We start from the raw sequence: 57671 nt of genomic DNA on the forward strand, positions 1-57671 counted from the left end.
ATCTTTACGTTGTTTTCCACGTAAGAGAGCATGAATTCTTTGAGCGTGATGGGGATGACATTTATTGTGAAATGCCAATTACATTCGCTCAAGCTGCATTAGGAGACGAAATCGAAGTACCAACTTTACATGGAAAAGTAAAATTAAAGGTGCCTGCTGGAACACAAACGGGAACCAAATTTAGACTTCGCGGTAAAGGTGTACCAAATGTTAGAGGGTATGGTACGGGAGACCAACATATTCATGTAAAAGTGATTACACCAACAAAGCTAACAGATAGGCAAAAACAATTATTAAGAGAATTTTCTGAGATGGAAGGATCAGCACCAGATGAGCATAACGAATCTTTCATCGACAAAATGAAGAAAGCTTTCAAAGGGGAATAATTTATAATGGAGTTGGTAGAAAATGAAATGGTCCGAAATTATGATCCACACGACAAATGAAGCAATCGAACCAATCTCAAATATATTGCATGAGGCAGGTGCTAGCGGGGTTGTAATAGAAGATCCGTTTGATTTAGTTAAAGAAAGAGAAGATCAATTCGGTGAAATCTACCAACTCAATCCAGATGACTACCCTGAAGAAGGGGTAATTATAAAAGCTTATTTATCCGTTAACAGCTTTTTAGGTGAAACAGTGGAAGAGATTAAGCAAGCTATTAATAATCTTGCATTATTCAACATAGATATCGGTCAAAATCAAGTGACAATAAGTGAAGTCAATGAGGAAGAATGGGCAACGGCATGGAAAAAGTATTATAATCCTGTGAAAATTTCGGAAAAGTTCACGATTGTTCCAACATGGGAAAAGTACGAAGCTGTTAGTAGCGATGAATTAATTATTGAATTAGATCCCGGGATGGCTTTCGGAACAGGGACCCACCCTACTACGGTAATGTGTATTCAAGCGTTGGAACGAACAGTGAAACAGAATGACACCGTAATAGATGTTGGTACTGGTTCCGGAGTGCTAAGTATTGCTGCAGCACTTTTAGGAGCGTCACAAGTTACTGCTTTAGACTTAGATGAAGTTGCAGTGCAATCGGCAAAACTTAATGTGAAATTAAATAAAGTTCAAGATAAAGTGACTGTATCAAAAAATGATCTATTAAATGGAATGAATGGCCAGGTTGATGTTGTCGTTTCTAATATTCTAGCCGAGGTCATTATGAGTTTCACCGATGATGTTGCTAAAGCTGTTAAACCGAATGGCTATTTTATCGCTTCAGGTATTATTCAACAGAAGAAAGACCAAGTAAAAGATGCGATTATTTCATCCGGATTTACTATTGTGGAAACAATCGTGATGGAAGACTGGATAGCTTTTATTGCAAAGCGTGGGTGATGAATAATGCAAAGATACTTCATTGGCAGTTCATATGAAGGAGAAGATGAAATTCATCTAACGGGGGACATATTTCATCATATTTCCCATGTTATGAGAATGAAACTAAATGATGAATTTTACGTTGTTTTTACAGATGAAAAGGCTGGAATTGCCAAAATAGCGGATATTACCAATGAAGAAATAATTGCTCATATTGTAAAATGGGAAGAAGCGAATAAAGAGTTACCGGTTAAAGTGGCGATTGCGAGCGGATTGCCTAAAGGGGATAAATTGGAATATATTATTCAAAAAGGTACAGAGCTTGGAGCATATCAATTTGTCCCTTTTATTGCGGATCGCTCGATTGTGAAATGGGATTCAAAGAAAGAAAAGAAGAAACTTGATCGATGGCAAAAAATTGCTTTAGAAGCAGCTGAACAATCCCATCGTCAGCATATGCCGATTATTCATGCTCCCCATACATTTAAAGCTTTATTAGAGTACAGTAAATCATTTAATCATAAAATCGTAGCATTTGAAGAAAGTGCTAAAAACGGAGAGACTTCCAATTTCGTGAGAACAATAAATCATTTTTCTCCGGGAGATTCTGTATTGATTGTATTTGGTCCAGAAGGTGGTCTTTCAAAAAATGAAGTTCAATATATGGAAGAAAGCGGATTTCAACTATGTGGATTAGGTCCTAGAATATTAAGAACAGAGACAGCCCCTTTATATGCTTTATCCGCGATATCTTACCAATTAGAATTAATGAGGTGATTGTAATGTCACAGGTGGCATTTCATACTTTAGGATGTAAAGTTAATCATTATGAAACGGAAGCAATCTGGCAGTTATTTAAAGGACAAGGGTATGAACGTGTCGATTTTGAATCAACAGCAGATGTGTACGTCATTAATACATGTACAGTTACGAATACAGGAGATAAAAAAAGCCGTCAAGTAATTAGACGAGCAGTTAGAAAAAATCCGGATGCAGTTATTTGTGTAACCGGATGCTATGCACAAACATCTCCTGCAGAAATTATGGCGATACCGGGAGTCGATATCGTAGTAGGAACACAAGACCGTGTAAAAATGCTTGAGTACATTGAACAATTTAAACAGGAACGTCAGCCGATTAATGGTGTTGGGAACATTATGAAGAACCGTGTATATGAAGAGTTAGACGTTCCTGCTTTTACTGACAGAACACGTGCTTCGTTAAAAATTCAAGAAGGCTGCAATAATTTTTGTACATTTTGTATCATTCCTTGGGCGCGTGGCTTAATGCGTTCCCGTGATCCTAAAGAGGTTATCCGCCAAGCGCAACAATTAGTCGATGCTGGCTATAAGGAAATTGTATTGACAGGGATTCACACAGGCGGTTATGGACAAGATATGAAGGATTATAATTTGGCGATGCTCCTTAGTGATATGGAAGCACAAGTTAAAGGATTAAAACGAATTCGTATTTCTTCTATTGAGGCTAGTCAATTGACCGATGAAGTGATCGAAGTCATAAACAAATCAAAATTAATCGTTCGCCATATGCACATCCCTCTTCAATCAGGTTCAGATACTGTTTTAAAGAGAATGAGACGGAAATACACGATGGCTGAATATGCTGAAAGACTTGTAAAATTGAAAAAAGCTTTACCAGGACTTGCAGTAACATCTGATGTAATCGTTGGCTTCCCAGGTGAAACTGAAGAAGAATTTATGGAAACCTATAATTTTATTAAAGATCATAAGTTTTCTGAACTTCATGTTTTCCCTTATTCAAAACGTACAGGAACACCAGCTGCACGAATGGAAGATCAAATTGATGAAAATGTAAAAAATGAGCGTGTTCACCGTTTGATCTCATTATCAGATCAATTAGCTAAAGAATATGCTTCACGTTTTGAAAACGAAGTATTAGAAGTGATTCCTGAAGAAAAATATAAAGAAGATCCATCCAGTGGTTTATATGAAGGGTATACGGATAATTATTTGAAAGTCGTTTTCCCTGCTACAGAGGATATGGTTGGTAAATTAGTGAAAGTAAAAATCACAAAACCAGGATATCCATATAATGAGGGACAATTTGTCCGAGTAATAGATGATATTGAAGAAGCGCAACAAGAAGCAATATAAAACTGCAGCTAACCCTGCAGTTTTTTTATTAATTGGAAATACTATATGACAATGGTATAGTAATAGAGGTACGTACAACATGCATAAAAGGAGAATTAAAATGACAAATAATATTGCAAAAATGATTGATCATACATTGCTTAAACCTGAAGCGACTGAACAACAAATTCAAACTTTATGTGAAGAAGCGAAGCAATATTCATTTGCTTCTGTTTGTGTTAATCCTACATGGGTTGCATTTGCAGCTGAAAAATTAAAGGGAACACATGTCAAAGTTTGTACCGTTATCGGTTTTCCTCTTGGGGCAACAACATCTGAAACAAAAGCGTTCGAAACAAAAAATGCCATTGAAAATGGCGCAACAGAAGTGGATATGGTTATTAATATTGGTGCACTTAAAAGCGGTAATTTTGACCTAGTAGAAAAGGATATACTTGCTGTTACTTCCGCAGCAAAAGGAAAAGCGCTCACAAAAGTTATTATTGAGACATGTCTTTTAACAGAAGAAGAAAAGGTTCGTGCTTGTGAGCTTTCTGTAAAAGCGGGTGCAGATTATGTGAAAACATCTACCGGCTTTTCTACAGGTGGTGCGACTGTCGAGGATATCGCCCTTATGAGGAAAACAGTTGGTCCAGATAAAGGTGTAAAGGCTTCAGGCGGTGTACGTAGTCCAGAAGATGCACAAAACATGATAGAAGCGGGCGCAACACGTATAGGAGCCAGTTCCGGAGTGAAAATTGTTCAAGGATTATCAAGTGATAGTGATTATTAAACTAATGCAGTAAGCCCAGGATACCCCTGGGCTTTTTATATGCTTTTCTTCCCATGAAGTCGAATGATAAAACGACCGAATTTCGTTGCGAATGGGAGAACAAGTATGGAGCACACAACATTAAATATAACACTTGCATGTGCCAGCTGAGTTTCAATATTTGCTGTTAAACTTTGGCTAAAATCAGCTAAATAAGGAATAAATGGAATAAAAGAAATAGCCCCTACTACATTAAGCCAAATATGGGCATATGCAGTTAATCTGGCTTCCTCTCCGGCACCAATACTTGCTAATAACCCTGTTATGCATGTCCCAATATTTGCCCCTAGCATAATGACTATCCCTGTTTCTAAAGGGAAAATACCTGCACTTAAAAAGCTCATTGCAATCCCAGTCATCACAGTACTGGATTGAATACAGGCAGTTAGAAAGATTGAAAATAAAAACCCGAAAAAAATATGGTCATTCATTAAATAGAGAACTTTTTGGACAAGATCTAACTGAGTTAACGGTGTAGCTAACCATTCAAATGCGCGCATTGCACTAATGATAATAGCAAATCCTGTTAAAATAAATCCTAAACTTTTTATTTTTTCATGTTTAAAAAGTAAAAAAAGTAAACCTGAAAGAAGAAACGGAATGATTATACTGGATAAATCATAAGATAAGAATTCTAAAGTAAAGGTTGTCCCGATATTGGTGCCTAAAATGATTCCAATCGTTTGCGGAAACGATAATACTCTTGCGGCGACCAACCCGACAGTAATGACCATTACAGCAGAACTACTCTGCAAAATTGCTGTCATTATTATACCAATGATCATCCCTTTAATCGGCGTACTAGTAACCTTTTTTAACCATTGTTCCATTGCTTTACCAGAAATATTAAACAACCCAACACGGAGCCAAGTCATTCCTAGAAGAAAACTGCCTACTAATCCTACAAATAATCCAATATAAAGCATGTCCCCACCTCTTAATTCATCATATGGGAAAAATGGCGTAAAAATGACGAGAATATGTAAAATAACGTAAAGTTTATTGACCTGTTCATAAGTATATATTATAATTGCAAAGTACAGGTTTTCATGTGTTGCCATGATACCGTAGTGTGTGTTCGGAGGGAGGGAAAGAGAGATGTCAAAAACAGTTGTTCGTAAAAACGAATCGCTTGAAGATGCTCTTCGCCGCTTCAAACGTACAGTTTCTAAAACAGGAACTTTACAAGAATATAGAAAGCGCGAATTTTATGAAAAACCAAGCGTAAAACGTAAGAAAAAATCTGAAGCTGCTAGAAAGCGTAAGTTCTAAGAGAGGGTGGAATAATGGGTCTTCTCGAGCGTTTAAATGAAGATATGAAACAAGCGATGAAAAACAAAGAAAAAGAAAAACTCTCTGTTATCCGTATGCTTAAAGCTTCTTTGCAAAATGAGGCGATTAGGCTTGGTAAGGATCAATTGTCAGAAGAAGAAGAACTGACAATCCTTTCTCGCGAAGTGAAGCAACGCAAAGACTCCCTCCAGGAATTTCAAAATGCAGGTCGTGAAGATCTCGTTGAAAAAATTCAGACGGAATTAACTTTTGTAGATATATATTTACCCGAACAGTTAACAGAAGAAGAACTAACAAAAATTGTTAAAGAAACAATTGATGAAGTTGGTGCAACTTCAAAAGCTGAAATGGGAAAAGTGATGAGTGCCATTATGCCGAAAGTAAAAGGAAAAGCAGATGGTTCAACTGTAAATAATATCGTTAAGCAGCAACTATCCTAATAAAAGCCGGGAAGTATATTACTTCCCGGCTTTTTTCATAGCGGGCAGTATTACATAAATAATGAAACTTTTGTGCTATTCAATCGTAAAATATTAAACAACATCTAAATAAGAAAGGGGTGAGAATTTGAAAAAAGGCCTGTTTTTTATTGGCTGTTTCATATTAGTAGTTTTTTTCTCTATCCTCCCTGTTACAGCAAGTAATAATGAAAATACGGTAATCATTATTCCTATTGAAGAAGATGTAGAAAAAGGATTACACGCTTTTTTAAAGAGAGCTGTCCATGCGGCTGAGGAAAAACACGCAGATGTTATCATTTTTGATATTAATACACCGGGTGGTGCAGTAGATGCGGCAAGTGAGATTGGAAAACTGCTAAATAGTACTAAAATAAAGAAAATAGCTTTCATAAATAATAGGGCTTTGTCTGCAGGTGCATATATTTCTCTGTTTGCTGACGAAATTTATATGGTGCCGGACGGGACAATGGGTGCAGCAGCAATTATCGATCAAAAGGGAAACACTGCAGGAAAAAAAGCAGAAAGCTATTGGCGGTCTGCCATGAATGCAGCAGCAAGCCAACATGGACGCAATCCAATATATGCAGAAGCGATGGCTGTTGAAAACATTAATCTACCGGATATAGAAGTTAAAAAGGGTGGCTTGCTTACACTTACTGCTGAACAAGCTGTTAAAGTTGGCTATTCCGAAGGAACTGTTAAAAATATGGATGAACTACTCGCGAAATTAGGTTATGAACATGCGAATATTGAACATATTAATAGCAGTTTTGCAGAAAAAATTGCGAGATTTTTAACAAATCCTATTGTTGTCCCGATCTTATTATCAATTGCAAGCCTTGGGTTAGTGATAGAATTGTATTCTCCGGGTTTTGGCATACCTGGTACAATGGGAATCACGGCACTTCTATTGTTTTTTTATGGACATTTAGTCGCAGGGCTAGCGGGATATGAATCTCTCATTTTGTTTATTATTGGTATTGCTCTTATTATTGCGGAATTCTTTTTACCAGGAGCAATTGCAGGAATTCTTGGTACTGCAGCGATAGTAGGCAGCTTACTAATAGCAGGTGGGAACATTTTTTATATGGGTATTTCCATCATCATTGCTATTTTAGTAGCAATAATTGGTATGATAATAATGGTAAAGGTGTTAGGAAAACGTATGAAACTATTTAAGAAGATTATCTTATCAGATTCTACTAGTACAGATAAAGGTTATGTTTCAAATGTTAATCGTTTGGAATTAGTAGGGAAAACAGGAGTTACAATGACACCGCTTCGACCTGCTGGTACAATAACAATTAATGATGAACGTTTAGACGTCGTCAGTGAAGGCGGGTACATCGATAAGGGAATAAAAGTGAAAATAATCAAGGTAGAAGGCTCACGTATTGTCGTTAGAGTAGATAATTAGTTTTATTAAAGGGGGAAATAAGTATGCCATTAGATCCAGGTACCATTCTCGTATTATTAGCGATTGTTGCTGGTATTATTGTTCTAGCAGTATTATTAACATTTGTTCCAGTTATGCTTTGGATATCTGCACTTGCAGCAGGAGTAAAAATTGGAATTTTAACATTAATTGGGATGAGGCTTCGTCGAGTTATTCCAAGCCGTATTATTAATCCGTTAATTAAAGCCCGTAAAGCGGGTATTGAGGTTGGGATTAATCAACTTGAAAGTCACTACTTAGCGGGTGGTAATGTTGACCGTGTAGTGAATGCATTAATTGCAGCGCATCGTGCGAATATTGAGCTATCATTTGAGCGCTGTGCAGCTATCGATTTAGCGGGTCGTAATGTGTTAGAAGCGGTTCAAATGAGTGTAAATCCAAAAGTAATTGAGACACCGTTTATTGCCGGAGTTGCGATGAATGGGATTGAAGTTAAGGCAAAAGCAAGAATTACGGTTCGAGCGAATATCGAAAGATTAGTAGGTGGGGCCGGTGAAGAGACAATTATAGCTCGTGTAGGTGAAGGGATTGTTAGTACAATTGGTTCATCAGACCATCATAAAAAAGTATTAGAAAATCCTGATCTTATTTCTCAAACGGTATTAGCAAAAGGTTTGGACGCAGGTACAGCGTTTGAAATTTTATCCATCGATATTGCGGATGTTGATGTTGGCAAAAACATCGGTGCAGAGCTGCAAACAGAACAAGCGGAAGCTGATAAGAAAATTGCCCAAGCAAAAGCGGAAGAACGCCGTGCGATGGCTGTTGCATCTGAACAAGAAATGAAAGCCCGTGTACAAGAAATGAGAGCGAAAGTTGTTGAAGCAGAAGCGGATGTACCATTAGCAATGGCTGAAGCACTTCGTACAGGTAATATTGGTGTGATGGACTATATGAATTTCAAAAACATCGAATCCGATACAGATATGCGAGGCTCCATCGGAAAAATGACAACAGATAAAAAAGATCAACAAAAGCCTGAATAAAACCAAAGGTAAGGAGGAATTCCTTTGGAACTCATTATAGCAATAATTGTAGGGATAATCGGCTATATCGTAAAAAGGAAGACAGAAACACAAGAAACTGACAAGAGACCGACTCCTAGACATGTTTATTCGCCTGCAAAGCCTTCGGATACAACGCAACAAAAGATAAAAAAAGTTGCTTCAACTATTGAGACCTCGTATAAAAATGAAAAAGCTTCATTACTTGAAAAAATAGAGGAAAATATAGAGCGTACCAATGAAGCACAAATCATAAAAGAATACGAAGAAGTGACATCTTTGCAAAAAGAGTATCAAGAAAAAACGAAGAAAATAGCTATTGATGAAACTGATCTTTTAAAAGGAATTATACTAGCGGAAGTTCTTGGTCCTCCTAGAGCAAAAAAACCATTTAAAAGTAAATAAGTTGTTCCAAAACCGTATCATAAAAAAATGATACGGTTTTTCTTATTAAAAAGAGTGCTGAATCCCCGTTCTTATTCATAAATATGAGATGAAAGGGGGTTCTTTTTTATGGCAAAAAAATGGAGCCGAATACTTCGAAGTTGGATGACGAATAAAATGGAGCTGCCACAGGATGTCATGATGGATCTCCCTCGAATTACCATGATCGGACAAATCCATATTTATATAGAAAATCATCGTGGGTTGTTAACCTTTTCAGACCGGGAGGTACGTCTACTACTTAAACAAGGGCAACTACTTATAAAAGGTCAATCCTTTGTAATTAAAACGATCTTACCAGAAGAGATTTTACTTGAAGGAAAAATTGATGAAGTAATTTATTTAAATGATAAGGAGTGACTACTTTTGAAAAACCATTGGTTTACATTTTTTGGAGGAACGATTCTTGTGAAGGTTGAAGGAAAGGGGGTTGAGCGATTTATTAATCAGCTTACTCGTTCTAGTTTGATCGTATGGAATGTGAAACGACATGGTTCCTCAGCTATTACCTTTTATATCCGTCTTCAAGATATGCATAAATTAAGGCACCACGTCCGAAAATTTGATTGTAAAATATCGTTTTTGAGTGGACAAGGTGCCCCATTTCTATGGAAAAGAACCTTGAAGAATGCTGGATTTTTCGCGGGCTTTTTCCTTTTCTTTGTTGTTATTACGCTGTTATCAAACATCGTATGGGGGATAAATATAAAAGGCGCCAGCCCGCAAATGGAGCATCAAATTCGCAAAGAATTAGATCATCTCGGTGTTCATGTAGGGAAACTTCAATTTTTTATTGATGATGTTGAAACTATTCAACGAAAATTAGAAGACCGGATCCCAAATATTACGTGGGTAGGTGTTGATTTAAACGGGACAACCTACCACTTTCAAGTTGTTGAAAAAAATATTCCGGAGCAACCAGAGAAACAATCACCACAAAATCTCGTAGCAAATAAAAAGGCAGTAATCGTTGATATGTTTGTGGAAAATGGACAACCGGTGGTGAAAGTCAATCAATATGTAAAAAAAGGGCAGCTTCTAGTTTCTGGTACGATTGGTAATGAACATAATGAAAAGAAAGTTGCGGCAATAGGGAAAGTAATAGGAAAAACATGGTACAAAGTAGACGTTAATATGCCTTTTCAATCTGAATTTCAAGTTTATACAGGGAATGAAAAGCGAAAATATTCTTTGAAAATTGGTTCTGTTAGTATTCCATTATGGGGATTTGGGAAAATAGAATATAAGGACTATGATAAAGAAACTGAATCGCATAAAATCAAATTTCTAAAATGGTCTCTTCCAATAAAATATGAGAACACAACGATTAGGGAAAATGAAAAAGTGGAAAGAAATTATACAAAAAATGAAGCGATAAATGCTGCAAAAGAAATTGCACTAAGTGATTTAAAAGCAAAAATTCCATCAGATGCAAAGATTATTGATGAATATGTTTTGCATCAAAAAGTCGAGAATGGTAAAGTGGATTTATCAATATATTTCCAAGTTACCGAAAATATTGCGAAAGCAAAACCAATTATTCAAGGAGACGCTGAATGACAGAAGACTCAATTACATCAAACCTTCAATTACAAAATGCGAATGAAGCGATTGCTTTATTTGGAATATCAGATGCAAATTTGAAATTACTCGAACAAGAATATGAAGTAACAATTGTTACTCGAGGGGAAACGATCGATGTTTCCGGAAATGAAAGCAATGTGGAGAGAGTGTACCATGTTTTGTTTCAACTGTTAAAAGTAATTAGAAAAGCTATCAACATTAGTCAACGTGATGTTGTCTATGCAATCCAAATGGAGAAGAAAGGTACACTTGAGTATTTTACAGAAATATATGAAGAAGAAATAACTAAAAATGCAAAAGGCAAACCGATTCGAGTAAAGACTTTAGGACAAAGACAGTATATTGCTGCAATTAAAAAGAAAGATTTAGTCTTTGGAATTGGTCCAGCGGGTACAGGGAAAACATATTTAGCCGTTGTCATGGCAGTAAGTGCGTTAAAAAGCGGCCTTGTCAAACGGGTCATACTAACAAGACCTGCTGTAGAAGCGGGAGAAAGTCTGGGATTCTTACCGGGCGACTTGAAAGAAAAAGTAGATCCCTACCTACGACCTCTGTACGATGCATTAAATGATGTGTTAGGCAGTGAACATACAAACCGATTGATTGAACGAGAAACGATTGAAATCGCGCCCCTCGCCTATATGAGAGGGAGAACATTAGACGATGCCTTTGTCATTCTTGATGAGGCCCAAAATACAACACAAGCGCAAATGAAAATGTTTTTAACTCGCTTAGGCTTTAATTCAAAAATGGTAATAAACGGAGATCGAACACAGGTGGATTTACCAAAAGGGGTTCAATCAGGTCTCGTTGCTGCGGAAAAGATATTAAACAATGTTCATGACATTTCATTTATATATTTAGAACAAAGTGATGTTGTTAGGCACCCGCTTGTCGCAAAAATTATTGATGCCTATAATAATTATTCTCTCTAACCCGACCAATGAATCGGGTTATTTTTTATTAATTAATTAATAGGTGCAATTTGGTACAAAAACTGATATGATTTTACATAATTAGGGAAGGAAACACCGCAAAACATAAAATTGGTGGTGGGAGTTTAATGAATCTTCAAGATTATATTGGTAAGATCCGCACTTTTTTAAGTTACAAAGTGTTTACACTCATTTGTTTTTTATTATTAGCTATCGTCCTTTACGGAGTACTTTTTTATAATGTAAAGCCGCAAACGTATGATGTAGAACTGTTTTCCGTTTCAGATAAAACGATTCGTTCTCCAAAAACAATTGTTGATGAGGAGAGAACGAAAGAAGAACAGCAAAAAGCCGCTGATGCAGTAGAAAAGGTATATACATTTAAAAAGGAAAAACAGCAAAATCGCGTTTCTTTAATTGATTCTATTTTTGAATTTGTTCTGGATATTAATGAAGAAACCTCGACTGGTAAAGAAAAAACTGACGGAAAGCCCGAAAAAAAGCCAATTGAAGAAAAACTTGAATTGTTAAAATCAAACTTAACAGCAAATGTAAATGAGGATGTTACGAAATCCATTCCTGATGAAGTATTCCTAGCACTATTAAAATCAAATCTAAATGATTTAGAGCGAGCACGTACGATTGTAGTTGGCCAAGTCGAAACATTAATGAGTGAAAAAATCCGTGAAGAAAATGTTCCACATTATAAAAATTTAATTTCTGATCGAATCGGACTTACGAGTTTGCACAGCAGTTTAAAGGATGCAAGTGTTGAATTAGGCAAATATGCAATCGTGGCAAACGAAATTTATGATCCTGAACAAACAGAAGAACGAAAAAAACAGGCGATCCAAAGTGTGGAACCGATAAAGATTTTACAAGGACAGGTTATTGCACAAGAAGGTCATCTTATCGATCATGAAACATATCATCAACTACAGCTTCTTGGTTTACTAAAAAGTAATCCAAGTGTTAAGCCATACATAGGTCTCGGTATTTTTGTATTTTTAATTATCGGTTCTTTATTTTTATACTTTACAACTTTTCGTGTGAAAGAAGAAAAAAAGCAAAATTATTTAATTCTTTTAAGCTTTATTTTTATTATTAGTTTAATTTTAATGAAAATTGTGGGAATTATTTCTGAGTTGGAATTAGATAATATCGGATATATCTTTCCTGCCGCAATGGCCCCGATGCTTATACGAATTTTGCTTAATGAAAGATTTGCCTTTATATTAACGATTATCCTAGCAGCATGTGGGAGTATCATTTTCCACGATGAAATTGCGGGATCAATTAATGTAGAAATTGCGATCTATATTTTATTTAGTGGTACAGCAGGTATTTTACTGTTAACCAATCGAAATCGAAGATCCAATATATTACAAACTGGTTTTTATGTATCGATTATTAATGTGTTTATTATATTCTTTTTGCTATTTCTCGGTAATGGACAATTAACTAAGATGGAATATGTCTATTATTTAACTTTTGCATTTGTTTCAGGGTTACTGTCTGCGATTTTAACAATCGGGTTACTGCCATTTTTTGAAGCGGGCTTTGGGATACTATCTACACTAAAACTAATCGAACTTTCAAACCCTAATCATCCGTTATTGAAAAAGATATTAATGGAAGCACCGGGAACGTATCATCATAGTGTCATGGTTGCCAATTTAGCGGAATCCGCTTGCGAGGCTGTTGGGGCAAATGGTCTTTTAGCACGTGTTGGATGTTATTATCATGATATTGGTAAAACGAGAAGGCCTCAGTTTTTTATTGAGAATCAAATGAATATCGAAAATCCTCACAACCATCTTTCGCCCGAATCAAGTAGAGATATCATTATTGCACATGCGAAAGATGGAGCTGAGATGCTCAAAAAGCACAAGCTTCCAAAGGAGATTGTCGATATAGCTGAACAACACCATGGGACCACTTTATTAAAATATTTTTATTATAAAGCTAAGGAAGAGAATGAAGGAATAAATGAAGCAGACTTTCGCTATCCTGGGCCGAAGCCGCAAACAAAAGAGGCGGCAATTATTAGTATAGCGGATAGTGTGGAAGCTGCGGTTCGTTCGATGTCACGTCCAACACTAGAGCAGATTAAAGAAGTTATTCAGTCTATTGTTCAAGACCGATTGCAGGATGACCAATTGAATGAATGTGATATCACTCTTAAAGAGTTAGAAGTAATTAAAAAAACGTTCTGTGAAACACTTAACGGGATTTTTCATTCGCGAATTGAATACCCAAATTCTAAGTAAAGGAAAAAGGATGAATGAATATGTTGATAATTGATTTTAATGATGAGACGAATGAGATTACTAAGCAAAATCAAGAACTACTTGAAGATTTATTGAACTTTGCCTCTAAAAAATTCGAAATTGAAGACGGAAGTGAAATTTCAGTTACTTTTGTAACAAATGAAAAAATTCAAGAAATAAATCGTGATTATCGCGGTAAAGATCAACCGACCGATGTTATCTCATTCGCGATGGAAGAATTGGGAGAGGATGAATTAGCCATTCAAGGAATAGAAATGCCTCGAGTACTTGGTGATATTATTATTTCTGTGCCAAAAACGAAGGAACAGGCTGCTGAGTTTGGCCATTCTTTTGAGAGGGAATTAGGCTTTTTGGCTGTTCATTCATTATTACATTTACTTGGGTATGATCATATGACAGAAGAAGAAGAAAAAGAAATGTTCGGATTACAAAGGGAAATTCTTGATGAATACGGACTTAAAAGGTAGAAACCGTTTTTGGAAATCGTTTATATTTGCCTTCAGTGGAATTTATCATGCATTCAAGACCGAAAAAAATTTACGTTTCCATTTTGCTGCATCTATTATAGTAACGATCTTTAGTATTGCATTCCATTTACAATTGGTTGAATGGCTATTTGTAATAATTTGTATCTTCGGGATGTTTTCTCTAGAGCTAATTAATACGGCAATAGAAAGAATTGTTGATCTAGCCTCTCCGGCCTATCATCCTTTAGCGAAACAAGCTAAAGACGTTGCAGCAGCGGCTGTCCTTTGTTTTGCTTTTATGACAATAATTATTGGCTGCATCATATTTATCCCTAAGATTGTCCATTTTATAAGGCTGTATTTTGGCTAGTAGTATTTTATACTGCTAGCTTTTTCGTATATTTGCAAAAGAGATATTCTTTACGGTAAAATATTTTCAAAGCTTATTTAGTTCAGAGTCTAATTTCGAACTTTTAAAATTTTCTAAACAAAATAAAAATATTCCATAACTTTATGGTGAATTTGTAGTAAAATATAATTAAAGGGGAAGACAAAATGAAAATAGAGGAATTAATTAAAGAAGCAGAAGCTGCAAGAAATAAAGCGTACGTTCCATACTCAAAGTTTCCGGTAGGTGCTGCTTTGTTAACTGAGGATGGGAAGGTATACCACGGTTGTAATATTGAGAACGCTGCTTACAGCGTAGGAAATTGTGCTGAACGTACAGCACTTTTTAAAGCGTATTCTGAAGGAGATACGAAGTTTGCCGCTTTAGTCGTAACGGCAAATACTGACCGACCTGTTTCCCCATGTGGTGCTTGTCGTCAAGTAATCTCAGAATTATGTCCGAAAGATATGAAAGTGATCTTAACTAATTTAAATGGAGACATCCAAGAAATTACAGTAGAAGAACTCTTACCCGGAGCCTTTTCACCGGAGGATTTACATGCATAATCAGACCTCTGAACAAAAGTATAAATCCGGGTTTGTCTCAATTATCGGCCGTCCGAATGTCGGTAAATCCACATATATTAATCAGGTAATCGGACAAAAAATTGCGATTATGAGTGACAAACCGCAAACAACTAGAAACAAAGTACAAGGAGTACTTACAACAAATGAAGCACAAATAATACTTATTGATACTCCGGGAATTCATAAGCCAAAACATAAATTAGGCGATTTTATGATGCGAGTAGCCACTAATACATTAAGAGAAGTTGATTTAATTTTATTTATGATAAATGCAGTAGAAGGATATGGAAGAGGGGACGAATTTATCATTGAAAAACTTAAAGGTGTCCAAACTCCAGTTTTCCTAGTTATAAATAAAATTGATCAGATTCATCCGGATCAATTATTGTCAATAATTGAACAATATAAAGGTTTATACAATTTTGCCGAAATTGTACCAATTTCCGCATTAGAAGGACAGAATACCGATCGGTTACTTCAACAAATTAAAGAATATTTACCGGAGGGACCTCAATATTACCCAGCTGATCAAGTAACAGACCATCCTGAACGATTTATTGTATCAGAGTTAATAAGAGAAAAGGTGTTACATTTGACAAGGGAGGAAGTTCCCCATTCAATTGCAGTTGTTATTGAGAAAATGCAAAAAAGGGAAGATAGCGAAAAAATCCATGTGATGGCAGCAATTATTGTTGAACGTTCCTCTCAAAAAGGAATAATCATTGGTAAGCAAGGTAGTATGTTAAAAGAAATTGGGAAAAGGGCTAGGTTAGACATTGAGAACCTACTTGGATCGAAAGTGTATTTAGAACTTTGGGTGAAGGTCCAAAAAGATTGGAGAAACAAAGTCACACAGCTTCGTGATTTTGGCTTTAGAGAAGATGAATATTAAGTTTTTTGGTCATGAAAGATGATTATACATCCTTTTTGATTAGCAATATTTACGTCACATGTTCCATGAAGTCCTGGTAAAGCTATTTAATAAAGGCTTTACAAAATTATTTCATGATTTTTTCAACATGAAAGGCGGGAATAATATTATGATTGAATTTACCTGGAAAGTCTTTGAGGAAACTGGAAGTATTGATACGTATTTGCTATTTAAAGAGTTAGAAAAAGATCGTCAAGATGAGCCGTTAAATACAGATCACGAATTTTCTGAATTGGATTTTCCCATTTCATAGACGTGGTTTGTTTTCACCCAAAGTATTAAGTGCTTTGGAAGGATGAAAACTATGCTACAAAAATGTGAAGGCATTGTCATTAGGTCAACAGATTATGGTGAAACAAATAAAATAGTAACAGTATATACGCGTGAATTCGGGAAAATAGGAGTAATGGCAAGGGGGGCGAAAAAGCCTAATAGTCGCCTCTCAGCCATTTCTCAAATTTTTACATACGGATATTTTTTAATTCAGACAAGTACTGGATTAGGTACGATGCAACAAGGTGAAATGATTTCTTCGATGCGTACAATTCGTGAAGACATTTTCAAAACTGGTTATGCAGCGTATATTGTCGATCTCTTAGATAAAGGTGTAGACGATAAAAATCCAAATCCTTTTCTTTTCGAACTTTTAATGCAGACATTAAATTATATAAATGATGATTATGATAACGAAATCATAACGAATATTTTTGAAATGAAAATGTTAAATGTTCTAGGTTTATATCCAGTAATGGATCAATGTGCAATTTGTGGTAATCAAGATGGAAAATTTGCATTTTCTATTCGTGAAAATGGATTAATTTGTCATAGATGTTTTGAACGAGATCCTTATCGAATTTCGCTTTCCCAAAGTACGCTTAAATTGTTACGATTATTTTATTATTTTGATCTATCACGACTTGGTCAAATTTCAGTAAAGGAAGAAACAAAAAAAAAATTACGAATGATTATTTCAATGTATTATGACGAATATTCGGGTTTACACTTAAAATCCAAAAAGTTTTTAGAGCAAATTGATAAATTTAAAGACATGCTATAATAATAAAACTCTCGCTTAAATATAATGTTGAGGGTTTTATTTTTTTGGATTTAGCAAAAATCTTTTCAATACTGTTAAATAGTATATAATAATTAAAGTATAAGTATAACTCTTTAACGATTTTTTTATGTTAGGTGGTGAAGAAAATAGAACTAAACAAAAGGCAGGAGACAATATTACAAATTGTTAAAGATAATGGTCCTATAACTGGTGAACATATTGCAGAAAAGTTAAATCTTACGAGGGCAACGTTAAGACCGGATTTAGCTATTTTAACGATGGCTGGATATTTGGATGCAAGGCCTAGAGTTGGTTATTTCTATACAGGAAAATCGAGTGCCCAGCTATTAACGGAAAGTTTAAAGAACATTTTTGTTAAAGACTATCAGTCGATGCCGGTTGTGGTTAATGAAAACATATCGGTATATGATGCAATTGTTACGGTTTTTTTGGAGGATGTTGGTACACTATTTGTCGTTGACGAAAATCTTTTATTAGTTGGTGTCCTTTCCCGGAAAGATTTGTTACGGGCAAGTATCGGAAAGCAAGAACTCTCTTCTTTACCAGTGAATATTATAATGACAAGAATGCCGAATATTACGATGTGTAAAAAAGATGATTTACTAATCGATGTTGCAAAAAAATTAATTGAAAAACAAATCGATTCAATTCCGGTTGTAAAAGAAACGACAACAAATGGTTATGAGGTAATTGGCAGAGTAACGAAAACAAATATAACAAAAGCATTTGTAGCACTAGCAGATGAAGATTTATAGTAAAGGATGGTGACCTTTAAATGACAAGACCAATTATATATGTTGTTTCCGATTCAGTTGGCGAAACAGCTGAATTAGTAACAAAGGCTGCCATTAGTCAATTTAATGGAAAAGATGCAGAAATTAAACGTTTTCCATATGTAGAAGATTACCAGCATATTGATGAGGTAGTTTCATTGGCTAAGCTGAATCATGGAGTAATTATCCATACTTTAGTTAAGCCGCAAATGAGAGTATATTTAAAAAAACAGGCCTTAGATCAAAAAGTAAATGAAGTTGACATTATTGGTCCATTAATGGATAAATTCCAAGAATTGTATCATAAAGAACCGTTGTGTGAGCCAGGATTAGTTAGAAAATTGGATGATGATTATTTTAAAAAGGTTGAAGCGATTGAGTTTGCTGTAAAGTATGATGATGGCCGAGATCCGAGAGGGATTCTTCGGGCAGATATCATTTTAGTCGGTGTTTCAAGAACATCAAAAACCCCGTTATCACAGTACCTCGCGCATAAACGTTTTAAAGTGGCTAATGTACCTCTTGTTCCGGAAGTGGATCCACCCGAAGAACTTTTTAAAGTATCTCCTGAAAAATGCTTTGGACTCAAAATTAGCCCCGAAAAACTTAATTATATTCGAAAAGAACGACTACTAGCACTTGGCTTAAATGATGAAGCAAGTTATGCAAATATTAATCGTATTAAAACGGAGTTGAATTATTTCGATTCAATTGTTTCAAAAATCGGATGTAATGTCATTGATGTAACAAATAAAGCGGTAGAAGAAACAGCGAATATCATTATTAATATGAAGCGACTATAGAATTAAGAGGATGTCTGATAAGTATTTCATTATGCTATTGGACATCCTCGTAATTTTATAGCGGTCTGAAGTAGTAATTTTTTGTTAAAATGAAAATTAAAGATATAAGTAAAAATATATGGTCAAGAATGAGAAAATATACTATAATAAAAAATTGTGATAAAAATGTATTTAAAATAGGTTTAGAGTCATGGATTAAGGAATAAACTAACTATTGGGATATGTCAAGTTTCTAAACCTAGAAAAATTCGACAAAAATAAAAAAATACAATCAGAGTTTGGAAAAGAAAGAAGGATTCTGTGGAGTGATGTAGAATAGTTACTAATACAGAAAGAAAAGGAACAACTATTTTTGTTGATGCGGATGCATGTCCAGTAAAACAAGAAATCATATCAGTAGCAATAAAATATAGTTTGCCTTATTTATTTATCGCTTCATATGCGCATAAATCAAATAAACATGATGAACGATGGATATATGTTGATCCAGACAAGGAATCAGCAGATCTTTATATTATGAATCATGTTAAAAAAAATGACATAGTTATCACACAAGATATTGGGCTTGCAAGTCTCGTGCTACCTAAGCGGGTATTTGCTCTTTCTCCTAGAGGCAAGGAATATAAGGAAGAAGCAATCCAAACAGCACTTGACTTTCGGTATTTGGCTGCAAAAGCTAGACGTAGAGGGAAATATGAAAAAGGACCAAAACCCTTTACAGAACATGATAGGCAATCCTTTATTAATAAATTTGAGGAGATTTTGTCGAATATTGTAGTAAAGTAGAAATATTAAATTTAATTGGGGATGTTTTCGTGGTTGGAATTATTCCTGAGGATAAAATCAATGAAATACGTCAATCAATAGATATAGTAGATATTATCGGGGAATATGTACATCTAAAAAAACAGGGCAGAAATTATTTTGGCCTATGTCCCTTCCATGGTGAAAATACTCCATCCTTTTCAGTTTCAACTGATAAGCAAATTTACCATTGCTTTGGTTGCGGTGCCGGTGGGAATGTTATTTCATTTTTAATGGATATTGATGGATTGAGTTTTCAAGAAGCTGTAATGAAGCTTGCAGAAAAAGGTAAGGTACATTTAGAACTTGAAAAAGGATTAAATGACCATACTTCTAAAACAAAAGACACTTCAGAAGAGAAACAAATGAAGGAAGCATATGAGCTTCTCCAAAAGTTTTACCATCATTTATTGGTAAATACTACTGAAGGTCAACATGCGTTAGAATATCTTCTTGGGCGTGGTTTTTCAAAAAACAGTATTGAAAAATTCCAAATTGGTTATTCTCTTCCAAGTTGGGACTTTACCGTGAAATGGTTAAACAAGCGTGGATTTCAATTACCTTTATTAGAAAAAGCTGGTCTCATAATAAAAAGAGAAAGCGATGAATCATATTTTGATCGTTTTCGAAATAGAATTATGTTTCCAATCCAAAATTCGAAAGGGGAAACGATAGCCTTTGCCGGTAGAGCTATTGAAAAAGAAGACCAACCTAAATATTTAAATAGTCCAGAAACAATCCTTTTTAATAAAAGTAATATTTTATACAACTATTACCGTGCGAAAGGATTTATTAAAAAACAGCAGCAGGCCATTTTATTTGAAGGTTTCGCTGATGTTATATCTGCTGATACAGCTGAAATTTTTAATGGTATAGCTACGATGGGCACATCGTTAACAGAACAGCACGTTCAGTTAATTAGAAGAATGACAGATTCCGTTACGATTTGTTATGATTCGGATTTTGCAGGTATTGAAGCAGCTTATAGAGCCGGAAAAATGCTTTCTGAGCAAAACTGTAATATTCGTATAGCAAGGATGCCCGAAGGATTAGACCCTGATGACTACATAAAAAAATACGGAGCCGAAAAGTTTCGTCAAGATGTAATAGGGGCAAGTCTAACGTTTATGTCCTTCAAAATGGAATATTTCCGTTTAGGAAAAAATCTTCAAAATGAAGGAGAAAAGCTACAATATATAGAAAAGATTATAGAAGAAATTACAAATCTTGATAAAGCAGTAGAAAGAGATCATTACTTAAGGCAGTTGGCAGATGAATTTTCGATATCTTTAGATGCATTAAAACAACAACAGAAACAAATATTTTATGCAACTAAAAAAAATCGGCATCACCAAAAAGAGGTAAAGACGAAAAGATTTTATACTGAACAAAAAAATCGTTTATTTCCGGCTCATCATACTGCGGAAAGACGTTTACTTGCCCACATGCTGCAAGATGCTGATGTAGCATTTAAAATAAAAGAATTATTAAATGGAATTATTCTATACTATGATGAACATCAAGCGATTCTGACCTATTTACTTGGTTTTTATGAGGAAGGAAATGAGCCTGATACGAGTAAGTTTTTACTCATTCTTCCTGATGAAAAATTGCGAGGAATCGTAACTGAACTTGAAATGATGCCACTAAATAGCGAAGTTACTGATCGTGAAATTGAGGATTATGTATATCAAGTGTTGAAACATCAAAAGATGTTAAAAATAAAGGAAAAAGAAAACTTGCAAAAGAAAGCGGAGCAAGAAAATGATAGGGAAAAGGCGTTGAGCCTTGCAGTTGAAATCTTACAACTCCGGAAATCCTTATAAATTCTGTAGTTGGTTGAAATACTTGGAAGGAGGGGGACAAATGGCTGAAAAATCAGCTCGTTCCAAAGAAATTGAATCCGAATTAACTCTTGATCAAGCTAAAGAGCAATTAGTTGAGCGTGGTAAAAAAAGAGGTATATTAACATATGAAATAATCTCAAGTAAATTAGGTCATTTCGAATTAGATTCTGAGCAAATGGATGAATTTTATGAATATTTAGGTGACCAAGGGATTGAGATTACAGAAGAAAATGATGATGAAGATGAGGATGCTCCAAACATTCATGAACTAGAGAAAGATGATGAAGAATTTGATCTAAATGATTTAAGTGTTCCTCCAGGTGTAAAAATAAATGACCCGGTCCGAATGTATTTAAAGGAAATTGGCCGAGTAGACTTACTTTCTGCTGAAGAAGAGATCTCTCTTGCTAAGCGTATTGAACAAGGCGATGAAGAAGCGAAAAGACGACTTGCAGAAGCAAATTTACGTTTAGTAGTTAGTATTGCTAAAAGATACGTTGGGCGCGGTATGCTTTTCTTGGACCTAATTCAAGAAGGTAATATGGGACTAATTAAAGCAGTTGAAAAATTTGATTATGATAAAGGGTTTAAATTTAGTACGTATGCAACTTGGTGGATACGTCAAGCGATTACACGTGCGATTGCGGACCAAGCCCGTACGATTCGTATTCCAGTTCACATGGTTGAGACAATTAATAAATTAATTCGCGTTCAACGACAATTATTACAAGACTTAGGTCGTGAACCATCTCCTGAAGAAATAGCAGAAGAAATGGATTTAACTCCGGAAAAGGTAAGAGAAATCTTAAAGATTGCTCAAGAGCCAGTTTCATTGGAGACTCCAATAGGTGAAGAAGACGATTCCCATCTAGGTGATTTTATCGAAGATCAAGACGCAACTTCACCATCTGAACATGCTGCATATGAATTATTAAAAGAACAATTAGAAGATGTTTTAGACACGTTAACTGATCGTGAAGAAAATGTTCTCCGACTTCGTTTTGGACTTGATGACGGCCGTACAAGAACCCTTGAAGAAGTAGGCAAGGTATTCGGTGTTACTCGAGAAAGAATACGTCAAATTGAAGCCAAAGCCCTACGCAAACTTCGTCATCCAAGCAGAAGTAAACGATTAAAGGATTTCTTAGAATAATACTAAATTTGAAATAGTTTACTTCTTCGGAAGTAAGCTATTTTTTTGAAAAGAAAAAAGGATATTTCACGCTTTTTGTCGAAAGTTTTTAACAGGATGTGTTGCATATTGGATTCTTCACGAAAAGAAGTAATAATTAATGAAATCATTTATTGGAAAAACCATAAAATGCTACCGGACCATTATTGCGATTATTTACTTGCCTTGTATAGTGAAGGTGAGCTAAATAATGAAATAAGTGACGTTAACAAAAGAAAACATGGAGGAAAGTTTGGTATTTTTCTTTTCATCCTTTGTTTAATTGTCAGCGTATCATTATTTGTCATTTATTTTACTGAATTAGCTTTTATTTTGCAAACGATGATTTTGACAAGTTTTGTCGTTTTTTTACTAATTTTAGGTTTTTATTATTCTAACAAAGAATTTTGGTATTCTATTTTTTATATTGGAGCTGCATTTTTATTTTTACTTTTATCTATCCATATTATTGAAAAGTTATTTAATAATAATTCATTAGCACTTTATATTACGCTTTTTTTTAATTGCTTTATTTGGTTACTAACGGGATGGCGGATGAAATTACTTTATTTTATTATCTCTGGTGTATTAGGTATTTTAGTATTAATTATTTATCTTAATATAACAGGATAATTTTTAAAGCTTTAAAAAGTTGAGAATATTCTTCTACTTACATTATAATGTTAAATGAAAGCGGCTTCAAGAAAAAAGGGGGATATGTGCAATGGATTTTAGTCTTACAGCAGAACAAGCAATGATCCGGCGAACAATTAAAGAGTTTGCCGCGGAAGAAGTTGAAAAAGGGGCATTGGAAAGAGATAGTAATAAAGAGTTCCCAAAGGAAATATTTAATAAATTATCGGATTTAGGGATGATGGGTCTGCCATTTCCTGAAGAATATGGTGGAGCAGGTGCAGATACAATAAGTTTTGCCATTGTAGTCGAAGAATTAAGTAAAGCTTGCGGCTCAACAGGTATCACTTACTCTGCCCATATATCTTTAGGCGGGGCACCCATTAATATGTTTGGAACGAAGGCTCAAAAGGAGAAATACTTAGTTCCAATCTGTACAGGCGAATCACTCGGTGCCTTTGGGTTGACTGAACCAACTGCTGGATCAGATGCCGGCGGAACACAAACAACAGCAGTCGAGGACGGAGATAACTTTGTAATTAATGGGAATAAGTGCTTTATTACGAATGCTAGCTATGCTAAATACTTAGCGTTAACTGCTGTTACCGGTATGGAAAACAATAAAAAAGAAATAAGCGCAATCATTGTTCCAACTGATTCTGAAGGATTTTCAGTAATAAATAATTATGAAAAAATGGGGCTTCATGCTTCAAATACAACGGAATTAGTTTTGGAAGAGGTAAGAGTGCCAAAAGAAAATCTGTTAGGTGAACGAGGACAAGGATTTAAACAATTTTTGGCTACTTTAGACGGTGGAAGAATAGGGATTGGTGCGATGGCAGTTGGTATCGCACAAGCCGCTTATGAAAAAGCATTACAATATGCAAAAGAAAGAAAGCAATTTGGTCGTTCTCTATCACAATTTCAAGTAACACAATTTAAAATTGCCGATATGGCAATGAAAATTGAACTTGCAAGAAATATGGTTTATAAGGCTGCTTGGCTTAAAGATCAAGGCAAACCATTCTCTAAAGAAGCAGCAATGTGCAAACTCTATGCTTCAGAAATATGTATGGAAATAACGAACCAAGCTGTACAAATACATGGTGGGAACGGGTATATGAAAGATTATCATGTAGAGCGATTTATGAGGGATGCAAAACTTCTTGAAATTGGAGAGGGAACATCAGAAGTACAAAGAATGGTCATTTCACGTGAAGTTGGCTGCTATTAACAAAATTATTTAGGGCTTCAATGAAAAAATATCTTTGGAAATAATATTTTTGCACATACTAAAGAAGGAAAAAGTCAAAACTTCATCAAAATTTGATGGAGTTTTTGTCTAATTTCCGAAAAAATATGGAATCTTTCTCGTTAGGGCTTTCCCTCCCAATGTTTTTCGAGTAAAATAAAGTTGTTTGTATAATGTATTTATTTATTAGGTTTCTTACATAAGGAGGTATATCATGAAACGTAATCCAGTAATACCTTATCTTTTGATTTGTGTATTGGGAATTGTGCTTGTTTTCTTTTTATCTGTTAAAGGATTAGGTGATGCGAAAGAAATCGCAAAAGAAAAAGAAAACGGGGGAAAAGAAAAGGTAACAGAAAAATTTGAACCAGAGGCTTTTGCAAAGCAAACATGTATTGGTTGCCATGGTAACAACTTAGAAGGTGGAGCAGGTCCGAATTTACACGGTCTTGGAGCGAAACTTGGTAAAGACAAGGTGAAAGATGTTTTAGCAAACGGAACTTCCGGCGGTATGCCTGGTGGACTAGTTAAACCTGAAAATATTGATGCAATGGCAGATTGGCTTGTAAAGCTTAAATAATTATGTCAATTGTTCAAGTTTGTTTATAAAAAGAGTTCTTTGCATTGTGCAAAGAGCTTTTTTTTGTATATTATATAAAGTAATTCAGTTAAATTAATGATTAAAGTGGTGAAATGATGAATATAGACAAGCTTTCAATAAGGCTGGAGACGGTAAGCAAATACATAATTAAGGATTCAATTTTTGCGGATATAGGATCTGACCATGCTTATTTACCTTGTTATGCAATTAATAAAGGATTGGCCAAGGCAGCGATTGCCGGTGAAATTGTTGATGGACCTTATCAAACTGCCCTCCAACAAGTAAAAGAAGCGAAACTTGAAAACAAAATTTCCGTACGCAAAGGTGACGGACTTGAAGTGATCGAAGCTAATGAAGTTGATTGTATCACTATTGCAGGGATGGGTGGTGGACTGATTACTTCTATTCTTGAAAAAGGGGCAGAACGTTTAGAAGGCGTACAACGATTAATTCTACAACCTAATATTGGTGCACATCATATCCGTAATTGGTGTGTACAAAATAATTGGGAGCTAATAAATGAGGAAATAATTGAAGAAGACGAAAAAATTTATGAAATATTAGTTGCTAGTAAAATTCAAACGAATGAGTCATACAAACTAACCGATGCAAGTTTATTGTTGGGACCGTTTCTTATGAAGGAAAAAAATGAGGCGTTTAAAAAGAAATGGACAGAGGAATTAAAGCAATGGAAGAATATTTTAGAAAAAATGAACGAAGCCGAAGATCCCGACAAAATCTCTGAAAGAAAAGAACAGTTAAAGAAAAACATCATGCTAGTGAAAGAGGTATTAAAATGAAAACAGTAAATGGTTATGAAATCATTCAATTGTTCGAAAGCTTTTCTCCGAAAAAATATGCCATGGAAGGGGATCCAATTGGATTACAAATTGGCAAATTGAATAAACCGATTAAAAATGTAATGATCGCCTTAGATATTTTGGATCAAGTAGTCGATGAAGCGATTGAAAAGAATGTCCAATTAATTATCGCCCATCATCCTCTTATTTTTCGTCCTTTAAAAAACCTATTGACAGAACAGGCACAAGGGAAAATAATTGAAAAATTGATTAAACATGATATTGCCGTCTATGCAGCCCATACAAACTTAGATGTTGCGATTGGAGGTGTAAATGATTTACTAGCAGAAGCCCTTCAATTGCAAAATACAGAAGTGTTAGATCCTACATACGAAGATAAATTAAAAAAATTAGTTGTATATGTTCCGGTTGATTATGAAGAAGAGGTACGAAATGCAATCGGTAAGGCCGGCGCGGGTGCGATTGGACAATATAGTCATTGTTCTTTTTCTTCAGAAGGGACGGGACGTTTTTTACCAAGTGAACATTCCTCACCATTTATTGGGGCAAAAGGAAAGTTAGAGTCCGTAAAGGAAAATAAAATTGAAACGATCATTCCCGCATCGATTGAAAAAAGAGTTATTACGGCGATGATAAAAGCACATCCATATGAAGAAGTGGCATACGATATATACCCACTAGAAAATAAAGGGCAAGTTTTAGGTTTAGGCAGAATCGGTATGTTAAATGAAGAAATGTCGCTGGAGCAATTTGCAGAACATGTGAAGAAAACGTTAGAAGTGAATACAGTAAGGGTTGTTGGGGATTTACATGCTCGAATTAATAAAGTAGCTGTTTTAGGCGGCGACGGCAATAAATACTTTTCGAAGGCGAAGTTTAAAGGTGCGGATGTCTTTGTTACGGGTGACTTTTATTATCATAATGCCCATGATGCGATGCAAATGGGACTCAATATTATCGATCCCGGGCATAATGTTGAAAAGGTAATGAAAAAAGGGGTTGCTGAGAGATTAAGCAAAATGTGTAAGGATAAAGGATACAGTGTTCAATTTATCCCCTCAACGATTCATACAGACCCATTTACATTTGTATAAAAAATAAAAATCCCAAATGGGATTTTTATTTTTGAGTTAATTTTTTTACCTTTGGCAGTATTTTATTTAATGGAACCTTTTTTTCACGATGCCAAGTTTCTTCATTGGCTGGATCAAATTGATCGATAAAGGCGATTACTTCACGGACAATTGGTGTAGGCGTAGATGCACCGGCAGTAACAGCAACTTTTTTAGCGTCTTTAATCCATTCAATTTGGATTTCAGATATATCGGCAATACGATATGCTTTCGTGTGGGCAATTTGTTCGGAAACTTGTGCTAGACGGTTTGAATTATTGCTTTTTGGATCACCAACAACAATGAGAACATCGGCTTCCCCAGCTTGTTCGGCAACTGCTTCTTGTCTTACTTGTGTAGCTAAACAGATCTCTTTATGCTGCTCAACATAAGGGTATTTCTCTTTGACTTTCTCCATGATGTCGAGAACATCCCATTGGCTCATTGTTGTCTGGTTTGTAACAATCAATTTTTTATTTTGAACTTCTAACTGCTCTACATCCTCAAGAGTTTCAACTAAATGGACAATTTCAGGCGCAACTCCGACAGCTCCTTCTGGTTCTGGGTGTCCTTTTTTGCCAATATAGATTACATCATAGCCTTCAGCCTTTTTTTGACGAATGAGGTCATGTGTTTTCGTTACATCGGGACAAGTTGCATCAATCGTAACGAGTCCTTTTTTCTTGGCTATTTCTCTTACTTCTGGTGAAACACCGTGCGCAGTAAATATAACTGTGCCTTTTTCTACTTTTTCGAGAATTTCTTTACGATTCTTTCCGTCTAGAGTAATAATTCCTTCTTCAGCGAAAGCATCTGTTACATGTTTATTATGAACAATCATACCCAATATATAGATTGGGCGTGGTAAAGTCTTATCTAAAGCAGCGTTTCGTGCAATAACCATTGCATCGACAACACCATAGCAATATCCACGGGGGGAAATTTTCATTACCTCCATGTTTCATCCTCCTGACTAAAGGTATGTCATTGTTGCGAATACTATTTATCTAGTACATCCTTTACATTATATTAAAATTCCAATGATAATACAAAAGAAAGATTAGAAATGAGCTGGAAATAGAAAAAACCGCTATGAAAAAACTTCATAACGGCTGTATAATAAATTATATATATAATTTAGGTACAGATTCACCTGTTACATTTTTTTTTGGTGTTGAAGTAGTCTTCGATTTAATTTTAACTGTTTGTGAACTAGTTTTTCTCTTCTTTCCTGTTTTACTTGATTTTGATTTTGTATCATTTACTACGTGGGTACTAGATTCTTCATTCGATTCATTTCCAATTGTACTTTCATTTGTTTCATCTTCAACGTCATCATTATCATCTTCTGTATCTGTACTTTTTAGACCTTTGTACATTTTCCACATGGCAGGTAAATTTTTAACTAGTGGTCCGTATTGTTGAACCATAGGACCGATTTGCTGAGCCGTTCTGAGCACATTTTGGGTATTATTTAAAAATGTACCGATTTTACCCGGATTAGCAATATTCCCTATATTACTAAGAAGACCTCCTCCACTGCCAGCGCGCTGAAAACCCGCGGCTGCATTGGCTATATTGCCTGCTTGGGATGTTGCTCCGCGTTGAAACAAGCGCGAAAGTAACCCACCACCACTTGCAGGATTGGGACTACCACCGGGAAATCCTCTCATACCAAATGGAGATGAACGACCTATTGCCTGCATGGGTCCTTGAAACATACCGCCCGAATTCATCGGTGGCCGCGGCATATTGCCTCCAAAAAATCTTGGCATCGGAGCATTATTCATCTGAGGAAATATATTTGGCGGCGGCAAAAGTTTTCCTCCTTTCTTATTAAATTTACTTCTATATTACAATATGCACGTTTTTATAAAACGTCTTTTACTTTTGTATGAGTGGAAGTTTTAGTTATTGTCGATTATAATAACAAAATGGACTTCGGTAATGGAAAATGTCCTTTATAAGGAGAGTGTAATATGAACGATAATAAATTTTCAATATTTCAGTTTAATTCCTATATAGATAAGGCGATAAGTGAGTTAGGCTTTTATGAACCAACAGAAATTCAAAAAAAGATGATCCCAACTATTTTACGGGGGGAAAGTGCAATCGGACAATCTCAAACGGGGACGGGGAAAACGCACGCATACCTATTGCCGATCATTCAATCGATTAATCCGGAAGTACAGGAAGTACAAGCAGTTATAACAGCTCCAACACGGGAGCTTGCTAATCAAGTCTATCATGAAATTTTAAAGATAACGAAGTTTTATGAGGATCAATCGATTATTTCCCGTTGTTTTATAGGTGGGACGGATAAACAACGTACGATTGAAAAGTTGAAAAACCAGCCACAAATTGTTGTAGGTACTCCGGGCAGAATTAATGACTTAATTCGAGAGCAGGCATTATTTGTCCATACGGCAAAAACATTAGTCGTAGATGAAGCAGATTTAATGTTAGATATGGGCTTCCTTTATGATGTCGATCAAATTGCGGGCCGTATGCCTAAAGAATTGCAAATCCTTGTTTTTTCAGCAACGATTCCGGAAAAATTAAAACCATTCCTTAAAAAGTATATGGAAAATCCAATATATGAGCATGTTCAGCCGAAGCATATATCAGCCGAAAATATTAAACATCTTTTAATCCCTTTACGAAGCAGGGAAAAAATCGATTTATTGACGGATATGTTAAAAACATTTAATCCGTATTTGGCAATTGTATTTACGAATACGAAATCGATGGCAGATGAAGTTGCCGATAAATTGATTGAAAAGGGATTAAAAGTTGGTAGAATCCATGGGGATTTATCGCCGCGTGAACGGACAAAAATGATGAAACAAATTAGAAACCTTGATTATCAATATATCGTAGCAACAGATCTTGCTGCACGTGGAATCGATATCGAAGGCATAAGCCATGTAATTAATTATGAGCTTCCACAAGATCTTGATTTTTATGTACACCGTGCAGGGAGAACAGCAAGAGCGGGGCATTCAGGAATTTCAGCAACGATTTATACACCATCTGATGAAGATGCATTAAATCGCCTTGAAAAAATGGGCATTATTTTTGAGTATAAGGATTTACAAAAAGGTGAATGGGTAGCAATTACAGAAAGAAATAAAAGAAAGAATCGAAAAAAACAGTCCGATGAAATTGAAAATAAGGCAAGAAATTTAGTAAAGAAACCAAAGAAGGTAAAACCTGGATATAAAAAGAAAATTAATCAACAAGTCGAGCAAATTAAAAAGCGAGAAAGAAAGCTGCAAAAGCGTAAATAGATTATTTTTAGGGAGTGTGGAGAATGTTAAAACTTGGATCACATGTATCAATGAGTGGTAAGAAAATGTTGCTTGGAGCAAGTGAAGAGGCTGTTTCTTATGGTGCAAATACGTTTATGATATATACGGGAGCTCCACAAAATACGCGACGTAAAAAGATAGAAGATCTTAATATTGAAGCGGGTATTTCCCATATGAAAGAAAACGGTATTGATGAAATTATCGTACATGCACCATACATCATTAATATTGGAAATACAGTAAATCCTTCTACTTATGAACTAGGAGTAAATTTCTTACGTTCTGAAATCGAAAGAACAGAAGCGATTGGAGCTAGGCAAATTGTGCTTCACCCTGGGGCACATGTCGGTGAAGGAGCAGATAAGGGGATTGAACAAATAATTAAAGGCTTAAATGAAGTTCTTACTGCAGACCAAAATGTTCAAATCGCACTTGAAACAATGGCTGGTAAAGGTTCTGAATGTGGTAGATCTTTTGAGGAACTGGCAAAAATTATTGATGGTGTTCATTTAAATGATAAGTTATCAATTTGTTTTGATACATGTCATACACATGATGCTGGTTATGATATTGTAAATAATTTTGATGGTGTTCTTGAAGAGTTTGATCGATTAATTGGGATTGATCGAATTAAAGTATTACACATAAATGACAGTAAAAATGTGACAGGGGCAAGGAAAGATAGACATGAAAATATTGGATTTGGACATATTGGATTCAAAGCTTTAAATGATATTGTTCATCATCCACAACTAGCAGATATTCCGAAGATATTAGAAACTCCTTTTGTCGGAGAGGATAAGGCAAATAAAAAAGCCCCATATAAGTATGAAATAGCAATGTTAAAAAATAAGCAGTTTAATGAGAAGATGATTGAAGAAATTATTAATCATTAAGATTTAGCATTCACAATAAAGCATTGAGGGATTTTTCCCTCAATGCTTTATTACTTCGTGAATTGAACAAATATTCGGTTGATTTCTTTTGCTGTTTCAGGCCCAGTAATTTTCGCTACTTCTTTTATCAGTTTGGTTCGTTGTTTATCGTCAAATATGTTATAAGATTTTCCTCGTAAATATGCAGCAATCTTATTTGCGTCACTTTTAGATAGCCGGACATTAAATTGTTTTGCATATTTTAATAATTCTTCTCCTGTGATTATGTTAATTTTGTAATTAATCACATTTTGTAGTAATTTCATCTGCACATCACTCCTCTTTTGATACATATGAATAGGACAAACGAAATGTTCCAATTCATTTTGTTTTTTATAGAAAAGTGTAGGCGGAGTGTGTAAGTTTACATTAAGGAAAATCTCATGTATAATTTTTTTATGGAATAAATCGTAATCATTCTTAATAGCATTCATTAAAGTAGGTGTTATATAAAATGCATGTTACTAGTGCGATTCAAACATTGAAAGACAAAGGGTTTAAGCATACCGGAAAACGGGAACAAATGCTAGAATTATTTGCTGCTAATAACAAGTATTTAACAGCACGGGATGTTCTGGAATATATGAAAGATGATTATCCAGGATTGAGCTTCGATACTATATATAGAAATTTATCTTTATTTGTTGAATTAGGGATTCTTGAAGCAACGGAATTATCGGGGGAAAAGAATTTTCGTTTTAGCTGTTCAACAAATAATCACCATCATCATTTTATTTGTTTAGAATGTGGAAAAACGAAAGAAATTCAAACGTGTCCGATGAATATTTTGGATGAAGACTTAGTAGGATATAATGTTTCAGGTCATAAATTTGAAATTTATGGAAAATGTCCGGATTGCATAAAATAAAAAATCATAAGATCCTGTCTTATGATTTTTTATTTATACTTAGTTTGTTACTTTACTTTTCATCTTCAACCATTTTTCTACCCATATTTCAGCTTCATGCCAATTTTTTACCCGAACGACTCCTTCAGGAATAGGATCTTGATTATAAGGTGTATCGAATAAAATAACTGGTATTTGTAATTGTTCATGTATCATTACTGCATTGTCATGTTTATCCTCAAAAAAGAGATCAACCTGATATTTTTTTGCTACTTCTACTTTATTATGTGATCCGATTAATTCAATGTGGTGGTAAAATAAATCATTTGTATTAAACCAATTTTCTGTAACGTCGATTAAATTCGAACTTCTCGCACTTATGAAATATAGCTCAAACTTTTCTTTCCATTTTGTTAAAACTTCTTTTGCCCCTTTAGCAAGCGGTGATTCACCATACATCCTCGGTTCTGTTTTAACAAACCATTCATAAAAAGCTTTTGGGTCAACGTCAATGACATTTGTGAGTTCGTATTCTGTAATATCATCTAAAGTTAATTGTAATTGAAACGCTTCATTTATATAGGGAAGTAAAGAATTTGGGTGGGTTACAGTTCCGTCAATGTCGATTCCAAATTTCATTTTCATCAAATAACTACTCCTTTATAAGCTCAATAAAAATTTACACCATAAAAAGTGTATCATACTATTATGAAACTGAACAAAAATTACATCATTCATTGCTGGAAAAGATTGTTATGATGAAACAATAACATTCAGTACACAATAATAATGCTCCTGCTCTTACGATTCGAAAGTGAGGGATATTATGAATGATGAAAAGCGTTACGACAAGCTAGAAGAAAATCATTATGATGAAAAAGATAATCATGAGTATCGTGAAGAAACGGCTGCTGAAATAGCTGCACCTGTCTCTTGGGATCGTAGTAACGATCGTGATCGCGATGAAGATAAGGACCATGAACATGCTCATGTAAGTGGGAAAGTTATTGGCTGGTCTGCATTAGCTTTATCAGTTCTATCCCTATTTTTCTTACCAGTAGTATTAGGGGCCGTAGGGATCATTCTTGGTTTTGTTGCAAGAAGAAGGAACGCCACAACATTAGGTGCATGGAGTATAGGGATAGGTGTTGTTTCTCTTATTATTGGGATATTCGTACTACCATTTTTTTAATGTTTATATCTTAATCACTACCATAAATGTGGGAGCTGTTATAAAAAGAAAAGTGCGGATTCACTCCGCACTTTTCTATGCTTTTTGTTCACTTTCTTGTTTCTTATAATATTCTTCAGCAATTAGATCAATTTCTTTTTTCAATTCTTCAACCATTGTTTCTTCAGGGACTTTTCTTACGATTTTTCCTTTACGGAAAAGCAAACCTTCACCACGAGCCCCCGCGATTCCAATATCCGCTTCACGGGCTTCACCAGGACCGTTTACGGCACAGCCCAATACTGATACCTTAATTGGTGCTTTAATCGTTGAAATATATTCTTCAACCTCATTGGCAATACTAATTAAATCGATTTCGATTCTTCCACAAGTAGGGCATGAAATCAGTGTCGCTGCATTGGAAGATAGCCCGAACACTTTTAACAATTCTCTAGCTACTTTTACTTCTTCGACTGGGTCGGCACTTAAAGAAATACGTAAAGTATTACCGATACCTTTGCTTAAGATAGCTCCTAAACCTGCAGCACTTTTTACAGTTCCGGAGAAAAGTGTTCCGGATTCGGTAATTCCTAAGTGTAAAGGATAGTCAAAAGCGCGAGCAGCCTTTTCATACGCCTCAATTGCCAAATTCACATCGGATGCTTTCATTGAGACAATAATATCATGGAAATCGAGATCTTCTAAAATTTTTATATGGTGCAAAGCACTTTCAACCATACCATCTGCAGTAGGATAACCATATTTTTGTAAAAATTGTTTTTCAAGACTTCCCGCATTTACACCTATACGTATAGGTATACCTTTTGCTTTAGCCGCCTTAACAACTGCTTCTACTTTTTCGCGTTTCCCAATATTTCCGGGGTTAATACGTATTTTATCCGCACCGCCTTCAATTGCTTTTAAGGCGAGACGATAATCAAAATGAATATCAACAACTAATGGAATATTGATTCGCTTTTTTATTTCAGGAATTGCTTCAGCTGCACGTTCGTCTGGACATGCAACCCGAACAATTTGACAACCAGCTTCTTCCAAACGTTTAATTTGGGCAACTGTTGCTTCCACGTCATGTGTTTTTGTTGTTGTCATACTTTGAATAAAAAGTTCATTGCTTCCCCCGATAGTTAGATTACCAACCTTAACGGGGCGTGTTTTTGAACGATGTATAATTTCACCCAAGGGTAATTCGCTCCTTTATTAAGTACAAATCAGTTTGTATTTTAATTTATAACAAATGTATTGTATCAATATTTGACGGTAATTGACAAGGAAATGAAGTTCGTCATTTTATTTATATATTGGAAATTTGTAAACCTGACCAATTTGAATTTCCTCGGGTGCGATATTATGATTAAATTTTTTGAAGTCAATGATTACTTGTTTTATCGGAACGGTTAATGGAGATTTATTGATTTTTTCCACGATGGACAAAACGGTGTCACCGGGATTCACTTTCTTATTTATATATGGAGCAGGCTTTTCTATCGTTGCGTTCTTTTCTGATTTTACTGTTGTTTGCGAAACAACAGGGATGGTTCCGAAATTGATATCAATATAGACACTATAAATAATAATAATTACTGCGACGAATGCTAGGAATTTTTTCAAGATTAGCGCCTCCTTTTTGTCATATATATGCTTGTCCTTAACTGCTTATGACTAAAAAGGAAAAAAACTGACTTGAATGTCAGTTTTTCAATTCTACGCTTTAACTTTAGGTTTCGGAATCTCTCTAACGGTTAAATAAAGGAAGATTAAACAAATAATCCAGTTGATTAATAATCCACCCGGAACGACTGTTTTTAATGCATCCATTAATGCAAAAAATACGGTAGGTAAGGTAATACAGTGGGCAGTAATTCTCCAGCTATTTCGATATTGGAGGTTTCTGTCAAATGTCCTTGCAAATAAAATTCCAATGCCTGCGAAAATTGAAATTTTAATAAATCCTATAGCAGAGGTAAATAAGTACATAATAATAAATACGATGGGTAATACAATCCAAAGTACTCCGTTTATAGAAGACAAAAATTTATCAATATCTTTGTTTTGTAATTTCATCCCTTCAAGGGCTGAATAAGGAAAGTTTTGGGCATTTCGATCGTTTACAACAACGAATTCGTTTTTAAGTAATGCGACAACATTTCCTTCTTTTTCAATATCTTGCCTGGAGATTTTTCCAGTTGGATCGAGTATGATTTGAAAATCGGACTTTTGCAATGTAAAGGGTTCTTTAATATCTGATGTAAGATTTCCATTTTCAATTTGAAATGGAGGCAATTCTTCCATAAAGATTTGTTTACCTTCATTTAATGCAGTAATTGTCATTTTTGAAAAATGATATAATCCAGGTAAAGTGGATAAAAACATAAGTAAAAAAACGTACAAAATCGTTTTTCCGATTCCTAAAAAGCGATATTTTGCAATATCTTTAGGGGAATAAAGACTTTTAACAAAACGTTGAAAAATATTCAAAACAATCGTCACTTCCTTTTTGCATTTTCCTATAATATGTACAACTATTTATCATTGTAGGTTTTTTTTTAGTAAATGTCATTTGAAATACGTAAAAACATTGAGAAATAAAAGCATAATATTATAAGAAGAGGTGTTAGTTATGGACTGGCTATACTGGACGATCATAATTGTAATGATGCTTGTTGCCTTTATTGGTTTAATTTATCCAATCATTCCTAGTGTTCTTTTTCTTTTTGGTTCCTTTATATTATACGGCTTATTTTTTTCCTTTCATTCATTTAATTGGCTTTTTTGGACAATTCAAATTTTGTTTGTTATTTTACTTTTTGGAGCAGACTATCTATCCAATCTAATTGGTGTAAAAAAATTCGGAGGATCGAAAGCCGGGGTGTGGGGGAGTACAATTGGATTGTTAGTTGGCCCCTTTATTATCCCAGTTATAGGAATTTTGATTGGCCCTTTTTTAGGCGCAGTAATCGGGGAGTTGATTGTAAACCGGACGCCGTTTATTAAGGCGATGAAAATTGGAATGGGGTCACTAATCGGTTTCGTTAGTAGTGTGGTCGTGAAAGGGTTAATTCAACTCGTAATGGTCGTTTATTTTTTTATTAGTATCTAGTCGTTGAAAAATTTTTAGAAAAACTAGGCAATTTATTTGCCTGCTACTTATAACTTTGGTAATCTTAAATTGAAATTACATGAATCACTTTGATTCAAAACATTTACATAGGGAGGAATTTTACCATGGCATTTGAATTACCACAATTACCTTATGCATATGACGCTCTTGAGCCTCATATTGACAAAGAAACAATGAATATCCATCACACAAAACACCATAACACATATGTAACGAACTTAAATGCAGCACTTGAAGGAAATGAAGAACTACTTAGCAAATCCGTAGAAGAAGTAATTGCAAATCTTGATGCAGTTCCTGAAGCAAAGCGTACTGCAGTTCGTAATAATGGTGGCGGACATGCAAACCACTCATTATTCTGGAAACTTCTTTCTCCAAACGGAGGCGGAGAGCCAACTGGTGAATTAGCAGATGCAATTAATAAAAAATTTGGCAGCCTAGATAAATTTAAAGAAGAATTTGCTGCTGCTGGCGCTGGCCGCTTTGGATCAGGTTGGGCTTGGTTAGTCGTTAATAATGGTGAATTAGAAGTAACTAGCACTCCAAACCAAGATAATCCATTAATGGAAGGAAAAACTCCTATCCTTGGCTTAGACGTTTGGGAGCATGCATACTACTTAAATTATCAAAATCGCCGTCCTGACTACATTAAAGCATTCTGGAATGTAGTAAACTGGGATGAAGTTGCAAAATTATACGCTGCTGCAAAATAATAAATAAAAAAGCATTGGAATCTTCCGGTGCTTTTTTTATTGCACAGATAACGAATAGAAAAATGTATAATGTCACTCCTTTTTCAAAAGCTATAAAGGATGAAAAAGGGGAGTTTATCATGATATTTCGAAAATGGTTAGGTGAAATAGAATTAACAAAAGACTTATCTTTGTTACTCTATATCGGAGGAATATACTCATTAAGTGTGGCTTTATCTAATACGTTTGTAAATATTTATTTATGGAAACAATCAGGGGAGTTTATTGATTTAGCCATTTACAATCTTTCAGTTGTTGTTTTTCAGCCGCTCACATTTATTTTAGCTGGGAGATGGGCGAAGAAGGTAGATAGGGTCATTGTGCTGCGAATTGGTGTTATTTTTTTAGCATTGTTTTATTTATCTGTACTGTTTTTCGGTAGTCATGCATCACACTATTTAGTTGTATTAGGTGGTCTACTAGGGATTGGATATGGTTTTTATTGGCTTGCGTTTAATGTGCTTACCTTTGAAATAACTGAACCTGAAACGAGAGATTTTTTTAATGGATTTTTAGGTAGCCTTACTTCATGTGGTGGAATGATCGGTCCCATTTTAGCCGGATTTATTATTTCACGTTTTTCATCCAATATTGGATATACCATTGTTTTTGGGTTTTCACTTACACTTTTCGCATTAGCTGTTGTTTTAAGCTTTTTTATTAAAAGGCGTCCTGCTCATGGAAGATATTTGCTTACTCGAATATTAGGTGAGAGAAAAAATAATCGAAATTGGCGATTAATAACAAATGCACATTTTTTTCAAGGATTACGAGATGGAATATTTGCATTTATTATTTCTGTATTTGTTTTTGTCTCAACAGGCAGTGAATTTGCATTAGGCGCGTTCGGGCTTATTAATTCAGGAATATCGTTTTTAGGGTATTCTTTAGTTACTCGACTTATTAAAAGAAAATATCGAAAAAGAGCGATACTGTTAGGGGGATTCCTTTTATATGCGGGAATATTTATTATCGTATTTGATTTTAGTTACGTCAGATTATTGATATATGCAGCTGTAATTGCGATCGCATATCCGATTATTCTAGTGCCATATATTTCAATGACATATGACGTAATCGGCAGAGGGTGGCAGGCGGCTGAAGCTAGAATTGAATATATTGTCGTTCGCGAATTGTTTTTAAATACCGGTAGAATTGTATCAATTTTAGCCTTTATAGGAGCGATTACTTTTTTTAATGATAAACAAAGCATTCCCTACTTGCTCATGATTTTAGGTGCTGGATATATTTGTGTTTCATTTCTTTTAAAAAGAGTGTCTACATAAATATCTGTATCGTAAAAAAAGGCAATATTTCATGCCTTTTTTTATTTATTTAAAATTTTTATTCAATTAGTCGGACTTTTCCTTTACAATGAAATAAAGGTAAATAGAGGAAAAGGGGATTAATAAATGAAAAAGAAGAAAAAGAAGAAAAAGAAGTTAGTCGTTCCTGTTAGAATGAATATTATCTTTTTTGTTGTCTTTCTTTTATTTTCGTCACTTATTTTTCGATTAGGGGTTGTCCAAATTGTCCACGGGGAAAAGTATAAAAATGAGATAAAGAAAACAAGTGACGTGACGATTCAAATACCAGTTCCACGGGGAAAAATATTAGATAGAAACGGAAATTTAATCGTTGGAAATAAACCGCTAAAGGCGATTACATATACAAGGCCAACATCTATTAAACCAGAAGAGATGCTTGAAATTGCTGAAAAATTGGCTGAATTCATTAAAAAAGATACAAAAGAAGACCTTAAGGCAATTACTGAAAGAGATCGTAAAGATTTTTGGATTTTACACCATCAAAATGAGGCAAAAAGTAAAATTACGAAACAAGATGAAAAAAGTTTAAAGCAAAAAAAATTAGCTGAAAAAGAGTATGATAAAGAAATTTATCGTCTCATGTTAGAAAGAATTACTGAAAAAGAGATAAATTCCTTTTCGAAGAAAGATCTTGAAGTACTGGCAATCTATCGAGAAATGTTAAGCGGATATCCGCTGACACCACAAATTATTAAAAATAAAAATGTGACAAAAGAAGAAATAGCGATAATTGCTGAAAACTTGGATGCATTACCAGGAGTTGATATAACAACGGATTGGGACCGCTATTATAGTTATAAAATTGATGGATTTGCCCCACTTGCAACAATTTTAGGGAAAATCACTACAACAAAAGAAGGTTTACCTAGTGAAAAAGCGGAATATTACACAGCATTGGGGTATAGCCGTAATGATCGTGTTGGGAAAAGTTACTTAGAATATCAATATGAAGATGTTCTAAGAGGTAAAAAAGAAAAAATCGAAAACAAAATGGATAAATCCGGAAAAGTCATTGATTCGGTTGTTGTCAGAAAAGGCCAACGAGGAAATGATATAGTGTTATCTGTTGATATGGAATTTCAGCAAAAGGTTGAAGAAATTATTACAAATAAATTATCCCATTTATCGCAACCTTATTTGGATCGAACATTTGTCACAGTAATGAATCCGAATACAGGTGAAATATTAGCAATGGCAGGAAAACTACGAGAAACAAATGAAAAAACGGGTGCGAGAGAATATAATGATTTTGCTTTAGGAAATATGATTACCTCTTATGCGATGGGCTCGGCTGTAAAGGGAGCAATGGTTTTGACAGGCTACCAAACCGGGGCAATTACAATGAATAATAGGGTCATTAGAGATGAGCCCTTAGTATTTAAAGATACGAAATCAAAAAGTTCTTGGAGTACGTCAGCTTTTGGAGATATTGATGACTTATATGCGTTAAAGAGATCTTCCAATGTTTATATGTTTAAATTAGCGATGAGAATTGGCGGTCAGCAATATTATATTCCTAATGGACCACTTAGTATCGATAAAGTAAAAGCAATCGATACATTAAGGTATAATTTTGCGCAATTCGGATTAGGAGTCAAGACAGGGATCGATCTTCCTGGTGAGCAAGTCGGGTTTGGCGGAAGGATTCCAGATTTCGCCGGTAATGTATTGGACTTCGGAATCGGTCAATTTGATACGTATACACCGTTGCAATTAGTTCAATACATTTCTACGATTGCTAATGGCGGAAGCCGGATCAGGCCCCATTTAGTTAAAGAAATTCGCGAACCAAGTGATGATATTCATAAACTTGGTCCAGTAGCCCACGAGCTTGGATCGAATGTATTAAATAAAATAGGGGCGAATGAAGAGGAGATCAAGCGTGTAAAAGCAGGTCTACGATTAGTTGTAAATGACCCGAATGGAACCGGTAAATCAATAAAGAATAAGCAATTAAAGATCGCAGGAAAAACAGGAACAGCAGAAGCGCTTTATGATGGCCCCGTTCCCCATAGTCCGGGGTTGATGCTTTGGAACTTGACATTTGCCGGCTATGCACCGTATGACAATCCTGAAGTCGCCCTCTCTGTTGTTGTTCCTTGGTCTACGACAGATAAAATGCATCCAAATTTAGATATAGCGGATGAAGTGTTTAAAGCATATTTTGATTTGAAAAAGAAACGTGAGAAAAAGGATACAAATTCTCCTAATAAAATAATAAATATAAAAAAGGCAGAAAAAGAACAAAATAAAATAGATGATTCTAGTTCAGAATAAACAAATCATTACTTTTTTAGAGCTTAGATATTCTAGGCTCTTTTTCTAATTTATTTTATGAAGAATAAAATAAAGCTCTTTCCTTATATTTCTGCATTTAATTTATAGAAATTCTCTTGTCTTTCCGTTAAAATGTAGAGTGATGTAAAAAGTGGGAGGGTTTTGTCATTTGAAGAAAACGAAAAAGAAAAAAAGAGCGTTTGTCTCCTTACGAATGAATATATTATTTTTTGTAGTCTTTATACTCTTCTCTCTCCTAATTCTTCGACTTGGGATTGTCCAAATTGTTTACGGAGATGATTACAAGCGGGAAATTGATAGAAAAGAGAATGTAACGGTTAATACATCAGTCCCAAGAGGAAAAATTTTAGATAGAAATGGAAAAATTGTTGTTGGAAACAAACCGTTAAATGCAATCACATATACGAGACCGAAAAATATTAAACAAGAAGATATATTAAAGGTCGCGGAAGATTTAGCTAAGCTAATCAAAAAAGACACAAAAGCGGATTTCAAAGCGATAACAGAAAGAGACAAAAAAGATTTTTGGATTTTGAAACATCCTGATGAAGCAGAGGCGAAAGTTTCAAAAGCAGAAATTAAAAAATTAAAAAATGATAATTCGAAAATTTATAAATTAACACTTGATCGAATTACCGAAAAAGAGTTCAATTCTTTCACCAAACAAGAATTGGAAGTATTAGCGATTTATCGAGAAATGATTGGAGGTTATCCGTTATCGCCTCAAGTCATCAAAAATAAAAATGTTACCGCAAAAGAATTTGCTGTTGTTAGTGAAAATCTTGATAAATTACCTGGTGTAGATACAACTACTGACTGGGACCGTTATAATGTTTACAAGGACAAAGAAGGCAATGAAACATTAGGATCGGTAATAGGAAAAATCTCATCCTCGAAAGAAGGCTTGCCCAAGGATTTGGTCGACTATTATTTAGCACGCGATTATAGTAGAAACGATCGTGTTGGGAAAAGCTATATCGAATACCAGTATGAGGATATTTTGCAAGGGAAAAAGGAGAAAGTTAAAAATGTTACAGATAAAGTGGGAAACGTACTAGATTCTGAAGTAGTAAGAGAGGGAAAAAGAGGGGACGATTTAGTCTTATCTATTGATATCGATTTACAACGTAAAGTTGAAAAAATTATTAAAGAAAAATTAGGTAGTGCGAGAATAGGTCAGCCCTATATGGATAGAGCATTTGTTACTGTTATGAACCCATATACAGGGGAAGTTTTATCGATGGCTGGTAAACAATATGAGCGGGATAAAAAAACGGGAAAAACCGATATTAATGATTATGCATTGGGAAATATGACGACATCGTATTCAATGGGATCCGTCGTCAAAGGTGCAACGGTATTAACGGGTTACCAAACTGGTGCGATTTCACCGGGAGATGTATTGAATGATAGACCTTTGAATTTCCTGCATACAAAAGTAAAAAAATCTTGGAATACGTCAGGATTTGGACCAATAAATGATCTTTATGCATTGAAAAGATCTTCAAACGTATATATGTTTTTAACAGCAATGAAATTAGGAGGACAACAAACATATATTCCAAATGGCCCTTTAAGCATCGATAAAGTGGCTGCAATTGAAAAGTTTAGGAAAAACTTTGCTCAATTTGGTTTAGGTGTGAAAACAGGAATTGATTTACCTGGTGAACAAATCGGCTTCGGTGTCGGACAAATACCACCCGAAGCAGGGAAAGTATTGGACTTTGCTATTGGGCAGTATGACACATACACACCATTGCAAGTTGTACAATATATGTCAACTATTGCAAACGGTGGGTATCGAGTTCAGCCACATATTGCAAAAGAAATTCGCGAACCAAATAGTAAAATGGATGAGATGGGTCCGGTTATTCAAGAAATTAAACCAAAGGTTCTAAATAAGGTTGATATGAAAGACGAGTGGATTAACCGTGTGAAACTCGGACTAGAGCAAGTAGTGAATGATCCACTTGGAACAGGATACGGAACAATTAAAAATAAAAAATATAAAATTGCTGGGAAAACGGGTACAGCCCAAGCTCTTTATGATGGACCTGTTTCACACAATCCAGGCCTTATGCTTTGGAACGTAACATTCGCTGGGTATGCTCCATATGATAATCCCGAAATTGCGGTATCAGTAGTAGTGCCATGGTCAACAACTGATAAAACACACGTCAATTTGGAGATAGCAGATGAAGTGTTTAAAGCTTATTTTGAATTAAAAGAAAAACGAGAAAAAGATGGTTTAGATAAAGCAACATCAACAAAAAAAGTTGAAAATATTAAAAGTGCGAAAGAAAAGCAATCAGAATAATACACAAAAAACCACTNNAGTGGTTTTTTGTGTATTATTATCTTCCTTTCGTAAGGACTACTGCTAACTTTTTGAAATCCATTTTATTGGTAACATCAAATTTACCTAACTGGATTTTTTCATGATATTTATGTTTGATTAAATATTGGACAAATTTGTCATCGTCTTTAATGATTTTCGCTGATTTTAATTGTTCAGCAATTTCGTAAGGACTCATTCCAGACTTAATCGTGATGCGATACTTAATAGTTCCATCATTTTGTTTTTCATCTTTTTTAGATGATGCTTGATTTTTTTCTTCACTTGTTGCTTTATCATTATTTTTCGCTAAAAGAGCATTGTATTTTTCTTCTAATTGCGCTTTTTCTTGTTGTAATTGTTTAAGATCTGTTTTCTTTATCTGTTCATAGCCTTCTTTAACGGTACTTTCCTTATGTACAGTATCAAACGGTTTGAATACGAGGATTAGTATAGCCGAAAGTAAAAGTCCGAGTGCGAAGGCTCTCGTTGTTTGTTTGCTCATTCATTCTCACCCGCTTCCATTACTGATCTAAAAAGTCAGCAATGACATTTTTTACTTCTGATTGAGCTAATGCTGACTGTTTAGCTATTTGCTCAACAGTTAACCCTTGTTTAAATAATGCGATTACTTGGTTTTTTAATATTTCATTTACAACAGGTTTCGCTGACTTAGACAATTCTTTTTTCATAAGTTGATCATCTACTAGCAATTCTTCCTCTAAAACCTTTATCCGTTTATTTATTTGATAGGTTTCTTGGTAGAGATTCATAGATAGATCTTCTACTTCTTTTTTTAAGTTTGTGGAATGATCCTTTTGAAAAAAGGAAATAATAAACAACAAGATAGATAAAATGAGCAACAATATAATTAGTGTACTCATAACCTCACCCTTTCATTTTTGCTCTTTTCATTTATAGCATAAACAAGCCATTACTTCCATCAATATGATGAATTATTATTTTGGAAGGTTTGCCCATTCGCCTAATTAGTGAACATTTCATGTCATAAAAACGATAAGAAAAAATCATACTAGCAATTCAACTAGAAAAATGATATTATAGAAAAGTCGTATGAATAGTAATGAATGCAATGAAGTTTGGAGGGATAAACATGCGTGTGAATATAACATTAGCTTGCACAGATTGCGGTGAGCGTAACTATATTTCAACAAAAAATAAGCGTAATAATCCAGACCGTATTGAGCTTAAAAAATACTGTCCAAGAGAAAAACGTGCAACAGTACATCGCGAAACAAAGTAAGCAGCCGGGAATTCCCGCTGCTTTTTTTTATCATTTTTTGTGGAGGGAAGAAAGTGGAGAAAAAAGAGTTGCGAGAATGTCTAAAAAAAGATTTATCATCAATTGATCGGTGTACATATGAACAAAACTCCTATTTAATTGCTAAACAATTATTTGGACATCCAAAATTTAATGCTGCATCTACTGTTGCCATCACTTTATCTCGTTTCCCTGAAGTTGATACATGGCAAATTATTCGTAAAGGATGGGAAGTAGGAAAACGAATGGTCGTTCCAAAATGCATACCAAAAACAAAAGAAATGGTGTTTAAAGAAATTACTTCTTTTAAACAATTAGAAAGCGTGTATTTTGGCCTTTTTGAACCAATTGATGGTCAAACAACTGAAGTCAAGAAAGAAGAGTTGGATCTAATTATCGTTCCGGGGATCGCATTCACTCGTAATGGTTATCGACTTGGCTTTGGTGGCGGTTATTACGATCGCTTTTTGCATAACTATCAAGGGATGACAATCTCATTAGCCTTTTCATCACAAATACAATCAGAGCTCCCTATTGAAAAACATGATATTCCTGTCCAAAGAATAATAACTGAAAATGAAACAATTCTTTGTTCTGAATAAAGTATATTTTTAAAGACACACTATAAACATATTCATATTGAGTTTAGTGGTTTGGTATGAAATGGAGGGTATGTCATAGTGAATAGTATCTTTAAATGGTTATTATCAGGATTAATTGTTTATAGTGTTTTTAAGTATCGTTATAAATTGTTGAACTTCTTACTTGGAAGCTACTGGATTAGAAAAATGGGTATCAAAATTGCAATGAATATCCCGGGATTTAAAACAAGGATCCTACAAAGTACATTTAAATAAAAGAAGGATCTTATAAAAAACAGACGAACTGTCAAGTAATGAAATACTTTACAGTTCGTCTGTTTTTTCGTTATAGTTAATACAATGTACTATTCAAAAGGGAAAGCGAGGAGTATTGTTGAGCAATAGAGAAGATTATTTATTTTGGAAATTAGCTCGAATATTTACAGATAAAGGCTATTCCTTAATGCATATGAGTGAGGATCATAATGAATTATGGCTTGAGGATACAACAAATAAACATGCCCAAGTAATAAGACTATTGCGAAGTGATTTGGATTGGGGAAAAAAACTACAGCGTGATGTCCATCATAGTGCAGTACAAGCAGAAAATATCCGAAAACATTTAATGAAGCGTCAACTAAATGTTTTAAACATATATATCAGTATGCATTTACCAGTAGATGAGTTTGAATCTTATATTCAACGTCCCATACAAGTCAATAAGAAAACGTTATTACATAGTGTGATAATCGACCAAGAAAACGTTGAAAATGGTATATCACATGTATCGAAAATACTTAATGATGACATCACTATTCAATTAAATGATGAGTATGAAGACCAAGATGTCATGGAATTAAAATCGGCAGTACTAACGAATGTGGTTTCAAAGTCAAAGCAAGAACAACAGTTTTTTGAAAATGGCAAACCATTTTTCACCTATGTGTTTCTTGCGATTCAAATTGCCATGTTTATTTTATTGGAAATGACAGGTGGAAGTAATAATCAAGAAAATTTGATTCGGTACGGCGCGAAATTTAATCCGTTAATATTAGAAGGGGAATGGTGGCGGTTTATTACGCCGATTTTTCTTCACATTGGGTTTCTTCATATCCTAATGAATTCATTAGCCTTATATTATTTAGGACCGACAGTAGAGCAAATTTTCGGCCGGATTAGATTTGTTTGGATCTATCTTTTCTCAGGATTTGCCGGAGTACTAGCTAGTTTCTTATTCAGTAGTCATCTATCTGCCGGGGCAAGTGGTGCAATATTCGGCTGTTTTGGTGCCTTGCTGTATATTGGTGCAGCAAATCCGAAATTATTTTTCCGAACAATGGGTATGAATGTGATCATAGTCATCATCATTAATCTCGTGTTTGGATTTAGTGTGTCGGGAATTGATAATTATGGTCATCTCGGTGGACTTGTCGGAGGATTTCTTGCAGCGGCAATTGTTCATTTTCCAAAGCAACACAAATGGTTTACTCAAATTGGAGCACTTTTACTGGCTGCAATTGTGACTGGCGGTTTATTATTTATGGGTTTCAACAATGAATCTCCGGAAGTTATTAACGGCCTCGCCCAACAAAAATTAAATGATGAAAACTACGAAGATGCTTATAAATTGCTTAATCAGTTAGTCGAAAAAGGTAAGGGCGATGCAGTAACTTATTTTCAGCTTTCATATTCTGAAATTCAACTTCAAAAATTGGAGAAAGCAAAAGAACATCTGCAAAAGACGATCGAACTAGATCCGAAATTTCATCAGGCATATTATAATCTAGCATTATTGTATGCGAACGAGGGCAATTTTACAAAAGCAAAAGAGCTCGTTCAAAAAGCATTAGAATTCTCTAAAGATAAGAAATATGAAGAACTGCTGAACAAAATGAATCAAGCTAGTTAATGATTTGTTTTAAAAGATAAGGTTCCTGAGATTTAGTGATAAATATAATTAATAATTCTTTGTTGTTTTTATTAAATAATAAAAGCGGGACTGTACTTCCAATTAATGATTCGGAAGTTCCGTCCTCTTTTTTTATCCCTAGTAAATAATTTTTATATAAACCTTCCCAAAGTTTCCCAATAATTTCCTGTGACTTATTTTTTGTAAATCCAGGCAGTGGCCGATCATTATAATTAGGTAGTGAGCTTAAAGGAATGGTCCGATATTGACTACGGTTAATTCCCAGCTTAGAAATAGCTTGTTTCCATAATTGATTTAATTGTTTTTCATTCATTTGATTAAATGTATCTTCCCACTGCTTTTCCTCCTTTGTTGCAGCTGAATGGAAAGATAGTAAGTTTGGTGTAAATTTTGAATCAATCACATAGAGCTTATCGAACGACATTCTTTGAACGCTGCTGATCATGCCCTTTTCTTGGATTTCACCGTAATGGAAAGAAATCGCTTCATAATACCCACTATCCTTTTCATTGACTGTATCATTTAAAGTTAATTTTGAAGAATGTTGCTGCCATTTTTTTATCCCAATTGGTTTGATTAATCTTCCGTTTTTAAATAGCAATCCGATATCTTGCCTTAAGTATGCTTTTCGATCTAATTTTGAATATATCTCGTATTCGATTTTGTATTTTGATTTGTTTTGTTTATTAGGTATAAGGGTAAGCATCGTTTCGGCATCAATAAATTGAGCGTTTTTATGAAGAGGAAAAAAGGTGATTGTCTCTTGTACGGGATGTTTAGCTGTTTTTATGATTAGGAAAAGAATAACGATAAAAATGCCTATAACGATAGCGTATTTCTTTTTCATGCTTTCTCATCCTTCGGTTGTCCATTTTTATTTCAATATACGTGAACGTTTTGTATTTATGCTTACTAATTTTTAATAGTTTCGGAACTTGTTCATTATCTAAATATATTTTATACTGTTTAATAATTGTGGAGTTTATGTAAATACAAGGGTGTGGAGTTTTGAAAACGTTTTACGATGAACAGCAGTTATTAAAAAAATATGGAATCATTATTTATGTAGGGGATCGTTTAGGAGATATAAAATTAATGGAGATAGAAATAAGAGAATTATATAAATTGCAATTAATCGACAGTGACGTATTTACGACGGCCATTTTAGTATTGCGTCAGGAAATGCGAAACTGCAAAAAATTGTAAGGGGGAAGAAGAAATGACAGAGAAATGGATTGCAGGAATTGATTTAGGTGGAACGACAACGAAATTAGCTTTTATAAATGAAAATGGTGATATTGTTCACAAATGGGAAATTGATACGGATAATTCAGAAAAGGGGAAAAATATTTTAAAGAATATTTCTGATTCAATTGACCAAAAATTAGAAAGACTAAATAAAGAAAAGGAAATTCTTCTAGGAATTGGAATCGGTGTGCCAGGTGCAGTTGATTTGAAAAAAGGTATTATTTACGAAGCTGTAAATCTTGGCTGGGAAGATAATTTACCAGTTGTTCAAGCTTTAGGTGAATTGACCGGTTTACCAGTTGCTATTGACAATGATGCAAACTGTGCAGCGCTTGGTGAAATGTGGAAAGGTGCAGGACAAGGTGCTAAAGATCTACTATGTGTGACACTTGGTACGGGTGTCGGTGGTGGAGTCATTGTTAATAAGCAGATTGTCCACGGGGTAAAAGGGGCAGCAGGTGAAATAGGACATATTACTGTTATCCCTGAGAATGGATCACCATGTAATTGTGGAAAAACCGGATGTTTGGAAACAGTTGCTTCTGCAACCGGTATTTCACGAATAGCAACAGAAAACTTACATACATATAAGAATGATTCCCGTATGAAAGACATATTTGCCAAACAGGGCCGTCTAAGTGCGAAGGATGTATTTGATTGTGCAAACGAGAATGATCAATTAGCAAAGAAAATTGTTGATCAAGTTGCATTTTATTTAGGTTTGACACTTGCGAATATAGGAAATAGTTTAAATCCGGAAAAAATCGTTATCGGGGGTGGAGTTTCAAAAGCTGGAGATACATTGCTTGCGCCAATTTCCACCTATTTTCGAAAATTTGCTTTCTCAACGGTTGCTCAATCAACTTCACTTCACTTAGCAACATTAGGCAATGATGCAGGAGTAATTGGCGCGGCTTGGTTAATAAAAAGCAAATAAATCTTAAGAAACTTGGACAAACTTGCAACTTTTTCTTGGTTTTGGACGTCTATTATACGGGGTAAATAAATTTCGAAAATGTTTTTTTGTTAAATAACATTTTTCTTACTTGATTTTCTCTTCATTTCAAGTAAGAGGGAGGTTTTCATATTTACATGTTAAACTCAAAAAAAATAACGTTTTTATTCCCCATTGTCGCGGCTATTTTTCTATGGATGAAAACATATATTGTCTATAAGACTGGATTCCATATGAAAATTGAAAACTGGATGCAGGAGCTTATTTTATTCATTAATCCGGCGAGTTTTTTATTTTTTATTTTTGGTTTATCACTGTTTTTTAAGTCGGAAAAAATTCGAAACATCTACATTTTTGTCATGAGCTTTCTTTTATCCTTTATTATCTATGCAAATGTTGTGTTTTATCGGTTTTTCTCTGATTTTTTAACATTGCCAGTTTTGTTTCAAACGAATAATTTTTCCGATTTAGGTGATAGTGCGTTAGCCGAAATAAATTGGTGGGATTTTGTCTATTTCATCGACCTTTTCCTTTTACTTGTTGTCATCAAACTGAAACCAAAATGGATCAACTTTCACTCACCTTCTCGTGTTAATCGAAGAGCTTACTTTCTTGTGACTGCAGCAACCCTTTTTTTAAACTTAGGCCTTTCAGAAGCAGAACGACCTCAATTACTATCACGCACATTCGATCGAGAAATTTTAGTGAAAAATATTGGATCGTTTAATTATCATATATACGATATTTTCCTGCAATCGAAAACGTCAGCGCAAAAAGCATTAGCCGATGGAAGTAACTTAGTGGAAGTTGAAAATTATGTAAGAGCCAATTATGTGAAACCAAATAAAGAATTATTTGGTATAGCTAAAAATAGAAATGTTATTCTCATCTCACTTGAATCAACCCAAAGCTTCGTTATCAATTCAAAGGTTAACGGCCAAGTCATTACACCATATTTAAATAAGTTTATTAAAGACAGTTATTATTTTAATAACTTTTACCACCAAACAGGTCAAGGAAAAACATCCGATGCTGAGTTTTTAGTAGAAAATTCACTTTATCCCTTGAATAGAGGGGCAGTATTCTTTACTCATGCGGGAAATGAATATCATTCAATGGCGGAAAGATTAAATGAGAATGGCTATTATACTGCTGGAATGCATGCCAATAATAAAAGTTTTTGGAATCGCGATCTAATGTATAAATCATTGGGCTATCAACAATTCTATTCATCCAGTTCATACGACATAACAGACGATAATTCGGTTGGGTGGGGGATGAAGGATATTCCGTTTTTTGAACAATCTGTAGATTTAATGAAAGATATGCCAAAACCATTTTACGTAAAGATGTTAACATTAACGAACCACCATCCTTTTACACTTGATGATTCAGATAAACTAATCAATGAGTATACATCGAATGACAAAACGGTTAATCGTTATTTCACTACTGTGCGTTACCAGGATGAAGCGATTAAGGCATTCATTAATAAATTAAAGGAAGAAGGATTATATGATAATTCAATCATCATCATGTATGGTGATCATTATGGAATTTCGGATAATCACACGACTGCTATGAGTCAATATTTAGGAAAGGAAATCACTCCACTAGTTAATGTCGAGCTTCAAAAAGTCCCATTTATTATTCATATTCCTGGCGTTACGGATAAAGGAAAAGGGAAGGTGATGACAGAAGTAGCGGGACAGATTGATATTAGACCGACCATTCTTCATTTATTAGGGATTGATACAAAAAAAGATTTGCAATTCGGTGAGGATCTATTTTCACCGGAACATCGAAACTTCGCTGTTTTTCGAGACGGTCAAATTGTAACAGATCAATATGTTTGGTCGAGTAATACATGCTATTCGAAAAAAACGGGGGAACAAGTAGATAAAAGTGCTTGTCAAAAATTCGTGGAAAAAGCAACTAATGAGCTTGATTTTTCCGATCAAATCATTTACGGTGATTTGCTTAGGTTTTATGGAAAAAAATCAATTAATTAGTAAGAGTAAATAATAAAACTCGCGGTTGCGGGTTTTATTAATTTCATGACTAATACGAAAGAAGAGGTAAATGCAATGAAGAAAAAACAAAAACGGCATACTTCTTTTTTTATTTTATTTTTTTTGTTCCTAATTGCTTTCATCTTATGTGGGTGCCAACAACAAAAATCAAATCAGTCGCCGAAACAAAAGGAAACAAATATAAATCAAATCATTCCATTAACGGTAAATGAAAATCAATTTGAAAAAATAGTAGGATGGCTAAGTAATAATACCGTTGTGTACATAAAACATCAAAATAGAAAAAATTATGTTTATTCTTACCAACTTGAGACAGGAACGAGTGAATTACTTTTTAAAAGTAATGATCCTATTAAAAATGTGATTATTAGTCCAAATCATAAGAAAGTGTTAGTTCAAACCGCTCCTTCAACTTATTTGGCAAAATTATATATGGTGGATAGAAAAGGGAAACTTCTTTTTTCAAAGGAAGTAAAATCTTTTGATCTATCATATGATTGGAATGAAAATAATCCCAATATATTAGCGATTTCGGTCTTTTATGAGGATTGGACATTTAATGTATTAACTTTAGATATAAATAATGAATCTTTAACGAAACATAATTTTTCAGACCCTTTTATTAAATGGTTCGGCAAAAATGAAGTTCTCTTTCAAAAATGGGATAAACTAGCTAACGAAACGGACGCTCCGCTCATGTCCTATTCAATGAATAATCCAAAAGGAACAAAAACTTTGCTCAATAATATTTATCAATTTGATACATTTAACCATTTTTTAATGACGATTACGTTAGATCCCGAAAATAAGGAAAATGCAATGTATCATTTCTACAATGAATCGTTGATTGAGCAATACTCTTTCCCAGTTCCCCATTTCGGTCAATTTAGTGATGGGCTTGTCCCTTATCATGATTTTATAATAAAGGAGAACAAATTCATAACCTTTGTTCCTTATGAAAATAGATCAATAGATGATAATGAGGGGAACTTTAAGTTAATGGAGTACGATATACTAAAAAAATCTAAAAATGTTATGTTCGATCAATTACCCAATGAACCATTATCATGCTCTCCCAATGGAAAAGTTTGTTTATATGGCTTTCAGTTTGAAAAATTAGTAGACGTACAAAATAAAAAGATCATACCGTTAGTGAAATTAGAAAAGAAAATAGAGCAGTAAGAATACTGCTCTTTCGTGAAAAACGAGGTTAAATTGTTGATGGGTATCCTGAGTGAATAACTGTCATAACAGTGAACCAGCCAAATACACCTAGCGTAATTAGTCCAAAAACGATTCCAAATGGATTTTTATTTTTGAATGCACTAATTGTTCCAAATAACGCAAGTAATGTTACTAAGGTAAAAATGATAACTGTACCCATTTGTAACAGACCCCTTCCTTAATTAAAAATGTCTTTTTTACGTATGTAAATTAATAATAGCACTCATACATATTCTACAATTATAAGCTGAATTTGTCGAGGTGAAAAAGTGAAAGTTATTTGACTTATATAAATCTTAATTAGTTTTAGTATACCCCAAACTAAAAACGATACATTCTATTTTTTTTTACTATATTTTTGATACGATAGGATGTGAAGACTGGTGGTATTGGAGGAATAGTATGAAATGGCAACGAATTCCTTTAGGGATTTTGCAAACGAATTGTTATTTGTTATCAAATGAAAATAAAGAATGCATCGTAATTGATCCGGGTGAAGAAGGAGAAAAGCTGCAATCTATCATCAATGCACAAAAATTGAAACCAATTGCAATTTTATTAACTCATGCGCATTTTGATCATATCGGTGCAGTCGATATGATTAGGGATACATATCATATTCCTGTTTATGTCCATAAGAAAGAAGCAGCATGGCTTTCAGATCCGGCACTTAATGGTTCTGAAAGATTTATGATGGGAAAGGCTGTGCGGCAAGAGCCTGCTGACCATTTAATTGACCAAGAATTAAAGCTATCTATTGGATCATTTAGTTTCGATGTCTTTGAAACTCCGGGACATTCACCTGGTAGTATTTCCTTTTATGTAAAAGAATTAAATGTAGTTTTTTCAGGGGATGCTTTATTTCAAAATAGTGTAGGGCGAACAGATCTGCCTGGTGGCAACCATCAGCAGTTAATCAGCAGTATAAAAAACAAATTATTCGCATTACCTGATGTGACAATGGTGTTATCTGGTCATGGGCCGGAAACAATTATTGATCACGAAAAACGAAACAACCCATTTTTATGATCAATGTAAACAAAAAAACTCTTGAACATGTTCAAGAGTTTTTTTGTAAAGCTTAGTGTTCTACACCAGGCACTAGTATGAATGTAGTATAGTATGTAAAGCCTGCGAAGAAGATAGTAAGGTACGCTCCAAAAATATACATATACATACGTTCAGATAATTTTAAATAGCTTAGTAAAACAAAAAATGCAGTTTGTCCTAGGAATAATAATGCAAGAGCTTTTAAGTCACCAAGATAAAGCATAACTGTAAAGATACCAGTCCAAAATCCTAATACTCTGTACATACGATCCATATGTATCCCTCCTTTTATACCTTTACTCCATCAATTTATTATTATAAATGAAAAGTATAGCTAATGTAAATAACCTCATATTTTAGTTTGTGACATTTACGTGATAAATAATCAAATTAAATGATTAAAAATTTTATCAAAAAAATTCTTATTTTTTGCAGGAAAATAAGAGTATTTGTCGAAACAATATAAAAAAAGAAAAGGTGGTGGCTTATGGTATATGACAATAGAAAAAATAGCAGATTTATTGCTAGATCAAGCGTTGAAATTAAACGCAACGGATGTGCATATCATTCCGAGAAAAGATGATTATCATGTCCAACTTCGTTTCAACGGAAGACTAACTCCGTATCGGGAACTAACAGTTGAAATTGGTGAAAGGCTTATCTCCCATTTTAAATTTATGTCTGCCATGGATATCAGTGAAAAAAGAAAACCTCAAAGCGGCTCCTTCCATTTATATGTTCACCAAAAGAAAACATCTTTACGAATTTCAACCTTACCTACTGCATTATTAAAAGAAAGTTTAGTTATTCGGATTTTACCTCAAAATCAATCGGTAACCATCGATGAAATTTCCTTATTCCCTACATTCACAAAAAAATTAAAAGCTTTATTAATGCACTCTCATGGGATGATTATTTTTACAGGACCAACTGCTAACGTATCATAAATACTAATAAAATTCTACATCGGTAATTACAACTAAATCCTTACCTCTTAAGCTTTTACGTGGCTCTTTTGGAGGCTGGGGGATTAGTTTAAAATCAATACTTCTAATAAATTGAGATATGAATTTTTGTTTTTCTTCATGCGTCAACAGATTAAAATTTTGATTAAAGGTAAATACTATTTCTCGAAGAACTTCAGTATCCATTAATGTTGGGGCTTTATTTTTTTCAAGTTTCTCTTTCAAGTCATTATAAATATCTCTTGTTTCGTTCATAAGCTTTGTAAATTCATCGTCGCTAATTAGATCAGCTGCCCAACCCTTTTGATATTTTTCTCGTTTCCTTTCTATTTGGATCAACTGATTAGTTAATTTTTGCTCCTCATCATCGATTTCGATAGGTTCTATATTTTTGATTTCCACGTTTTTCATGTATTCTTTCAGAGCGTCGACAAATCTATACTCACCTATACTTATCGATTTTCTTTTGTGTACAACACAAGATTGACATCTATAGGTTAATCCCTGATATTCGGTTCCGTCTTTTCTTCGGCGTATATAACGGTTAGGGGATAGAGTACTGCCGCATTGAAAACATGTAATAACGCCTTGGAAAAGATAAATACTTTTCACTTCTCTTCTATGGTGAAGTGAGCGATCCTCTAATATCTGCTGTATCTTCATAAACTCTTCTTTAGTAATGATTCCCTCGTGTGTATTTTCATAAACGGCATCATTCCATTGAGTAGCCCCGTATAGAGCGGGATTGCGTAGAATTCGTAAAACACCATTTGGGGACCACCTTCGATCGTTGTTGGTTTTATCCAAATATTCACTTATTCTATTTGCTGACATGCCTTGTTTTAGTTTTTCGATCATGTCTAAAACAACAGGGACCTTTTCGTTTTGTATCAATTTTTCATCTTCACCTAAATCAAAACAATAGGGGATATTGCCTACGCGTTCTCCTCCTGCTACTTTTTCCTCCAGTGCCATTTTTATTCGCTCAGATAGGTTTTCCGTTTCCCATTGGGCGAGAGCTGCTACAATAGTGATAAACATTCTTCCCATTGCAGTAGTAGTGTCGTATGGTTCAGTCGCTGATTTAAATGTGCAGTTATACTTGTCCATCTCAGCTAACATCTCATGCAGATCGACTACCTTTCGGGTAAAACGATCTAAGCGATAAACCAATATCATATGAATTTTGCCCTTTTTAATATCTTCAAACAGTTTTTTTAGTTCTGGACGATTAGTGTCTTTTGCAGAAGCACCTTCATCCACGTAAAATTTATAATCTGACCAATCTTGAGCCACACAATAAGCTGTAAGGCGTTCTTTTTGTGCAGCTATGGAATAACCCTCTTTTGCTTGTTCAAGCGTACTGACGCGAATATAAATGCCCACAGTCACACGAAATCATCCTTTCTATTGAAGAAGGTGAGCATTTTAGCCCACCAATAATTTATAGTTTAATAGTTTTTTAGTGAGAAGATGCAAGGAACAATTGGTTTTGTTGGTGTTGTTTTTCTATTTCTCTTTCTACAGTCCATTGTTTCAGCAAACCGTTTTGTAAGAAAGTAGTAGGTTGTCCACATTGAGGACAATGTCTACAATTGCCAGGAAGAGGGGTTATACAAGTATGATAAAAATCGCCATTCCAATCCTTTGCTAGGTTAGTACACCTATTGACTATATGGGTTCCGCATTGACAGCAATACTCTCCTTCAATTTCGGTTTCCTGATTTCTGCAAACAGGACATTCTAATGCTTTACCGTTCTCTTTATTTGTAATAATTCCTGGATAGTACATGTTAAAATCAGCTCCTTTAAAAAAATTATGAAATTCATGGCTACCGCAATTAGGACAAAACTTAGAATCCTTTAAATATGAAAAAACACCACATTTCAAACATGTCTTGCCATAACTTACTTTATTGAAAAATACCTTAAGATTGTTAAAAAGGTCATTTGGTAAGAAAAAACGAAATCCTTTTTTATAGCTTCTTTCAATATAATTTAATGTGTTTTTTGCAGCAGTATAAGATACACCGAAAAAATCCATGATTTTTTGGTAATCATTCAAGTTTGCCATCGCAATAACGGGAGGAGGGGATAAAAAGAAACGTGCAAAAAAATTAGCTTCAACTTCTCTTGCGTCATATTCTTCTTCCGTCATTTCGTTTCTCGCTAGGCTTGTTCTATCCGATTCTTTGTGGTGACCTAATAAATAATGTCCGAATTCGTGAGCTAAGGTCCAATACACTCGTTCCTGATGCTCAATCACATCGTTATAGGCTATGAGGTATTTATCTCTATCTCCTGAGTAGTGGATAACTCCATCTTCAGAAGAGTTAATTTCAATAATTTCTTCTAATGTACAATTTCTTTTCCTTGCCATTTCACTGTATTTAATTATTTTAATATCTTTATAAGAATCAAGTATTTCAAGAATATTAATTGGGAAATCTTGAATATTATGTTTCTTCAACGCTTTTAATGCTGCATTTTTTGCCTTGTCGTAATTAGGTTTAGTCCTCATCATCGAATAGATCCTCAAAAGTCGCTTCGAGTATTTTAATTGCCTTTCTTCTTTGCTCAGGCGTCATATTTTTCGCAGCTCTATTTAAAGTTCGAATATCTGGATCGACCGATTCTACTCCTTCCCCAGTGTATATGTATTCAATAGTAGTATCGTAAAGATTTGATAATATCTCCGCATAATTAGGCTCAAGTTGAACACGATCATTTTCGATATGTCCTAAATTAGATCTTCCGATTCCTAATCGATCTGCAATAAATTGTTGCGTATACCCTTTTTTCAATCTTAATTTTTTGAGTCTTTCACCAACAGTCATAAAGATTCCTCCAAAAAAATTTATAAAAGGGTATTATAAATACTTGACGGTATTTTAAATACCATGTATACTTAGGTCAAATATTAATAGCGAGGTGAAAAAATAGTGAGTGTTCAAAAAAGAGAAGAACTCATTGCAGCAAGAAAAGCTAAAGGTTTTAGCAGGCCTCAATTAGCAAGTCTTGCGAACGTATCATTTGAACACATTAAAAGTCTTGAATATGGAAGGGTAAACCCTAGTACGTCTTTGATGTATCGACTTTGTAACATTCTAGAGGCTTCACCTGAAGAACTATTTAAAGACATTGTGCGTGTTTAAAGTGTATTTGTAATACCCATTTATAATTATCTTATATAAAATGGGTATCGTCAATACCTTTTTTCGACAATTTATGAAATTTTTAGTGATTTATTTTTTATACTAAAGGGTAGTGAAAATA

General features: G+C 34.5%; 66 protein-coding genes (1 of these 66 only partly in view). 50 read left to right on the plus strand and 16 right to left on the minus strand.

Annotated elements, in window-relative coordinates; all coding sequences use genetic code 11:
* From dnaJ to deoC, 5 genes are all read left to right on the plus strand, one after another.
* On the plus strand, positions 1 to 386 hold the 3' end of the coding sequence (dnaJ, locus tag B5V89_RS03175) for a molecular chaperone DnaJ (protein WP_108070453.1). It extends 745 nt beyond the left edge of the window; the window shows 386 of its 1131 coding nt (coding positions 746-1131); its start codon lies off the left edge, out of view; the stop codon is at positions 384 to 386.
* A gap of 22 nt (positions 387 to 408) precedes the next feature.
* Positions 409 to 1347, plus strand: a complete 939-nt coding sequence (prmA, locus tag B5V89_RS03180; protein WP_108070455.1) for a 50S ribosomal protein L11 methyltransferase — start codon at positions 409 to 411, stop codon at positions 1345 to 1347.
* A gap of 6 nt (positions 1348 to 1353) precedes the next feature.
* Positions 1354 to 2106: a 16S rRNA (uracil(1498)-N(3))-methyltransferase gene (locus tag B5V89_RS03185; RefSeq protein WP_108070457.1), complete on the plus strand. Its 753-nt coding sequence runs from the start codon at positions 1354 to 1356 to the stop codon at positions 2104 to 2106.
* 5 nt (positions 2107 to 2111) lie between these two features.
* Positions 2112 to 3464 (plus strand): tRNA (N(6)-L-threonylcarbamoyladenosine(37)-C(2))-methylthiotransferase MtaB, encoded by a 1353-nt coding sequence (gene mtaB / locus B5V89_RS03190; RefSeq protein WP_107920675.1) that lies wholly within the window; start codon positions 2112 to 2114, stop codon positions 3462 to 3464.
* A 100-nt stretch (positions 3465 to 3564) separates the two neighbouring features.
* Complete coding sequence (deoC, locus tag B5V89_RS03195) at positions 3565 to 4236, plus strand: deoxyribose-phosphate aldolase (RefSeq protein WP_107920674.1); 672 nt, start codon at positions 3565 to 3567, stop codon at positions 4234 to 4236.
* Positions 4237 to 4271: 35 nt separating this feature from the next.
* On the opposite strand, the gene B5V89_RS03200 is transcribed toward deoC, so the two are convergent.
* Entirely contained in the window at positions 4272 to 5201 is a 930-nt protein-coding gene (locus B5V89_RS03200; RefSeq protein WP_107920673.1) for a Na/Pi symporter, read from the minus strand.
* Positions 5202 to 5373: 172 nt separating this feature from the next.
* On the opposite strand from B5V89_RS03200, the gene rpsU reads away from it, so the two are divergent.
* The 25 genes from rpsU (at position 5374) to B5V89_RS03325 (ending at position 26993) form a co-directional block, all read left to right on the plus strand.
* Positions 5374 to 5547 carry a 30S ribosomal protein S21 gene (gene rpsU, locus B5V89_RS03205; protein WP_039238310.1) on the plus strand — a complete coding sequence of 58 codons (174 nt, stop codon included), beginning with the start codon at positions 5374 to 5376 and terminating at the stop codon, positions 5545 to 5547.
* A gap of 14 nt (positions 5548 to 5561) precedes the next feature.
* Positions 5562 to 6008: a GatB/YqeY domain-containing protein gene (locus B5V89_RS03210; RefSeq protein WP_108070459.1), complete on the plus strand. Its 447-nt coding sequence runs from the start codon at positions 5562 to 5564 to the stop codon at positions 6006 to 6008.
* Between the two features lie 127 nt (positions 6009 to 6135).
* The gene (locus B5V89_RS03215; RefSeq protein WP_108070461.1) at positions 6136 to 7446 is read left to right on the plus strand and encodes an NfeD family protein; all 1311 of its coding nucleotides are present in this window, start codon (positions 6136 to 6138) and stop codon (positions 7444 to 7446) included.
* A 23-nt stretch (positions 7447 to 7469) separates the two neighbouring features.
* Positions 7470 to 8471: a flotillin-like protein FloA gene (gene floA, locus B5V89_RS03220; RefSeq protein ID WP_108070463.1), complete on the plus strand. Its 1002-nt coding sequence runs from the start codon at positions 7470 to 7472 to the stop codon at positions 8469 to 8471.
* 24 nt (positions 8472 to 8495) lie between these two features.
* On the plus strand, positions 8496 to 8894 hold the full coding sequence (locus B5V89_RS03225; RefSeq protein WP_066225998.1) for a hypothetical protein: 399 nt from the start codon (positions 8496 to 8498) through the stop codon (positions 8892 to 8894).
* 108 nt (positions 8895 to 9002) lie between these two features.
* Positions 9003 to 9293, plus strand: coding sequence for a sporulation protein YqfC (gene yqfC, locus B5V89_RS03230; RefSeq protein ID WP_066225996.1), 291 nt, complete (start codon positions 9003 to 9005; stop codon positions 9291 to 9293).
* Between the two features lie 6 nt (positions 9294 to 9299).
* Positions 9300 to 10493 (plus strand): sporulation protein YqfD, encoded by a 1194-nt coding sequence (gene yqfD, locus B5V89_RS03235; RefSeq protein ID WP_108070465.1) that lies wholly within the window; start codon positions 9300 to 9302, stop codon positions 10491 to 10493.
* Positions 10490 to 11452: a PhoH family protein gene (locus B5V89_RS03240; RefSeq protein WP_108070467.1), complete on the plus strand. Its 963-nt coding sequence runs from the start codon at positions 10490 to 10492 to the stop codon at positions 11450 to 11452. Before yqfD ends, B5V89_RS03240 begins: the two co-directional genes overlap by 4 nt.
* Before the next feature lie 128 nt (positions 11453 to 11580).
* Positions 11581 to 13722, plus strand: a complete 2142-nt coding sequence (locus B5V89_RS03245) for an HD family phosphohydrolase (RefSeq protein WP_108070469.1) — start codon at positions 11581 to 11583, stop codon at positions 13720 to 13722.
* 20 nt (positions 13723 to 13742) lie between these two features.
* The gene (ybeY, locus tag B5V89_RS03250) at positions 13743 to 14210 is read left to right on the plus strand and encodes an rRNA maturation RNase YbeY (RefSeq protein ID WP_108070471.1); all 468 of its coding nucleotides are present in this window, start codon (positions 13743 to 13745) and stop codon (positions 14208 to 14210) included.
* Positions 14188 to 14580 carry a diacylglycerol kinase family protein gene (locus B5V89_RS03255; RefSeq protein ID WP_066225981.1) on the plus strand — a complete coding sequence of 131 codons (393 nt, stop codon included), beginning with the start codon at positions 14188 to 14190 and terminating at the stop codon, positions 14578 to 14580. The genes ybeY and B5V89_RS03255 overlap by 23 nt, the downstream gene beginning before the upstream one ends.
* Before the next feature lie 185 nt (positions 14581 to 14765).
* Positions 14766 to 15164 carry a cytidine deaminase gene (locus B5V89_RS03260; RefSeq protein WP_066225978.1) on the plus strand — a complete coding sequence of 133 codons (399 nt, stop codon included), beginning with the start codon at positions 14766 to 14768 and terminating at the stop codon, positions 15162 to 15164.
* Positions 15157 to 16077, plus strand: coding sequence for a GTPase Era (gene era, locus B5V89_RS03265; RefSeq protein WP_066225975.1), 921 nt, complete (start codon positions 15157 to 15159; stop codon positions 16075 to 16077). Before B5V89_RS03260 ends, era begins: the two co-directional genes overlap by 8 nt.
* 148 nt (positions 16078 to 16225) lie before the next feature.
* Entirely contained in the window at positions 16226 to 16369 is a 144-nt protein-coding gene (locus tag B5V89_RS03270; RefSeq protein ID WP_066225973.1) for a YqzL family protein, read from the plus strand.
* Between the two features lie 51 nt (positions 16370 to 16420).
* Positions 16421 to 17173: a DNA repair protein RecO gene (gene recO, locus B5V89_RS03275; RefSeq protein ID WP_108070474.1), complete on the plus strand. Its 753-nt coding sequence runs from the start codon at positions 16421 to 16423 to the stop codon at positions 17171 to 17173.
* A 134-nt stretch (positions 17174 to 17307) separates the two neighbouring features.
* On the plus strand, positions 17308 to 17949 hold the full coding sequence (ccpN, locus tag B5V89_RS03280; protein ID WP_108070476.1) for a transcriptional regulator CcpN: 642 nt from the start codon (positions 17308 to 17310) through the stop codon (positions 17947 to 17949).
* A 20-nt stretch (positions 17950 to 17969) separates the two neighbouring features.
* Positions 17970 to 18770: a pyruvate, water dikinase regulatory protein gene (locus B5V89_RS03285; protein WP_066225963.1), complete on the plus strand. Its 801-nt coding sequence runs from the start codon at positions 17970 to 17972 to the stop codon at positions 18768 to 18770.
* Between the two features lie 348 nt (positions 18771 to 19118).
* A complete protein-coding gene (locus tag B5V89_RS03290; protein WP_084347339.1) occupies positions 19119 to 19556 on the plus strand; it encodes a YaiI/YqxD family protein in 438 nt (145 codons plus the stop codon).
* 29 nt (positions 19557 to 19585) lie between these two features.
* On the plus strand, positions 19586 to 21400 hold the full coding sequence (gene dnaG, locus B5V89_RS03295) for a DNA primase (protein WP_108070478.1): 1815 nt from the start codon (positions 19586 to 19588) through the stop codon (positions 21398 to 21400).
* A 40-nt stretch (positions 21401 to 21440) separates the two neighbouring features.
* Positions 21441 to 22574 (plus strand): RNA polymerase sigma factor RpoD, encoded by a 1134-nt coding sequence (rpoD, locus tag B5V89_RS03300; RefSeq protein WP_066225953.1) that lies wholly within the window; start codon positions 21441 to 21443, stop codon positions 22572 to 22574.
* A gap of 108 nt (positions 22575 to 22682) precedes the next feature.
* The gene (locus tag B5V89_RS03305) at positions 22683 to 23225 is read left to right on the plus strand and encodes a hypothetical protein (RefSeq protein WP_066225950.1); all 543 of its coding nucleotides are present in this window, start codon (positions 22683 to 22685) and stop codon (positions 23223 to 23225) included.
* 91 nt (positions 23226 to 23316) lie between these two features.
* A complete protein-coding gene (locus tag B5V89_RS03310) occupies positions 23317 to 24459 on the plus strand; it encodes an acyl-CoA dehydrogenase family protein (RefSeq protein ID WP_066225947.1) in 1143 nt (380 codons plus the stop codon).
* Between the two features lie 232 nt (positions 24460 to 24691).
* A complete protein-coding gene (cccA, locus tag B5V89_RS03315) occupies positions 24692 to 25057 on the plus strand; it encodes a cytochrome c550 (protein WP_066225944.1) in 366 nt (121 codons plus the stop codon).
* Between the two features lie 116 nt (positions 25058 to 25173).
* A complete protein-coding gene (locus B5V89_RS03320; protein ID WP_066225941.1) occupies positions 25174 to 25878 on the plus strand; it encodes a tRNA (adenine(22)-N(1))-methyltransferase in 705 nt (234 codons plus the stop codon).
* Positions 25875 to 26993 carry a Nif3-like dinuclear metal center hexameric protein gene (locus tag B5V89_RS03325; protein ID WP_108070480.1) on the plus strand — a complete coding sequence of 373 codons (1119 nt, stop codon included), beginning with the start codon at positions 25875 to 25877 and terminating at the stop codon, positions 26991 to 26993. Before B5V89_RS03320 ends, B5V89_RS03325 begins: the two co-directional genes overlap by 4 nt.
* A 25-nt stretch (positions 26994 to 27018) precedes the next feature.
* On the opposite strand, the gene B5V89_RS03330 is transcribed toward B5V89_RS03325, so the two are convergent.
* Both B5V89_RS03330 and vrrA read right to left on the minus strand, forming a co-directional pair.
* Complete coding sequence (locus B5V89_RS03330) at positions 27019 to 27969, minus strand: 4-hydroxy-3-methylbut-2-enyl diphosphate reductase (RefSeq protein WP_066225936.1); 951 nt, start codon at positions 27967 to 27969, stop codon at positions 27019 to 27021.
* A 166-nt stretch (positions 27970 to 28135) separates the two neighbouring features.
* A complete protein-coding gene (gene vrrA, locus B5V89_RS03335) occupies positions 28136 to 28828 on the minus strand; it encodes a VrrA/YqfQ family protein (RefSeq protein ID WP_066225934.1) in 693 nt (230 codons plus the stop codon).
* 162 nt (positions 28829 to 28990) lie between these two features.
* Between vrrA and B5V89_RS03340 the strand changes: the two genes are divergently transcribed.
* Together B5V89_RS03340 and B5V89_RS03345 are read left to right on the plus strand one after the other, a co-directional pair.
* Complete coding sequence (locus B5V89_RS03340; RefSeq protein WP_108070482.1) at positions 28991 to 30301, plus strand: DEAD/DEAH box helicase; 1311 nt, start codon at positions 28991 to 28993, stop codon at positions 30299 to 30301.
* Positions 30302 to 30324: 23 nt separating this feature from the next.
* The gene (locus B5V89_RS03345; protein ID WP_108070484.1) at positions 30325 to 31218 is read left to right on the plus strand and encodes a deoxyribonuclease IV; all 894 of its coding nucleotides are present in this window, start codon (positions 30325 to 30327) and stop codon (positions 31216 to 31218) included.
* Between the two features lie 50 nt (positions 31219 to 31268).
* Here B5V89_RS03345 and B5V89_RS03350 read toward each other — a convergent pair whose 3' ends face one another.
* Complete coding sequence (locus B5V89_RS03350) at positions 31269 to 31523, minus strand: DUF2624 domain-containing protein (protein WP_066225927.1); 255 nt, start codon at positions 31521 to 31523, stop codon at positions 31269 to 31271.
* A 188-nt stretch (positions 31524 to 31711) separates the two neighbouring features.
* Here B5V89_RS03350 and B5V89_RS03355 point away from each other — a divergent pair, with 188 nt between their 5' ends.
* A complete protein-coding gene (locus tag B5V89_RS03355) occupies positions 31712 to 32125 on the plus strand; it encodes a Fur family transcriptional regulator (RefSeq protein WP_107920086.1) in 414 nt (137 codons plus the stop codon).
* A 39-nt stretch (positions 32126 to 32164) separates the two neighbouring features.
* Here the strand turns inward: B5V89_RS03355 and B5V89_RS03360 are convergent, their stop codons facing one another.
* Positions 32165 to 32749, minus strand: a complete 585-nt coding sequence (locus B5V89_RS03360; protein ID WP_066225919.1) for a hypothetical protein — start codon at positions 32747 to 32749, stop codon at positions 32165 to 32167.
* A gap of 181 nt (positions 32750 to 32930) precedes the next feature.
* Between B5V89_RS03360 and B5V89_RS03365 the strand changes: the two genes are divergently transcribed.
* Positions 32931 to 33296, plus strand: coding sequence for a DUF4190 domain-containing protein (locus tag B5V89_RS03365; protein WP_108070486.1), 366 nt, complete (start codon positions 32931 to 32933; stop codon positions 33294 to 33296).
* A gap of 75 nt (positions 33297 to 33371) precedes the next feature.
* Here the strand turns inward: B5V89_RS03365 and ispG are convergent, their stop codons facing one another.
* The 3 genes from ispG to B5V89_RS03380 form a co-directional block, all read right to left on the minus strand.
* On the minus strand, positions 33372 to 34466 hold the full coding sequence (ispG, locus tag B5V89_RS03370; protein ID WP_181294207.1) for a flavodoxin-dependent (E)-4-hydroxy-3-methylbut-2-enyl-diphosphate synthase: 1095 nt from the start codon (positions 34464 to 34466) through the stop codon (positions 33372 to 33374).
* Between the two features lie 117 nt (positions 34467 to 34583).
* The gene (locus B5V89_RS03375) at positions 34584 to 34904 is read right to left on the minus strand and encodes a hypothetical protein (RefSeq protein WP_066225908.1); all 321 of its coding nucleotides are present in this window, start codon (positions 34902 to 34904) and stop codon (positions 34584 to 34586) included.
* Positions 34905 to 34997: 93 nt separating this feature from the next.
* Positions 34998 to 35771, minus strand: a complete 774-nt coding sequence (locus B5V89_RS03380; protein WP_181294598.1) for a DUF1189 domain-containing protein — start codon at positions 35769 to 35771, stop codon at positions 34998 to 35000.
* Positions 35772 to 35913: 142 nt separating this feature from the next.
* Between B5V89_RS03380 and B5V89_RS03385 the strand changes: the two genes are divergently transcribed.
* The 5 genes from B5V89_RS03385 (at position 35914) to B5V89_RS03405 (ending at position 43109) form a co-directional block, all read left to right on the plus strand.
* Positions 35914 to 36393, plus strand: a complete 480-nt coding sequence (locus B5V89_RS03385) for a DUF456 domain-containing protein (RefSeq protein ID WP_066225904.1) — start codon at positions 35914 to 35916, stop codon at positions 36391 to 36393.
* Between the two features lie 125 nt (positions 36394 to 36518).
* Entirely contained in the window at positions 36519 to 37127 is a 609-nt protein-coding gene (gene sodA / locus B5V89_RS03390; protein WP_107920087.1) for a superoxide dismutase SodA, read from the plus strand.
* 119 nt (positions 37128 to 37246) lie between these two features.
* A complete protein-coding gene (locus tag B5V89_RS03395; RefSeq protein WP_181294599.1) occupies positions 37247 to 38452 on the plus strand; it encodes an MFS transporter in 1206 nt (401 codons plus the stop codon).
* Between the two features lie 126 nt (positions 38453 to 38578).
* Positions 38579 to 40771 (plus strand): peptidoglycan D,D-transpeptidase FtsI family protein, encoded by a 2193-nt coding sequence (locus B5V89_RS03400; protein WP_108070490.1) that lies wholly within the window; start codon positions 38579 to 38581, stop codon positions 40769 to 40771.
* Positions 40772 to 40940: 169 nt separating this feature from the next.
* Complete coding sequence (locus tag B5V89_RS03405) at positions 40941 to 43109, plus strand: peptidoglycan D,D-transpeptidase FtsI family protein (protein ID WP_108070492.1); 2169 nt, start codon at positions 40941 to 40943, stop codon at positions 43107 to 43109.
* Positions 43110 to 43146: 37 nt separating this feature from the next.
* On the opposite strand, the gene B5V89_RS03410 is transcribed toward B5V89_RS03405, so the two are convergent.
* Positions 43147 to 43632 carry an endolytic transglycosylase MltG gene (locus B5V89_RS03410; protein WP_066234345.1) on the minus strand — a complete coding sequence of 162 codons (486 nt, stop codon included), beginning with the start codon at positions 43630 to 43632 and terminating at the stop codon, positions 43147 to 43149.
* 19 nt (positions 43633 to 43651) lie between these two features.
* Entirely contained in the window at positions 43652 to 44011 is a 360-nt protein-coding gene (locus tag B5V89_RS03415) for a hypothetical protein (protein WP_108070494.1), read from the minus strand.
* Between the two features lie 230 nt (positions 44012 to 44241).
* Between B5V89_RS03415 and rpmG the strand changes: the two genes are divergently transcribed.
* The 4 genes from rpmG (at position 44242) to B5V89_RS03435 (ending at position 46899) form a co-directional block, all read left to right on the plus strand.
* Positions 44242 to 44391, plus strand: coding sequence for a 50S ribosomal protein L33 (gene rpmG / locus B5V89_RS03420; RefSeq protein WP_066234353.1), 150 nt, complete (start codon positions 44242 to 44244; stop codon positions 44389 to 44391).
* A gap of 53 nt (positions 44392 to 44444) precedes the next feature.
* Positions 44445 to 45011 (plus strand): 5-formyltetrahydrofolate cyclo-ligase, encoded by a 567-nt coding sequence (locus B5V89_RS03425; RefSeq protein ID WP_108070496.1) that lies wholly within the window; start codon positions 44445 to 44447, stop codon positions 45009 to 45011.
* Positions 45012 to 45089: 78 nt separating this feature from the next.
* The gene (locus B5V89_RS03430; protein WP_213087486.1) at positions 45090 to 45266 is read left to right on the plus strand and encodes a hypothetical protein; all 177 of its coding nucleotides are present in this window, start codon (positions 45090 to 45092) and stop codon (positions 45264 to 45266) included.
* A gap of 118 nt (positions 45267 to 45384) precedes the next feature.
* Positions 45385 to 46899, plus strand: a complete 1515-nt coding sequence (locus tag B5V89_RS03435; protein ID WP_108070498.1) for a rhomboid family protein — start codon at positions 45385 to 45387, stop codon at positions 46897 to 46899.
* On the opposite strand, the gene B5V89_RS03440 is transcribed toward B5V89_RS03435, so the two are convergent.
* Positions 46892 to 47767, minus strand: coding sequence for a hypothetical protein (locus B5V89_RS03440; RefSeq protein WP_108070500.1), 876 nt, complete (start codon positions 47765 to 47767; stop codon positions 46892 to 46894). The two genes, B5V89_RS03435 and B5V89_RS03440, sit on opposite strands and share 8 nt — an antisense overlap.
* A 161-nt stretch (positions 47768 to 47928) precedes the next feature.
* Here B5V89_RS03440 and B5V89_RS03445 point away from each other — a divergent pair, with 161 nt between their 5' ends.
* From B5V89_RS03445 to B5V89_RS03460, 4 genes are all read left to right on the plus strand, one after another.
* A complete protein-coding gene (locus tag B5V89_RS03445; RefSeq protein ID WP_108070502.1) occupies positions 47929 to 48126 on the plus strand; it encodes a YqgQ family protein in 198 nt (65 codons plus the stop codon).
* Between the two features lie 13 nt (positions 48127 to 48139).
* Positions 48140 to 49105: an ROK family glucokinase gene (locus B5V89_RS03450; protein ID WP_108070504.1), complete on the plus strand. Its 966-nt coding sequence runs from the start codon at positions 48140 to 48142 to the stop codon at positions 49103 to 49105.
* A 155-nt stretch (positions 49106 to 49260) separates the two neighbouring features.
* The gene (locus B5V89_RS03455; RefSeq protein ID WP_107920865.1) at positions 49261 to 51135 is read left to right on the plus strand and encodes an LTA synthase family protein; all 1875 of its coding nucleotides are present in this window, start codon (positions 49261 to 49263) and stop codon (positions 51133 to 51135) included.
* A 75-nt stretch (positions 51136 to 51210) separates the two neighbouring features.
* Positions 51211 to 52338 carry a YqgU-like beta propeller domain-containing protein gene (locus B5V89_RS03460; RefSeq protein ID WP_107920866.1) on the plus strand — a complete coding sequence of 376 codons (1128 nt, stop codon included), beginning with the start codon at positions 51211 to 51213 and terminating at the stop codon, positions 52336 to 52338.
* Between the two features lie 28 nt (positions 52339 to 52366).
* Here B5V89_RS03460 and B5V89_RS03465 read toward each other — a convergent pair whose 3' ends face one another.
* Positions 52367 to 52540 (minus strand): DUF2759 domain-containing protein, encoded by a 174-nt coding sequence (locus B5V89_RS03465; RefSeq protein WP_066234376.1) that lies wholly within the window; start codon positions 52538 to 52540, stop codon positions 52367 to 52369.
* Positions 52541 to 52782: 242 nt separating this feature from the next.
* Between B5V89_RS03465 and B5V89_RS03470 the strand changes: the two genes are divergently transcribed.
* Complete coding sequence (locus B5V89_RS03470) at positions 52783 to 53409, plus strand: MBL fold metallo-hydrolase (RefSeq protein ID WP_107920867.1); 627 nt, start codon at positions 52783 to 52785, stop codon at positions 53407 to 53409.
* A 52-nt stretch (positions 53410 to 53461) separates the two neighbouring features.
* On the opposite strand, the gene B5V89_RS03475 is transcribed toward B5V89_RS03470, so the two are convergent.
* Entirely contained in the window at positions 53462 to 53704 is a 243-nt protein-coding gene (locus tag B5V89_RS03475) for a DUF2626 domain-containing protein (RefSeq protein ID WP_066234381.1), read from the minus strand.
* Positions 53705 to 53924: 220 nt separating this feature from the next.
* On the opposite strand from B5V89_RS03475, the gene B5V89_RS03480 reads away from it, so the two are divergent.
* On the plus strand, positions 53925 to 54377 hold the full coding sequence (locus B5V89_RS03480; RefSeq protein WP_108070528.1) for an ATPase, T2SS/T4P/T4SS family: 453 nt from the start codon (positions 53925 to 53927) through the stop codon (positions 54375 to 54377).
* A 3-nt stretch (positions 54378 to 54380) separates the two neighbouring features.
* Here the strand turns inward: B5V89_RS03480 and B5V89_RS03485 are convergent, their stop codons facing one another.
* The 3 genes from B5V89_RS03485 to B5V89_RS03495 all read right to left on the minus strand — a co-directional run bounded on the left by B5V89_RS03485 (position 54381) and on the right by B5V89_RS03495 (position 57232).
* Positions 54381 to 55787: a recombinase family protein gene (locus tag B5V89_RS03485; protein ID WP_108070506.1), complete on the minus strand. Its 1407-nt coding sequence runs from the start codon at positions 55785 to 55787 to the stop codon at positions 54381 to 54383.
* A 70-nt stretch (positions 55788 to 55857) separates the two neighbouring features.
* Positions 55858 to 56919 (minus strand): ImmA/IrrE family metallo-endopeptidase, encoded by a 1062-nt coding sequence (locus tag B5V89_RS03490; RefSeq protein ID WP_108070508.1) that lies wholly within the window; start codon positions 56917 to 56919, stop codon positions 55858 to 55860.
* Complete coding sequence (locus B5V89_RS03495; RefSeq protein ID WP_108070510.1) at positions 56906 to 57232, minus strand: helix-turn-helix domain-containing protein; 327 nt, start codon at positions 57230 to 57232, stop codon at positions 56906 to 56908. Before B5V89_RS03495 ends, B5V89_RS03490 begins: the two co-directional genes overlap by 14 nt.
* Before the next feature lie 105 nt (positions 57233 to 57337).
* On the opposite strand from B5V89_RS03495, the gene B5V89_RS03500 reads away from it, so the two are divergent.
* Positions 57338 to 57550 (plus strand): helix-turn-helix transcriptional regulator, encoded by a 213-nt coding sequence (locus B5V89_RS03500; RefSeq protein WP_244913434.1) that lies wholly within the window; start codon positions 57338 to 57340, stop codon positions 57548 to 57550.
* Positions 57551 to 57671 lie beyond the last annotated feature (121 nt).

The sequence above is a fragment of the Heyndrickxia sporothermodurans genome (assembly GCF_003055045.1).
Classification (GTDB): domain Bacteria; phylum Bacillota; class Bacilli; order Bacillales; family Bacillaceae_C; genus Heyndrickxia; species Heyndrickxia sporothermodurans.

Excerpts from the sequence above, each read along its gene's own strand:
- prmA (WP_108070455.1), top strand. The coding sequence starts at position 409 with ATGAAATGGTCCGAAATTATGATCCACACGACAAATGAAGCAATCGAA.
- B5V89_RS03185 (WP_108070457.1), top strand. The coding sequence starts at position 1,354 with ATGCAAAGATACTTCATTGGCAGTTCATATGAAGGAGAAGATGAAATT.
- mtaB (WP_107920675.1), top strand. The coding sequence starts at position 2,112 with ATGTCACAGGTGGCATTTCATACTTTAGGATGTAAAGTTAATCATTAT.
- deoC (WP_107920674.1), top strand. The coding sequence starts at position 3,565 with ATGACAAATAATATTGCAAAAATGATTGATCATACATTGCTTAAACCT.
- B5V89_RS03200 (WP_107920673.1), bottom strand. The coding sequence starts at position 5,201 with ATGCTTTATATTGGATTATTTGTAGGATTAGTAGGCAGTTTTCTTCTA.
- rpsU (WP_039238310.1), top strand. The coding sequence starts at position 5,374 with ATGTCAAAAACAGTTGTTCGTAAAAACGAATCGCTTGAAGATGCTCTT.
- B5V89_RS03210 (WP_108070459.1), top strand. The coding sequence starts at position 5,562 with ATGGGTCTTCTCGAGCGTTTAAATGAAGATATGAAACAAGCGATGAAA.
- floA (WP_108070463.1), top strand. The coding sequence starts at position 7,470 with ATGCCATTAGATCCAGGTACCATTCTCGTATTATTAGCGATTGTTGCT.
- yqfC (WP_066225996.1), top strand. The coding sequence starts at position 9,003 with ATGGCAAAAAAATGGAGCCGAATACTTCGAAGTTGGATGACGAATAAA.
- B5V89_RS03240 (WP_108070467.1), top strand. The coding sequence starts at position 10,490 with ATGACAGAAGACTCAATTACATCAAACCTTCAATTACAAAATGCGAAT.
- B5V89_RS03245 (WP_108070469.1), top strand. The coding sequence starts at position 11,581 with ATGAATCTTCAAGATTATATTGGTAAGATCCGCACTTTTTTAAGTTAC.
- ybeY (WP_108070471.1), top strand. The coding sequence starts at position 13,743 with ATGTTGATAATTGATTTTAATGATGAGACGAATGAGATTACTAAGCAA.
- B5V89_RS03255 (WP_066225981.1), top strand. The coding sequence starts at position 14,188 with ATGAATACGGACTTAAAAGGTAGAAACCGTTTTTGGAAATCGTTTATA.
- B5V89_RS03260 (WP_066225978.1), top strand. The coding sequence starts at position 14,766 with ATGAAAATAGAGGAATTAATTAAAGAAGCAGAAGCTGCAAGAAATAAA.
- era (WP_066225975.1), top strand. The coding sequence starts at position 15,157 with ATGCATAATCAGACCTCTGAACAAAAGTATAAATCCGGGTTTGTCTCA.
- B5V89_RS03270 (WP_066225973.1), top strand. The coding sequence starts at position 16,226 with ATGATTGAATTTACCTGGAAAGTCTTTGAGGAAACTGGAAGTATTGAT.
- recO (WP_108070474.1), top strand. The coding sequence starts at position 16,421 with ATGCTACAAAAATGTGAAGGCATTGTCATTAGGTCAACAGATTATGGT.
- B5V89_RS03285 (WP_066225963.1), top strand. The coding sequence starts at position 17,970 with ATGACAAGACCAATTATATATGTTGTTTCCGATTCAGTTGGCGAAACA.
- rpoD (WP_066225953.1), top strand. The coding sequence starts at position 21,441 with ATGGCTGAAAAATCAGCTCGTTCCAAAGAAATTGAATCCGAATTAACT.
- B5V89_RS03310 (WP_066225947.1), top strand. The coding sequence starts at position 23,317 with ATGGATTTTAGTCTTACAGCAGAACAAGCAATGATCCGGCGAACAATT.
- cccA (WP_066225944.1), top strand. The coding sequence starts at position 24,692 with ATGAAACGTAATCCAGTAATACCTTATCTTTTGATTTGTGTATTGGGA.
- B5V89_RS03320 (WP_066225941.1), top strand. The coding sequence starts at position 25,174 with ATGAATATAGACAAGCTTTCAATAAGGCTGGAGACGGTAAGCAAATAC.
- B5V89_RS03325 (WP_108070480.1), top strand. The coding sequence starts at position 25,875 with ATGAAAACAGTAAATGGTTATGAAATCATTCAATTGTTCGAAAGCTTT.
- B5V89_RS03330 (WP_066225936.1), bottom strand. The coding sequence starts at position 27,969 with ATGGAGGTAATGAAAATTTCCCCCCGTGGATATTGCTATGGTGTTGTC.
- B5V89_RS03340 (WP_108070482.1), top strand. The coding sequence starts at position 28,991 with ATGAACGATAATAAATTTTCAATATTTCAGTTTAATTCCTATATAGAT.
- B5V89_RS03345 (WP_108070484.1), top strand. The coding sequence starts at position 30,325 with ATGTTAAAACTTGGATCACATGTATCAATGAGTGGTAAGAAAATGTTG.
- B5V89_RS03350 (WP_066225927.1), bottom strand. The coding sequence starts at position 31,523 with ATGAAATTACTACAAAATGTGATTAATTACAAAATTAACATAATCACA.
- B5V89_RS03355 (WP_107920086.1), top strand. The coding sequence starts at position 31,712 with ATGCATGTTACTAGTGCGATTCAAACATTGAAAGACAAAGGGTTTAAG.
- B5V89_RS03360 (WP_066225919.1), bottom strand. The coding sequence starts at position 32,749 with ATGAAAATGAAATTTGGAATCGACATTGACGGAACTGTAACCCACCCA.
- B5V89_RS03365 (WP_108070486.1), top strand. The coding sequence starts at position 32,931 with ATGAATGATGAAAAGCGTTACGACAAGCTAGAAGAAAATCATTATGAT.
- B5V89_RS03385 (WP_066225904.1), top strand. The coding sequence starts at position 35,914 with ATGGACTGGCTATACTGGACGATCATAATTGTAATGATGCTTGTTGCC.
- sodA (WP_107920087.1), top strand. The coding sequence starts at position 36,519 with ATGGCATTTGAATTACCACAATTACCTTATGCATATGACGCTCTTGAG.
- B5V89_RS03395 (WP_181294599.1), top strand. The coding sequence starts at position 37,247 with ATGATATTTCGAAAATGGTTAGGTGAAATAGAATTAACAAAAGACTTA.
- B5V89_RS03400 (WP_108070490.1), top strand. The coding sequence starts at position 38,579 with ATGAAAAAGAAGAAAAAGAAGAAAAAGAAGTTAGTCGTTCCTGTTAGA.
- B5V89_RS03410 (WP_066234345.1), bottom strand. The coding sequence starts at position 43,632 with ATGAGCAAACAAACAACGAGAGCCTTCGCACTCGGACTTTTACTTTCG.
- B5V89_RS03415 (WP_108070494.1), bottom strand. The coding sequence starts at position 44,011 with ATGAGTACACTAATTATATTGTTGCTCATTTTATCTATCTTGTTGTTT.
- rpmG (WP_066234353.1), top strand. The coding sequence starts at position 44,242 with ATGCGTGTGAATATAACATTAGCTTGCACAGATTGCGGTGAGCGTAAC.
- B5V89_RS03440 (WP_108070500.1), bottom strand. The coding sequence starts at position 47,767 with ATGAAAAAGAAATACGCTATCGTTATAGGCATTTTTATCGTTATTCTT.
- B5V89_RS03450 (WP_108070504.1), top strand. The coding sequence starts at position 48,140 with ATGACAGAGAAATGGATTGCAGGAATTGATTTAGGTGGAACGACAACG.
- B5V89_RS03455 (WP_107920865.1), top strand. The coding sequence starts at position 49,261 with ATGTTAAACTCAAAAAAAATAACGTTTTTATTCCCCATTGTCGCGGCT.
- B5V89_RS03460 (WP_107920866.1), top strand. The coding sequence starts at position 51,211 with ATGAAGAAAAAACAAAAACGGCATACTTCTTTTTTTATTTTATTTTTT.
- B5V89_RS03465 (WP_066234376.1), bottom strand. The coding sequence starts at position 52,540 with ATGGGTACAGTTATCATTTTTACCTTAGTAACATTACTTGCGTTATTT.
- B5V89_RS03470 (WP_107920867.1), top strand. The coding sequence starts at position 52,783 with ATGAAATGGCAACGAATTCCTTTAGGGATTTTGCAAACGAATTGTTAT.
- B5V89_RS03475 (WP_066234381.1), bottom strand. The coding sequence starts at position 53,704 with ATGGATCGTATGTACAGAGTATTAGGATTTTGGACTGGTATCTTTACA.
- B5V89_RS03480 (WP_108070528.1), top strand. The coding sequence starts at position 53,925 with ATGACAATAGAAAAAATAGCAGATTTATTGCTAGATCAAGCGTTGAAA.
- B5V89_RS03490 (WP_108070508.1), bottom strand. The coding sequence starts at position 56,919 with ATGATGAGGACTAAACCTAATTACGACAAGGCAAAAAATGCAGCATTA.
- B5V89_RS03495 (WP_108070510.1), bottom strand. The coding sequence starts at position 57,232 with ATGACTGTTGGTGAAAGACTCAAAAAATTAAGATTGAAAAAAGGGTAT.